This is a genomic window from Enterobacter sp. BRE11, from assembly GCF_031844285.1.
GTDB lineage: Bacteria > Pseudomonadota > Gammaproteobacteria > Enterobacterales > Enterobacteriaceae > Pantoea.
Window position 1 is genome coordinate 1 of record NZ_JAUZUX010000014.1, and the last position, 57671, is coordinate 57671.

General features: G+C 60.3%; 50 protein-coding genes (1 of these 50 running past the window's edge). 32 read left to right on the forward strand and 18 right to left on the reverse strand.

The window, feature by feature from the left end; genetic code table 11:
• Positions 1-24 precede the first annotated feature (24 nt).
• Positions 25-828, reverse strand: a complete 804-nt coding sequence (gene suhB, locus Q9R34_RS15340; protein WP_434125603.1) for an inositol-1-monophosphatase — start codon at positions 826-828, stop codon at positions 25-27.
• Between the two features lie 122 nt (positions 829-950).
• Between suhB and trmJ the strand changes: the two genes are divergently transcribed.
• The 5 genes from trmJ to sseB all read left to right on the forward strand — a co-directional run bounded on the left by trmJ (position 951) and on the right by sseB (position 5805).
• A complete protein-coding gene (gene trmJ / locus Q9R34_RS15345; protein ID WP_434125605.1) occupies positions 951-1688 on the forward strand; it encodes a tRNA (cytosine(32)/uridine(32)-2'-O)-methyltransferase TrmJ in 738 nt (245 codons plus the stop codon).
• A gap of 108 nt (positions 1689-1796) precedes the next feature.
• Positions 1797-2294, forward strand: a complete 498-nt coding sequence (iscR, locus tag Q9R34_RS15350; RefSeq protein WP_033791843.1) for a Fe-S cluster assembly transcriptional regulator IscR — start codon at positions 1797-1799, stop codon at positions 2292-2294.
• 88 nt (positions 2295-2382) lie between these two features.
• Positions 2383-3549: an IscS subfamily cysteine desulfurase gene (locus Q9R34_RS15355; protein WP_485894791.1), complete on the forward strand. Its 1167-nt coding sequence runs from the start codon at positions 2383-2385 to the stop codon at positions 3547-3549.
• Between the two features lie 156 nt (positions 3550-3705).
• On the forward strand, positions 3706-4992 hold the full coding sequence (gene pepB / locus Q9R34_RS15360; RefSeq protein ID WP_485894793.1) for an aminopeptidase PepB: 1287 nt from the start codon (positions 3706-3708) through the stop codon (positions 4990-4992).
• A 48-nt stretch (positions 4993-5040) separates the two neighbouring features.
• Complete coding sequence (sseB, locus tag Q9R34_RS15365; protein ID WP_485894795.1) at positions 5041-5805, forward strand: enhanced serine sensitivity protein SseB; 765 nt, start codon at positions 5041-5043, stop codon at positions 5803-5805.
• 28 nt (positions 5806-5833) lie between these two features.
• Here the strand turns inward: sseB and sseA are convergent, their stop codons facing one another.
• Positions 5834-6673 carry a 3-mercaptopyruvate sulfurtransferase gene (gene sseA, locus Q9R34_RS15370; RefSeq protein ID WP_485894797.1) on the reverse strand — a complete coding sequence of 280 codons (840 nt, stop codon included), beginning with the start codon at positions 6671-6673 and terminating at the stop codon, positions 5834-5836.
• Between the two features lie 141 nt (positions 6674-6814).
• Between sseA and Q9R34_RS15375 the strand changes: the two genes are divergently transcribed.
• From Q9R34_RS15375 to Q9R34_RS15435, 13 genes are all read left to right on the forward strand, one after another.
• Positions 6815-11701: an alpha-2-macroglobulin family protein gene (locus tag Q9R34_RS15375; RefSeq protein WP_485894799.1), complete on the forward strand. Its 4887-nt coding sequence runs from the start codon at positions 6815-6817 to the stop codon at positions 11699-11701.
• A gap of 3 nt (positions 11702-11704) precedes the next feature.
• Positions 11705-14029, forward strand: coding sequence for a peptidoglycan glycosyltransferase PbpC (gene pbpC / locus Q9R34_RS15380; RefSeq protein WP_485894801.1), 2325 nt, complete (start codon positions 11705-11707; stop codon positions 14027-14029).
• A gap of 170 nt (positions 14030-14199) precedes the next feature.
• Entirely contained in the window at positions 14200-14631 is a 432-nt protein-coding gene (gene ndk / locus Q9R34_RS15385) for a nucleoside-diphosphate kinase (protein ID WP_003848684.1), read from the forward strand.
• A gap of 186 nt (positions 14632-14817) precedes the next feature.
• Positions 14818-15987 carry a dual-specificity RNA methyltransferase RlmN gene (gene rlmN, locus Q9R34_RS15390; RefSeq protein WP_485894806.1) on the forward strand — a complete coding sequence of 390 codons (1170 nt, stop codon included), beginning with the start codon at positions 14818-14820 and terminating at the stop codon, positions 15985-15987.
• An 82-nt stretch (positions 15988-16069) separates the two neighbouring features.
• Positions 16070-16801, forward strand: coding sequence for a type IV pilus biogenesis/stability protein PilW (pilW, locus tag Q9R34_RS15395; protein WP_485894808.1), 732 nt, complete (start codon positions 16070-16072; stop codon positions 16799-16801).
• Positions 16791-17792 (forward strand): cytoskeleton protein RodZ, encoded by a 1002-nt coding sequence (rodZ, locus tag Q9R34_RS15400; protein WP_485894810.1) that lies wholly within the window; start codon positions 16791-16793, stop codon positions 17790-17792. The genes pilW and rodZ overlap by 11 nt, the downstream gene beginning before the upstream one ends.
• A gap of 37 nt (positions 17793-17829) precedes the next feature.
• Positions 17830-18951: a flavodoxin-dependent (E)-4-hydroxy-3-methylbut-2-enyl-diphosphate synthase gene (gene ispG / locus Q9R34_RS15405; protein ID WP_434125617.1), complete on the forward strand. Its 1122-nt coding sequence runs from the start codon at positions 17830-17832 to the stop codon at positions 18949-18951.
• Between the two features lie 101 nt (positions 18952-19052).
• Positions 19053-20327, forward strand: a complete 1275-nt coding sequence (hisS, locus tag Q9R34_RS15410) for a histidine--tRNA ligase (protein WP_485894812.1) — start codon at positions 19053-19055, stop codon at positions 20325-20327.
• 39 nt (positions 20328-20366) lie between these two features.
• Complete coding sequence (locus Q9R34_RS15415; RefSeq protein WP_434125619.1) at positions 20367-20984, forward strand: YfgM family protein; 618 nt, start codon at positions 20367-20369, stop codon at positions 20982-20984.
• 19 nt (positions 20985-21003) lie between these two features.
• Entirely contained in the window at positions 21004-22185 is a 1182-nt protein-coding gene (gene bamB, locus Q9R34_RS15420; protein WP_434125620.1) for an outer membrane protein assembly factor BamB, read from the forward strand.
• A gap of 163 nt (positions 22186-22348) precedes the next feature.
• A complete protein-coding gene (der, locus tag Q9R34_RS15425) occupies positions 22349-23839 on the forward strand; it encodes a ribosome biogenesis GTPase Der (RefSeq protein ID WP_485894815.1) in 1491 nt (496 codons plus the stop codon).
• A gap of 383 nt (positions 23840-24222) precedes the next feature.
• Positions 24223-26655 (forward strand): glucose/quinate/shikimate family membrane-bound PQQ-dependent dehydrogenase, encoded by a 2433-nt coding sequence (locus Q9R34_RS15430; protein ID WP_485894817.1) that lies wholly within the window; start codon positions 24223-24225, stop codon positions 26653-26655.
• A gap of 320 nt (positions 26656-26975) precedes the next feature.
• Complete coding sequence (locus tag Q9R34_RS15435) at positions 26976-27134, forward strand: type I toxin-antitoxin system Hok family toxin (protein ID WP_081141507.1); 159 nt, start codon at positions 26976-26978, stop codon at positions 27132-27134.
• 97 nt (positions 27135-27231) lie between these two features.
• Here Q9R34_RS15435 and Q9R34_RS15440 read toward each other — a convergent pair whose 3' ends face one another.
• From Q9R34_RS15440 to xseA, 3 genes are read right to left on the reverse strand one after another with little or no spacing between them, the layout of a single operon-like run.
• Positions 27232-27576 carry a protealysin inhibitor emfourin gene (locus tag Q9R34_RS15440; RefSeq protein WP_434125626.1) on the reverse strand — a complete coding sequence of 115 codons (345 nt, stop codon included), beginning with the start codon at positions 27574-27576 and terminating at the stop codon, positions 27232-27234.
• Positions 27573-28586 (reverse strand): M4 family metallopeptidase, encoded by a 1014-nt coding sequence (locus Q9R34_RS15445; RefSeq protein WP_485894819.1) that lies wholly within the window; start codon positions 28584-28586, stop codon positions 27573-27575. Before Q9R34_RS15445 ends, Q9R34_RS15440 begins: the two co-directional genes overlap by 4 nt.
• Before the next feature lie 47 nt (positions 28587-28633).
• On the reverse strand, positions 28634-30007 hold the full coding sequence (gene xseA, locus Q9R34_RS15450; RefSeq protein ID WP_434125629.1) for an exodeoxyribonuclease VII large subunit: 1374 nt from the start codon (positions 30005-30007) through the stop codon (positions 28634-28636).
• Positions 30008-30176: 169 nt separating this feature from the next.
• On the opposite strand from xseA, the gene guaB reads away from it, so the two are divergent.
• The 3 genes from guaB to Q9R34_RS15465 all read left to right on the forward strand — a co-directional run bounded on the left by guaB (position 30177) and on the right by Q9R34_RS15465 (position 34178).
• Positions 30177-31643: an IMP dehydrogenase gene (guaB, locus tag Q9R34_RS15455; protein ID WP_434125631.1), complete on the forward strand. Its 1467-nt coding sequence runs from the start codon at positions 30177-30179 to the stop codon at positions 31641-31643.
• 72 nt (positions 31644-31715) lie between these two features.
• Positions 31716-33296, forward strand: a complete 1581-nt coding sequence (guaA, locus tag Q9R34_RS15460; protein WP_033753883.1) for a glutamine-hydrolyzing GMP synthase — start codon at positions 31716-31718, stop codon at positions 33294-33296.
• Between the two features lie 99 nt (positions 33297-33395).
• Positions 33396-34178, forward strand: coding sequence for a DUF3750 domain-containing protein (locus Q9R34_RS15465; protein ID WP_485894823.1), 783 nt, complete (start codon positions 33396-33398; stop codon positions 34176-34178).
• A gap of 15 nt (positions 34179-34193) precedes the next feature.
• On the opposite strand, the gene Q9R34_RS15470 is transcribed toward Q9R34_RS15465, so the two are convergent.
• Positions 34194-34373 carry a hypothetical protein gene (locus Q9R34_RS15470; RefSeq protein ID WP_033753879.1) on the reverse strand — a complete coding sequence of 60 codons (180 nt, stop codon included), beginning with the start codon at positions 34371-34373 and terminating at the stop codon, positions 34194-34196.
• A gap of 197 nt (positions 34374-34570) precedes the next feature.
• On the opposite strand from Q9R34_RS15470, the gene Q9R34_RS15475 reads away from it, so the two are divergent.
• Together Q9R34_RS15475 and Q9R34_RS15480 are read left to right on the forward strand one after the other, a co-directional pair.
• Positions 34571-34822, forward strand: coding sequence for a hypothetical protein (locus Q9R34_RS15475; protein WP_434125634.1), 252 nt, complete (start codon positions 34571-34573; stop codon positions 34820-34822).
• Between the two features lie 9 nt (positions 34823-34831).
• On the forward strand, positions 34832-35356 hold the full coding sequence (locus Q9R34_RS15480; protein WP_485894825.1) for a helix-turn-helix transcriptional regulator: 525 nt from the start codon (positions 34832-34834) through the stop codon (positions 35354-35356).
• Here Q9R34_RS15480 and mgtE read toward each other — a convergent pair.
• The 5 genes from mgtE to ppk1 all read right to left on the reverse strand — a co-directional run bounded on the left by mgtE (position 35350) and on the right by ppk1 (position 41440).
• Entirely contained in the window at positions 35350-36783 is a 1434-nt protein-coding gene (mgtE, locus tag Q9R34_RS15485) for a magnesium transporter (protein ID WP_485894826.1), read from the reverse strand. The two genes, Q9R34_RS15480 and mgtE, sit on opposite strands and share 7 nt — an antisense overlap.
• A 120-nt stretch (positions 36784-36903) precedes the next feature.
• Complete coding sequence (locus Q9R34_RS15490) at positions 36904-37095, reverse strand: YfgG family protein (protein ID WP_033753871.1); 192 nt, start codon at positions 37093-37095, stop codon at positions 36904-36906.
• Positions 37096-37217: 122 nt separating this feature from the next.
• Positions 37218-37811, reverse strand: a complete 594-nt coding sequence (gene tehB, locus Q9R34_RS15495; RefSeq protein WP_485894828.1) for a tellurite resistance methyltransferase TehB — start codon at positions 37809-37811, stop codon at positions 37218-37220.
• 38 nt (positions 37812-37849) lie between these two features.
• A complete protein-coding gene (ppx, locus tag Q9R34_RS15500) occupies positions 37850-39376 on the reverse strand; it encodes an exopolyphosphatase (protein WP_434125641.1) in 1527 nt (508 codons plus the stop codon).
• Between the two features lie 3 nt (positions 39377-39379).
• Positions 39380-41440 (reverse strand): polyphosphate kinase 1, encoded by a 2061-nt coding sequence (ppk1, locus tag Q9R34_RS15505; RefSeq protein WP_434125642.1) that lies wholly within the window; start codon positions 41438-41440, stop codon positions 39380-39382.
• A 151-nt stretch (positions 41441-41591) separates the two neighbouring features.
• Between ppk1 and Q9R34_RS15510 the strand changes: the two genes are divergently transcribed.
• The 3 genes from Q9R34_RS15510 to pstB are packed head-to-tail and all read left to right on the forward strand — an operon-like array spanning position 41592 to position 46093.
• Positions 41592-43676, forward strand: coding sequence for an ABC transporter permease subunit (locus Q9R34_RS15510; RefSeq protein WP_485894830.1), 2085 nt, complete (start codon positions 41592-41594; stop codon positions 43674-43676).
• Positions 43673-45313 (forward strand): phosphate ABC transporter permease PstA, encoded by a 1641-nt coding sequence (pstA, locus tag Q9R34_RS15515; RefSeq protein WP_485894832.1) that lies wholly within the window; start codon positions 43673-43675, stop codon positions 45311-45313. Before Q9R34_RS15510 ends, pstA begins: the two co-directional genes overlap by 4 nt.
• A gap of 12 nt (positions 45314-45325) precedes the next feature.
• On the forward strand, positions 45326-46093 hold the full coding sequence (gene pstB, locus Q9R34_RS15520; protein ID WP_434125728.1) for a phosphate ABC transporter ATP-binding protein PstB: 768 nt from the start codon (positions 45326-45328) through the stop codon (positions 46091-46093).
• A 180-nt stretch (positions 46094-46273) separates the two neighbouring features.
• Here the strand turns inward: pstB and purN are convergent, their stop codons facing one another.
• Positions 46274-46912 (reverse strand): phosphoribosylglycinamide formyltransferase, encoded by a 639-nt coding sequence (gene purN / locus Q9R34_RS15525; protein ID WP_485894834.1) that lies wholly within the window; start codon positions 46910-46912, stop codon positions 46274-46276.
• Positions 46909-47949 (reverse strand): phosphoribosylformylglycinamidine cyclo-ligase, encoded by a 1041-nt coding sequence (purM, locus tag Q9R34_RS15530; protein ID WP_485894836.1) that lies wholly within the window; start codon positions 47947-47949, stop codon positions 46909-46911. Before purM ends, purN begins: the two co-directional genes overlap by 4 nt.
• Positions 47950-48187: 238 nt before the next feature.
• Between purM and upp the strand changes: the two genes are divergently transcribed.
• From upp to hda, 3 genes are all read left to right on the forward strand, one after another.
• Positions 48188-48814: a uracil phosphoribosyltransferase gene (upp, locus tag Q9R34_RS15535; protein WP_081138348.1), complete on the forward strand. Its 627-nt coding sequence runs from the start codon at positions 48188-48190 to the stop codon at positions 48812-48814.
• A 66-nt stretch (positions 48815-48880) separates the two neighbouring features.
• Complete coding sequence (gene uraA / locus Q9R34_RS15540; RefSeq protein WP_485894944.1) at positions 48881-50164, forward strand: uracil permease; 1284 nt, start codon at positions 48881-48883, stop codon at positions 50162-50164.
• Between the two features lie 91 nt (positions 50165-50255).
• Entirely contained in the window at positions 50256-50957 is a 702-nt protein-coding gene (gene hda / locus Q9R34_RS15545; RefSeq protein ID WP_239670403.1) for a DnaA inactivator Hda, read from the forward strand.
• On the opposite strand, the gene arsC is transcribed toward hda, so the two are convergent.
• Positions 50954-51295: an arsenate reductase (glutaredoxin) gene (gene arsC, locus Q9R34_RS15550; RefSeq protein WP_485894838.1), complete on the reverse strand. Its 342-nt coding sequence runs from the start codon at positions 51293-51295 to the stop codon at positions 50954-50956. The two genes, hda and arsC, sit on opposite strands and share 4 nt — an antisense overlap.
• Positions 51296-51301: 6 nt before the next feature.
• Positions 51302-52765: a beta-barrel assembly-enhancing protease gene (gene bepA / locus Q9R34_RS15555; RefSeq protein ID WP_485894840.1), complete on the reverse strand. Its 1464-nt coding sequence runs from the start codon at positions 52763-52765 to the stop codon at positions 51302-51304.
• Between the two features lie 735 nt (positions 52766-53500).
• Between bepA and Q9R34_RS15560 the strand changes: the two genes are divergently transcribed.
• Both Q9R34_RS15560 and Q9R34_RS15565 read left to right on the forward strand, forming a co-directional pair.
• Entirely contained in the window at positions 53501-54106 is a 606-nt protein-coding gene (locus Q9R34_RS15560) for a DsrE family protein (protein ID WP_434125659.1), read from the forward strand.
• A 34-nt stretch (positions 54107-54140) separates the two neighbouring features.
• Positions 54141-54749, forward strand: a complete 609-nt coding sequence (locus Q9R34_RS15565) for a DsrE family protein (RefSeq protein WP_033753830.1) — start codon at positions 54141-54143, stop codon at positions 54747-54749.
• A 37-nt stretch (positions 54750-54786) separates the two neighbouring features.
• On the opposite strand, the gene Q9R34_RS15570 is transcribed toward Q9R34_RS15565, so the two are convergent.
• Positions 54787-55098 carry a hypothetical protein gene (locus Q9R34_RS15570; protein ID WP_485894842.1) on the reverse strand — a complete coding sequence of 104 codons (312 nt, stop codon included), beginning with the start codon at positions 55096-55098 and terminating at the stop codon, positions 54787-54789.
• A gap of 27 nt (positions 55099-55125) precedes the next feature.
• On the opposite strand from Q9R34_RS15570, the gene Q9R34_RS15575 reads away from it, so the two are divergent.
• On the forward strand, positions 55126-56706 hold the full coding sequence (locus Q9R34_RS15575; protein WP_485894844.1) for a sensor domain-containing diguanylate cyclase: 1581 nt from the start codon (positions 55126-55128) through the stop codon (positions 56704-56706).
• Positions 56707-56749: 43 nt separating this feature from the next.
• Here Q9R34_RS15575 and bcp read toward each other — a convergent pair whose 3' ends face one another.
• Complete coding sequence (gene bcp / locus Q9R34_RS15580; RefSeq protein ID WP_485894846.1) at positions 56750-57217, reverse strand: thioredoxin-dependent thiol peroxidase; 468 nt, start codon at positions 57215-57217, stop codon at positions 56750-56752.
• A gap of 142 nt (positions 57218-57359) precedes the next feature.
• Positions 57360-57671 carry the 3' portion of a glycine cleavage system transcriptional repressor gene (locus Q9R34_RS15585; RefSeq protein ID WP_033753810.1) on the reverse strand. It continues 267 nt past the right edge of the window, so only the last 312 of its 579 coding nucleotides appear in the window; the start codon falls outside the window, past its right edge — the gene reads right to left on this strand; the stop codon is at positions 57360-57362.

A 57671-nucleotide genomic window follows, 5' to 3' on the forward strand; every position in this document is an offset into this window, starting at 1 on the left:
GGCTTAGAGCCGCCTTTTTTCATCTTAGCGCTTCAGCGCTTCGCTCAGTTCGTCACGCATGCTGGAGAGCAGCGCTTTCACTACGCGCGGGTTGCCCGCCACGATGTTGCCCGAGTGCATATAACCGTGACCGCCGGTAAAATCCGTCACCAGACCGCCCGCTTCGCGCACCAGCAGTTCGCCGGCAGCAAAATCCCACGGCTTCAGGCCGATTTCAAAATAGCCATCAACGCGGCCAGCAGCCACGTAGGCCAGGTCCAGCGCAGCGGAGCCGGTGCGGCGGAAGTCGGCGCACTGGGTAAACAGCTTCGTGACCACATTCATAAAGGCCGGTGCGTGCTGCTTGGTTTTGAACGGGAAGCCAGTGGCGAGAATTGTACCATCAAGGTCGCGCGCGGTGCTGCCGCGCAGACGGTAACCGTTAAGCTGCGCACCCTGACCACGGACGGCGGTGAAGAGCTCGTTGCGCATTGGATCGTAAACCACCGCTACTTCGGTACGGCCTTTAATGCGTACGGCGATTGAAACAGAGAAGTGCGGCAGGCGTTTGATAAAATTGGTGGTGCCATCCAGCGGATCGATAACCCATTGAATGTCCTGATCGTCGCCCGCCAGTTCGCCACTCTCTTCAGTAATGATGGAGTGTTGCGGGTAGGATTTGCGAATCACTTCGATAATCAGTCGTTCTGCATCACGGTCAACATTGGTAACAAAGTCGTTGCTGCCTTTCTGGCTCGCTTCGACCGCGTCCGGGGTTTCATAATTCTTGGCAATCAGGTTGCCGGCCTTGCGCGCAGCGCGCACGGCGATGTTGAGCATCGGATGCATCGGTATCTCTCACTGGATGTTAAAGAACGAGGAAAAACGGCGCGGAGTATAGCAGCGCATTCTTTAAATGTCTCGACTTATGTTAGCATGCTGCCCATCATTTCCTCACTGACGCCAACCTAATGCTGCAAAACATCCGAATCGTACTGGTAGAAACCTCCCACACCGGCAATATGGGCTCCGTGGCCCGCGCGATGAAAACCATGGGCTTAAGCAATCTCTATCTGGTTAATCCGCTGGTGAAGCCTGACTCGCAGGCGATCTCGCTGGCGGCGGGCGCCAGCGACGTCATCGGCGACGCGCAGATCGTCGACACGCTCGACGAGGCCATCGCCGGCTGTAGCCTGGTGGTCGGCACCAGCGCCCGCTCGCGCTCATTGCCCTGGCCGATGCTCGACGCGCGCGAATGCGGCGTAAAAAGCGTGGAAGAGGGGCAGCAGGCGCCGGTGGCGCTGGTCTTTGGGCGCGAACGCGTCGGACTGACCAACGAAGAGCTGCAGAAATGCCACTACCATGTCGCCATTCAGGCAAACCCGGAATACAGCTCGCTCAACCTGGCGATGGCGGTGCAGATCATCGCCTACGAGGTGCGTATGGCGTGGCTGGCGGCGCAGGAAAATGCGCAGCCCGCGCCGGTCTACGCTGAATCGCCTTACCCGCTGGTGGACGATCTGGAGCGCTTCTATCAGCATATGGAGCAGATGATGCTGACCAGCGGCTTTATCCGCGAAGGTAACCCGGGACAGGTCATGAGCAAGCTGCGCCGCCTCTACACGCGCGCCCGTCCAGAGCGCGACGAGCTGAATATTTTGCGCGGTATGCTGGCCTCGTTTGAGAAGCGCAAAGGCGAAAAAGAGTAGTTGAGTAAATTACTCGGTTAAATAGTTGACCAAAATACTCGGGAATGTCAGACTTCGGCTATCTTCTGCTAATCCTCCGATAACCGGACGCTATTGAGGTCGTACGCTATGAGACTGACATCCAAAGGACGTTATGCCGTTACCGCGATGCTGGACGTTGCCCTGCATTCTCATCAGGGGCCGGTTCCGCTGGCTGATATTTCCGAGCGTCAGGGCATTTCGCTCTCCTATCTGGAGCAGTTATTCTCGCGTCTGCGCAAACATGGTCTGGTCGCCAGCGTACGCGGACCGGGCGGCGGTTATCTGCTGGGCAAAGCCTCCAGCGCGATTGCGGTAGGGGAAGTCATTACCGCCGTGGATGAGTCTGTCGATGCAACCAAGTGCCAGGGCAAAGAGGGCTGCCAGGGCGGCGAACGCTGCCTGACCCATGTGCTGTGGCGTGACCTTAGCGTGCGCATCAGCGATTTCCTGAACAACATCACGCTGGCCGAGCTGGTGAACAATCAGGAGATCCTCGACGTGGCGGACCGTCAGAATTCCCAGGACAATCGTCGTTTCCAGAACAACCGCGTTCAGGAAATCAACGTCAATCTGCGCGCCTCCTGATCCCTTTCTGTGCGGCCCTTACTGCTAACGCGGTGAGGGCCGAATCTGCTATAAAGACGTATGATTTTTGATACGGAGCTTTAGCGCAATGAAATTACCGATTTACCTGGATTACGCCGCGACCACGCCGGCCGATCCGCGTGTGGCCAGCAAAATGATGCAGTTCCTGACGCTGGACGGCACCTTCGGTAATCCGGCTTCGCGCTCGCACCGTTTCGGCTGGCAGGCGGAAGAGGCGGTCGACGTGGCGCGTAATCAGGTGGCGGAGCTGGTCAACGCCGATCCGCGTGAAATCATCTTCACCTCCGGCGCGACCGAATCGGACAACCTCGCCCTGAAAGGCGCCGCGCATGCCCAGCGCGCGCGCGGTCAACACATCATCACCAGCCAGACCGAACACAAAGCGGTGCTCGACAGCTGCAAACAGCTGGAGAGCGAAGGCTTTACGGTGACTTATCTGACGCCGCCCGCCAACGGCATTATTACGCCGGACGCCGTGCGTGCCGCGCTGCGCGACGACACCGTGCTGGTGTCGCTGATGCATGTGAATAATGAAATCGGCGTGATTCAGGATATCGCCGCCATCGGCGAGCTGTGCCGCGCGCGCGACATTCTTTTCCATGTCGACGCTACCCAGAGCGTCGGCAAACTGCCGATTGACCTGAGCGAGCTCAAGGTCGATCTGATGTCGTTCTCCGCCCATAAACTCTACGGCCCGAAAGGGATCGGCGCGCTTTACGTGCGACGCAAACCTAAAGTCACTATCGACGCGCAGATGCACGGCGGCGGGCATGAGCGCGGCATGCGTTCCGGTACGCTGCCGGTGCACCAAATCGTCGGTATGGGCGAAGCTTTTCAGCTCGCGCGCGAGGCGCGGGAAAGTGAGATGGCGCGCCTGGCGGCGCTGCGCGCGCGACTGTGGCAGGGGCTCAGTGCGCTGGACGGCGTGCAGCTTAACGGCGATCTGGCGCAGAGCGCGCCCACTATTCTCAATATCAGCTTTGCTGGCGTCGACGGCGAATCGCTGATTATGGCGCTGAAAGACCTGGCGCTCTCGTCGGGTTCTGCCTGCACCTCCGCCAGCATGGAACCCTCCTACGTGCTGCGCGCCATCGGCCTTGATGAGGCGCTGGCGCACAGTTCGCTGCGCTTTTCGCTCGGCCGCTTTACCACCGAAGAAGAGATCGACTACGCCATTGCGCTGGTGCAAAAGGTGGTCTCTCGCCTGCGCGCGCCGGTGTCCGCCTCACGTTAACGGCTGCGCCCTGTTTCCGGGGAAATCCGGAAACGGCGCGCCTCCAGCTGGATCCGCTGGCGTCACCCGGCAATATCTGTTATCAGGTCTGACGTTTAACGGCTAAAGCCTGCGCTTCTGGCTGGATGATACTTATAACGCATATGGAGTTTCGCGATGACAAAACAACCGATGAACATTACGCTGAGCCACCAGCCCGCTGATGCGCGCTGGGGCGAAAAAGCGATTCTGACCAGCAACGACGGCGGCATGACCATTCACCTGCATGGCGCAGATCCGCTCAATACCATCCAGCGCGCGGCGCGCAAGATCGACGGCCAGGGCGTTCGCCACGTCGCGCTGAGCGGTAAAGGCTGGGATCTGGAGCCGTGCTGGGCGTTCTGGCAGGGCTATCGCAGCCCGAAAGGGGAGCGCAACGTCGTCTGGCCGACGCTTAACGAACAGGAGCAGGCGGAGTTCTCCCGCCGTCTGCGCATCATCGACTGGGTGCGCGACACCATTAACCTGCCGGCCGAAGATCTTGGCCCGGAGGATTTGGCGCACAGCGCTATCGATCTTATTCGCGAAGTCGGCGGCGAGGCGGTCAGCTATCGCGTTACGCGCGGCGACGATCTGCGCGAGCAGGGCTATCTCGGCCTGCATACCGTCGGACGCGGCTCCAGCCGTCCGCCGGTGCTGCTGGCGCTGGACTACAACCCGACCGGCGACGACAGCGCGCCGGTCTACGCCTGCCTGGTCGGCAAAGGCATTACCTTTGACACCGGTGGCTACAGCCTGAAGCAGAGCGCCTTTATGGACTCGATGAAGTCCGATATGGGCGGCGCGGCGACCCTGACCGGCGCGCTGGCGCTGGCGATCTCTCGCGGCCTGAAGCAGCGCGTCAAGCTGTTCCTCTGCTGCGCCGACAATATGGTGAGCGGCAATGCGTTCCGCCTCGGCGACATCATCCGCTACCGCAACGGCAAATCGGTCGAAGTGATGAACACCGATGCGGAAGGGCGCCTGGTGCTGGCCGATGGTCTGATCGATGCCAGCGAACAGCAGCCGACGCTGCTGATTGACGCCGCGACGCTGACCGGCGCGGCGAAAACCGCGCTGGGCAACGACTATCACGCGCTCTTCACCTTCGACGACGTGCTGGCGCAGTCGCTGATGGGCAGCGCTACCAGCGAGAACGAGCCGTTCTGGCGTCTGCCGCTGGCGGAGTTCCACCGTAACCACCTGCCGTCAAATTTTGCCGACCTCAATAATATCGCCAGCGCGGCGCATTCAGCGGGCGCAAGCAGCGCGGCGGCGTTTCTGTCGCACTTCGTCACCCGCTATCAGGAAGGGTGGCTGCACATCGACTGCTCAGCGACCTACCGCAAAGGCGCGGTGGATCAGTGGTCGGCAGGGGCAACCGGCATTGGCGTGCGTACCCTGGCGAATCTGCTGCTCAAGTAAAGGATCCGGCGACGGCACTGACCGTCGCCTTTGTAAGAAAGGCAAAACATGAACCGTCTTGAAGAGGTGCTGAAGCTGGCGGCAACCGAGCCGGCGCACCGTCCGGAGTTTTTTCAGCTGCTGCTGGCCGCCGACGTCTGGGTACCAGGCGAAAGCACCGAGGCGCAGTTCGCGGGTAATACGCCGGTCGATCTGCAACACTGGGAAAAAGAGGATGGCCGCAGCGTCATTCCATTTTTTACCTCGCAGGAGGCAATGAGCGAAGCGATCGCGGGCGAACAGGCTTATCTGCGCCTGCCGGTACGCACGCTGTTTGAGATGACGCGCGGCGAAACGCTATTTCTCAATCCCAAACTGCCCACCGGCAAAGAGTTTTCTCCGGCGGAGATTGCGCATCTGCTGGGCGAAGAGGGCGACGCGCTAAGCCAGCAAACCGTGCTGGAAGGCGGCCACGCGCTGCTGCTGTCGGAGGTGGCGACGCCGCCCGCGCAGATGATCGACTCGCTGACGCAGCTGTTCAGCAAATATAAACAGGTGCGCCGCGCCTTTATCGCCAGCATTCGCGAAAGCGCGGACCAGCAGCCGAATCTGCTGATCGGCATTGAGGCGGAAAGCGATATTGAGGCGATTATTCAGGCGGCGGGCAGCGTTGCGACCGATACGCTGCCGGACGATGCGCCGATCGATATCTGCGAAGTCGTGGCGGATGAGAAGGGCATCAGCCACTTTTTCACTGCCCACATTACGCCTTTTTATGAGCGTCGCTGGGGCAGTTTTCTGCGCGACTTCAAAGGCAGCCCGCGCATTATCTAATCGGGAGCGGCGCAACGCCGCACCCTGATCATTTCTCGATCGGCAGGTCGTCCCGGCTGCCCCATTCCCCCCAGGAGCCGTCATAGAGGGTGACGTCGCGCGCGCCCAGCACGGTCAGCGCCAGGATCACTACCACGGCGGTCACGCCTGAACCGCAGCTCGCCACCACCGGCTCATCCAGCTTCACGCCCGCTCGGGCAAAAACCGCGCGCAGCTCCGCTTCCGGCTTCAGGGCACCATTCGCCACCAGATCGTTCCAGGGGACGTTCAGGCTGCGGGGAATATGGCCGCGATGCAGGCCCGGGCGCGGCTCATCGACTTCGGCGTTGAAGCGGTTTGCCGCGCGCGCGTCGACGATCTGCGCGCCGCCCTCATGACTGATCAGCAGCACATCGGTCAGGCGCCGGACCTGCGCCTCATCGAATGTTGCCTCAAACTCGCCTTCAGGCAGCGCCACCTGGCCGGTCGCCAGCGGCAGACCCGCCGCTTTCCAGCCCTGCAGGCCGCCCGCCAGGATCGATATCTGCGCAACGCCGAACGCGCGCAGCATCCACCAGGCGCGCGGCGCAGAGAAGAGGTTGCCCTCGTCGTAAACCACCAGATGTTTGTCGCTGTGGATGCCCAGCTCACGCATCGCCACGGCGAAACGTTCGGCGCGCGGCATCATATGGGGATAGGGGCTGGTATGGTCGGAAAGCGCTTCAATATCGAAGAAAGGCGCGCCCGGCAGGTGGCCCGCCAGATACTCCGCCGTGATATTGCGCACGGCCTCCTGGCCCGGCGGCAGCATGCGGGCGTCCAGCACCTGCACGTTCTCGTCGGCGTAGTGTTCATTTAACCAGTCAGCGGAGACAAATATGGCTGTCATTGCAACCTCGTCTTATCGTCGGGAAAAGTCCAGTGTCGGGGAATGTGAAGGCTATCTCAAGGGCGGCATTGCTAAAATCGCGGGTTTGCGGTGAAATTGCGCGGCGAAATTACCCCATCTGGAACGGGCGAGGGATTTACCATGGAAAGCGTTATCAAACGTCTGCTCGCTGGCGTCGCGCTGGGCGCGGCGCTGCTGAGCAGCGGCACCTTTATGCTGGCTGCCGCGGAGCCTGCCGCGACGCAGCCGACGGCGAAAGCCCTCTCGGTTATCGACTTCTCTGAGCTTCAGCTGGACGGCGCGGCCGCGCTGGTGCTCACCTTCAATACGCCGCTCGACGACAAACAGGATTTTGCCAGACGCGTCACGCTTATCGACGACAAAAGCGGCAAGGTTGACGGCGGCTGGGAGCTGGCGCAGAACGGCAAGTCGCTGCGCTTTCGCCATCCGGAACCCTCGCGCAAGCTGACGGTCAGCGTAGAGGCCGGACTGCGCGCCGCCAACGGCGCCACCTTAGCCACGCCCTTTAGCCAGTCACTGACCACGCGCGATATTCAGCCGATGGTCGGTTTTGCCAGCCGCGGTTCGCTGCTGCCGCTGCGTCTGACCCAGGGTCTGCCAGTGCTGGCACTCAACGTTGCGCGCGTCGACGTCGATTTCTTCCGCGTGAAAGCCGCCTCCATAAATGATTTCCTCGCCCAGTGGAACTACGGCAACAATCTCTCTTACTGGTCGTCGCGCGAACTGCTTAACCACGCCGACCTGGTCTACACCGGGCGCTTCGACCTGAACCCGGCGCACAATACGCGAGAGAAACTGCAGCTGCCGCTGAATGATGTGGCGCCGCTGAAACAGCCGGGCGTCTATCTGGCGGTGATGAAACAGGCGGGCTCCTACAATTACACGCTGCCCGCCACGCTATTTACCCTGAGCGATATCGGGCTGTCGCTGCATCGTTTCCCTGACGAAATGGCGCTCTTTACCCAAAGTCTGGCGAGCGGCGCGCCGCTGGCTGGCGTCAGCGTGCAGCTGCTGGATGAAAAGGGAAAACAGCTCGCCAGCGGAGTCAGCGACAGCAGCGGCTATCTGCGTCTGCCGGCGCAGGCGAAAGGCAAGGTGTTAATCGCCACGCAAAAAGAGGAAACGTCGCTTATCGATCTCAATCTGCCCGCGCTGGATCTGGCGGAGTTTCCCGTCGGCGGTCCTCAGGGCTACGACAAGCAGCTGTTTGTTTTCGGCCCGCGCGATCTCTATCGCCCCGGCGAAACGGTTATCGTCAACGCGCTGCTGCGTGATGCCGACGGCAAGCCGCTGCCCGCGCAGCCGCTGAAGGCGGAAGTGGTGCAGCCCAGCGGCGAAGTGGCGCAAACCTTTCTCTGGCAGCCGGAGAGCGGCTTCTATCAGCAGCGCTTTGCGCTGCCTTCCTCCGCGATGACCGGCGACTGGACGCTGCGCCTGAACAGCGGCGACAGCCAGCCGCGCAGCTGGACCTTTCACGTCGAAGATTTCCTGCCGGAGCGCATGGCGCTGACGTTGCAAAACAGCGACAGCCCGCTGTCGCCTGACGATGACGTTGTGTTCAATATCGAGGGCCGCTACCTCTACGGCGCGCCCGCGGCGGGCAACGAACTGCAGGCGCAGCTGATGCTGCGGCCAGCGCGCGAAGCGGTCGCCGCGCTGCCGGGCTATCAGTTCGGTGACGTAATGGAGCAGGAGAGCAAACGCAACCTGGACGATATCGACGACACGCTGGACGAAGAGGGCAAGCTGCAGCTGACGGTAGAGAGCGAATGGGCACAGATCCACTCGCCGCTTAACCTTATCCTGCAGGCGAGCCTGCTGGAGACGGGCGGGCGGCCGGTCACGCGGCGCGTCATGCAGGCGATCTGGCCTGCGCCCGCGCTGCCCGGCATTCGACCGCTGTTCAACAGCGAATCGGTCTATGACGACCGCTACGATCGTTACACCCAGCAGCCGACGGTGCCGGAGAACAGCATCGCCGACTTCGATATCGTCTATGCCAACAGCAAAGGCGAGAAGCTGGCGGCAAAAGATCTGGAGGTGCGCCTGATCCACGAGCGGCGCGACTACTACTGGAGCTTCTCCGACAGCGAAGGCTGGCAGATGCGCCACGACGAGAAGGATTTGCAGGAGGACGCGCAGCGTATTTCGCTGGCCGCTGGCAGCAGCCGAAAGGTGAGTTTCCCGGTCGAGTGGGGCGCCTATCGGCTTGAAGTGCAGGCTGGCGAGAAGATTATCTCCAGCGTGCAGTTCCGCGCGGGCTACTGGTGGGAGGACAACACCAACGGCACCGGCGCGCTGCGGCCCGACCAGGTGAAGCTCAAACTGGATAAAACCGCGCTGCGGCCCGGCGAGACCGCCCATGTGCAGGTAGAGTCGCCCGCGGCGGGCAAAGGCTATCTGATGGTGGAGTCGAGCAGCGGCACCCTGTGGCGGCAGCCGATCGATGTGCCGGCGGGCGGCGTGACGATCGATGTGCCGCTTGACGCCAGCTGGAAGCGCCATGACCTCTACCTCAGCGCCATCGTGGTGCGCGACGGCGATAAGGCCAGCGGCGCCACGCCGAAGCGCGCCGTTGGCCTGCTGCCGCTGCCGATGGCGACTGACGCACGTCGCCTCGAGCTGACGCTGGACGCGCCGCTGAAGATTCGTCCTGAGCAGACGCTGAAGGTTAAGGTCAAAGCCAGCCGGGTCGGCGGTGAACTGCCGCAGACTGTCCAGGTGCTGCTGTCGGCGGTGGACAGCGGCGTACTGGCTATCAACGACCACAAAACGCCCGATCCCTGGGAAGGCTTCTTTGGCCGCAAGCGCTACAACGCCGATCAGTATGACGTTTACGGCCAGCTAATCGAAGGCGGTGGACGGCTGGCGACGCTGCGTTTCGGCGGCGACGGCGATGATGAAGCGTCGTCGCGCGGCGGCAAAAAGCCGCTCACCGAGGTCAATATCGTGGCGCAACAGCTTCAGCCGGTCACGCTGGATAAAAACGGCGAGGGCACGCTGGCGCTGCCGATCCCGCAGTTCAACGGCGAGCTGCGTCTGATGGCGCAGGCGTGGAGCGACGACAGCTTCGGTGCGGCGGATCGAAAAGTGGTGGTGGCCGCTCCGCTGATCAGCGAGCTGGCGACCCCGCGCTTTATGGCGAGCGGCGACCGGGCGATGCTGGCGCTCGATCTGACTAACCTCACGGAGCAGCCTCAGGCGCTGAAGGTCGATCTGCAGACCCAGGGCCGGATCGCGCTGAGCGGCGCCGCCTCGCAACAGGTTCAGCTGGCGAAAGGGGCGCGCACCACGCTGCATATCCCGGTGAAGGCGCAGGGCGGTTTCGGCGAGGGGGCCGTGCAGGTGCGGGTCTCCGGCCTGACCGTCGCGGGTGAAGCGCTGGCCGACAGTCAGCGCAGCTGGAAAATCGGCGTGCGTCCGGCTTATCCGGCGCAAACGCTGAGCTTCGACGGCGTGATGCAGGCGGGGCAGAGCTGGCAGATTCAGGCCGCCGCCCTGAGCGCGCTGCAGCCTGAAACGCTAAGCGGACAGCTCTCGCTCAGCAATCAGCCGCCGCTCAATATCGGCCGCTATATCAGCGCGCTTTACGCCTATCCGTACGGCTGCCTCGAGCAGACCGCCAGCGGCATCTGGCCGTCGATTTTCACCAGCCAGGCGCAGCTTACCGCGATGGGCATCAAAACCAGCAGCGATGAGGCGCGGCGTGCCGCCGTCGATACGGGCATCGCACGGCTGGCGGGCATGCAGCGCGGCAACGGCAGCTTTGGCCTCTGGAGCAAAGAGAGCGAAGAGGAGTTCTGGCTGACCGCCTATGTTACCGACTTCCTGCTGCGCGCCAGTGAGGCGGGCTACAGCGTGCCGACGGAGACCATCGCGCGCGCCGACGAGCGGCTGCTGCGCTATCTGCAGGACCCGGCGCAGATTGAAACCCGCTGGAGCAGCAACGAGGAGGCGATGCGCTTTAGCGTGCAGGCCTATGCGGGCATGGTGCTGGCGCGTCAGCAGCAGGCGCCGCTCGGCGCGCTGCGCGCGCTCTATGAAAAGCGCGACAAGGCCAAATCGGGGCTGGCGCTGGTGCAGCTCGGCGTGGCGCTGAAGCTGATGGGCGATCCGCAGCGCGCGCAGCTGGCGCTGGCGCAGGGCGTCGGCCTGACGCGCCAGGCAGACGGCTGGCTGGGCGATTACGGCAGTGCGCTGCGCGATCGCGCGCTGACGGTGGCGCTGCTGGCGGAAAACCAGCTGCTGCCGGAGATGCAGTCGGCGCTGCTGTCGGAACTGGCGAAAGCGGCGTACGGTCAGACCTGGTTCTCTACCCAGGAGAATAACGCTCTGTTCCTGGCGGCGCGTACGCTGCAGCAGCATAAAGGCGAAGCCTGGCAGGCAACGCTGGCGGGTGACGCCCAGCCGCTGGCGGGCAGCGGCCCGCTGACGCAGGGCATAAATGAAAGCCGGCTGCAGCATGGCGTCACGCTGACCAACAGCGGACAGGTGCCGATCTACGGCGCGCTCAGCGTGACGGGCTATCCGCTTGCCGCGCCGAAGCCGATGCGCTACGTACTCAACGTGACGCGCGAATACTTCACGCTCGATGGCAAACCGGCGGATCTGAATAACCTCAGCAGCGGCCAGCTGCTGGTGGTGCGGCTCAAGGTCTCCTCCAGCAAACGCGTCAGCGACGCGCTGGTGGTGGATCTGCTGCCGGCCGGTCTGGAGCTGGAAAACCAGAACCTGAGCGACAGCAGCGCCAGCCTCGGCGACGGCGCGGATGCGCTGAAGGAGAGCATGATGGATATGCAGCAGGCGGATATCCGCCATATCGAGTTCCGCGACGATCGCTTTGTCGCGGCGCTGGCGCTGAGCGGCTACAAAACCGAGACGCTGCTCTATCTGGCGCGCGCGGTGACGCCAGGCAGCTATCACCTGCCGCCGCCGCAGGTCGAGTCGATGTACGTGCCGGAGTGGCGCGCCGTGGGCGCGACGCCGGAGAAAATCAGTGTGCGCTAAAGCATGAAGCGGCAAGGCGGACAAAAGCGGTGGCTCTGGCCGCCGCTTGCTTTTTTCGCGCTGGCGCTGGCGCTTTTCGGCCTCGACCGGCTGTTTCCGCTGCCGTTGCGCGAGGTGCAGCCGGCGCGCGTGGTGGTGGCGGAAGAGGGCACGCCGCTCTGGCGCTTCGCTGATAAGCAGGGCGTCTGGCGCTATCCGGTCACGATAGAGGAGGTCGCGCCCGCCTACCTTGAGGCGCTGCTCAACTATGAAGATCGCTGGTTCTGGCGCCATCCCGGCATCAACCCGATCGCCATCCTGCGCGCGGCCGGGCAGAATCTGCGCGCTGGCGCCATCGTTTCCGGCGGCAGCACCCTGACCATGCAGGTGGCGCGCCTGATCGATCCGCAGCCGCGCACCTTTTCCGGCAAGGTGGTGCAGGCGTGGCGGGCGTTGCAGCTGGAGTGGCACCTGTCGAAGCGCGAGATTCTGACGCTCTATCTCAATCGCGCCCCGTTTGGCGGCACGGTAGAGGGCGTAGGCGCGGCAAGCTGGATCTGGCTCGGCAAACCGCCCTCGCAGCTGACGAAAGGCGAGGCCGCGCTACTGGCGGTGCTGCCGCAGGCGCCTGGCCGCCTGCGGCCGGATCGCTGGCCGCGGCGCGCCGAGGCGGCGCGCAATAAAGTGCTGCGGCGGCTGGCAGAACAGCGCGTCTGGCCGCAGCAGGAGGTCGACGAGATCCTGCAGGAGCCGGTCTGGCTGCCGCCGCGTCAGATGCCGCAGACCGCGCCGCTGCTGGCGCGCCGTCTGCTGTCGCTCTCGGCCGACGTTAAAATTGTGTCGACGCTGGATCCCTCGCTGCAGCGCGAGCTGGAAAACCTCGCCGCCGCCCTTAAGCCGCAGCTGCCCCCGCGCACCTCGCTGGCGATCCTGGTGGCGGATCACACCGATATGAAAGTACGTGGCTACGTCGGCTCGGTGGATTTTCGCGACGACAGGCGCTTCGGTCATGTGGATATGGTCGCCAGCGTGCGATCGCCCGGCTCGGTGCTGAAACCCTTTATCTACGGCATGGCGCTGGACGACGGCCTGATCCATGGCGAGTCGCTGCTGCAGGACGTGCCGCGCCGCTTTGGCGACTACCGGCCCGGCAATTTTGACAGCGGCTTTCACGGGCCGGTCAGCGCCAGCGACGCGCTGAAGCGCTCGCTCAATCTGCCGGCCGTCCAGCTGCTGGACGCCCTCGGCCCAAAAAGCGTGACGGCGCGGCTGCGCAACGTGGGCCTGAATTTGCACTTTCCGGCCGGCGCGGAGCCTAACCTGTCGCTGGCGTTAGGCGGAACCGGCGCGCGGCTGGATGAGCTGGTAGCGGCCTACAGCGCCTTCGCGCGACAGGGCAACGCCGCGCAGCTGCGCTACCTTGCGGATCAGCCGCTGCGGCAGCGTCGCCTGCTGTCGCCGGGCGCGGCCTGGATCGTGCGGCGCATGCTGGCGGGCGACGCGCAGCCTGTCGCCAGCGGCGCGACGAGCGACATCGTGCCGCTGGCGTGGAAAACCGGCACCAGCTATGGCTACCGCGACGCCTGGAGCATCGGCGTCACGCCGCGCTATCTCATCGGCGTCTGGGTCGGCAGACCGGACGCCACGCCGGTCGCGGGGCAGGTCGGCTTCGCCTCGGCGGTGCCGGTGATGCATCAGGTGGCGAACCTGCTGGCGGGCCATATGCCGATCGGCGGCACGCCGCGCGATCCGCGTCCCCCCTCGGTCAGCGCGCAGAGCATCTGCTGGCCCGGCGGCCAGCCGCTGCCTGCGGGAGATGAGAACTGTCGCCAGCGCCGACAGAGCTGGGTGCTGAATCAGACCCTGCCGCCGACGCTGCTGGCGCCGGGACAGGAAGGCGTGAACGGCCTGCGGCTGCGCTACTGGCAAAACGCGCAGGGAAGGCGGGTGGCGGCGGATTGTCCCGGCGCCCAGAGCCGCGAACGGCTGCTGTGGCCGCTGCCGCTGGAGCACTGGCTGCCCAGCAGCGAGCAGCGCGCGCAGCGTTTGCCGCCGGTTGATGACGCCTGTCCGCCGCTGCGCCAGGGCAATGCGGCGCCGATGGTGATAACCGGCGTCATCAACGGTCAGCATCTGCAGCCGCTGCCCGGCAAGGCCGTGCTGATGGTGCCGGTGGCGGTGCAGGGCGGACAGGGCGAGCGTCGCTGGTGGTTTTTAAACGGCGAGCCGGTAGAGCAGGGCGAGGAGAAGAGCCGCGTACAGCTGGCGTTGCGCGATGCCGGCCCCTGCCAGCTGGTGGTCATGGATGAGGCGGGAGATCTGGCCGCTGTCTCTTTTATCCGCGACTGAAAGCGGCGCAATGCACATTATTTGCCTGCCTGCATCGACAAATATCAATAATTTTCAATAAATCATACGATAGCTAATAGGCAACGCCCGTTGATCTCCCTATAATCGGCGCGTTTTCTTACCGGGAGCGGGTTCCCGGTTTCTTCAGGATGCTAAAGACAGAGGTCAACATGGCAATCGAACGTACCTTCTCCATCATTAAACCAAACGCCGTTGCTAAAAACGTGATTGGCGCCATCTATAACCGTTTTGAGAGTGCTGGCTTCAAAATCGTTGGCGCTAAAATGCTGCAGCTGAGCAAAGAGCAGGCGGAAGGTTTCTACGCTGAGCACCAGGGCAAGCCGTTCTTCGACGGTCTGGTCGAGTTCATGACTTCTGGTCCGGTTGTGGTATCTGTGCTGGAAGGCGAAAACGCCGTTCAGCGTCACCGCGATCTGATGGGCGCGACCAACCCGGCGAACGCGCTGGCTGGCACGCTGCGCGCTGACTACGCCGACAGCTTCACCGAAAACGCCACCCACGGTTCTGACTCCGCTGAGTCTGCCGCGCGTGAAATCGCCTATTTCTTCGGCGAAAACGAGATCTGCCCGCGCACGCGTTAATCGCGTCGAGGCCAGGCAGCGCGCGCGCTTTACAAATTTCTCGCTAACGCGTCGCCCTCTACCCTGGCATCACACCGCAGATGTTGTACAATATCGCGCCCTTGTTGAGCTTGTCTCAGCAAGGGCGTCTTTTTTTTCTATCCTTAACCAGAGCCATAACGTGTAATAACGAGGCCAGAGAACATTATGTCCGAACTGATTGTGACGCCGTCGTCCGCTTTCCCCGTTGCTGTTGCCCCCAAAAGCGAAAAAATTAACCTGCTCGATCTCAACCGCCAGCAGATGCGCGAGCTCTTTCTCTCGATGGGCGAAAAGCCGTTTCGCGCCGATCAGGTGATGAAGTGGATGTATCACTACTGCTGCGACGATTTCGAGCAGATGACCGACATCAACAAGGTGCTGCGCGGCAAACTGAGCCAGATCGCGGAAATCCGCGCGCCGGAAGTGGCGGAAGAGATGCGCTCCAGCGACGGCACCATCAAATGGGCGATACGCGTCGGCGATCAGCTGGTGGAAACCGTCTATATTCCGGAAGACGATCGCGCCACGCTCTGCGTCTCTTCGCAGGTGGGCTGCGCGCTGGAGTGCAAGTTCTGCTCAACGGCGCAGCAGGGCTTTAACCGCAACCTGCGCGTCTCCGAGATTATCGGCCAGGTATGGCGCGCGGCGAAAATTATCGGCGCCGCCAAAGTCACCGGCCAGCGTCCTATCACCAACGTGGTGATGATGGGCATGGGCGAGCCGCTGCTTAACCTCAACAACGTGGTGCCAGCGATGGAGATTATGCTGGACGACTTCGGTTTCGGCCTGTCGAAGCGTCGCGTTACCCTGTCAACCTCAGGCGTAGTGCCAGCCCTGGATAAGCTTGGCGATATGATCGACGTGGCGCTGGCGATTTCGCTGCATGCGCCGAACGACAGGCTGCGTGACGATATCGTGCCGATTAACAAAAAGTACAATATTGAGATGTTCCTCGGTGCGGTGAAGCGCTATCTGGCGAAGTCGAACGCCAATCAGGGACGGGTTACCATCGAATATGTGATGCTGGACCACGTGAACGACAGCACTGACGATGCGCACGAGCTGGCGGCGCTGTTGAAAGATACGCCGAGCAAGATCAACCTGATTCCCTGGAACCCCTTCCCGGGCGCGCCCTATGGCCGTAGCTCCAACAGCCGCGTTGACCGTTTTGCCAAAGTATTGATGGAATATGGCTTTACCACTATCGTGCGTAAAACGCGCGGAGACGATATCGATGCAGCCTGCGGTCAGCTGGCGGGCGACGTGATCGACCGCACCAAGCGTACCCTGCGTAAAAAAATGGCGGGCGAAGCCATATCTGTGAAGGCGCTCTGAAACCGGGGACAGATCGGTTTGACCGGGTCGCAACGCGTGGCAGGCTGCTGCCACGCAATCTCTCTGCGACCAGGAGAACGAAATGGGTAAAGGATTACCGGCCAGCCTGCTGGCCCTGATTGTTGTAACCGGGTGTGTCAGCCAGCCGCCGCATTCCGGCGCGGCCGAAACGCGTCTGGCGCTGGGAATGCACTATCTGGCGGCGGAGGATTATGCCAGCGCGCGCCGCAATTTCCAGCGAGCGCAGGCCGCCGCGCCCCGCGACTATCGAATGGCCCTGGCGCTGGCGCGCCTGGCGGAGAAACAGGGCCGTCGCGATGAGGCGGCGCGCAGCTACCAGCAGGCGCAGCGGCTGGCACCGGCAAATGGCTTTGTTGCTAACAATTACGGTGCGTTTCTCTGCGCTTTAGGGCAGTATGACGAAGCGCATCAACAGTTTAAGCAGGCGATGAGCGCATCGGAAAATGAAGCGCGCATCGATGCGTGGGAACTGTCGGGGTATTGCTATCTTCAGGCAGACGAGACGCTGGCCGCGCGAGCGGCGCTGAGTCAGGCGCTGAAGGCGGATCGCGCGAAAGGCGACGCTCTGCTGGACGAGGCGGAAAAACAACGGCTCCTCTCCCCGGCGCGTGCTCTACTGTTAATAGAGCTTTATCAGCAATATCTGCCTGCTACGGCGCGCAGCTTAGAGTTACAGATACGTTTCGCCGCGCAACAGGGAAACGCTGCTGACGTTACACGTTATGGCGACCGGTTGGCGCGAAGTTTTCCACAATCGATACAGTACCAGCGTTATTTAGCTAATGAATACTGAAGCCACTCAAGACAACTCTGCAGTACATTCCACAGGCGAACGCCTGCGTCTGGCCCGTGAGAAAATGGGGCTGACTCAGCAAAACGTGGCTGAACGCCTGTGCCTGAAACTTACGACCGTACGCGATATCGAAGAGGACAAAGCGCCTGCCGATCTGGCGTCGACCTTTTTGCGTGGATACATTCGCTCCTATGCGCGTCTGGTGCACATTCCTGAAGAGGAACTGCTGCCGATGATGGCGAAGCAGACGCCGGTGCGTGCGGCCAAAATCGAACCGATGCAGCACTTCTCGCTGGGCAAACGCCGCAAGAAGCGCGACGGCTGGCTGAGGATCTTCACCTGGCTGGTGCTCTTCGTGGTGGTGGGCCTGACCGGCGCCTGGTGGTGGCAAAACCATAAGGCGTCGCAGGAGGATTTGGTTTCTATGGCCGATCAAAACGGCAGCAGCAGCGACGCGAGCCAGTCTATTCCGCTCGACGGCGGCGCCAGCGACGAGACGGCGGCACCTGCTGCGCCAGACGAAACTAATAGCGCGGACGCCAGCGCGGCAGCCCCTGCCGCCAGCCAGCCGTCCAGCACCGCGCCCGCGCAGAGCGCCGCGAACAGCGCGGCGCCGGCCGCCACTGCGGCGAACAGCGCCGTGGTATCGCCGAGCCAGGCGCCGGTCGATAACGCGGCCAGCCCGTCGGCCACTGCCGGTCAGCTGCCGACCAGCGCCGCCGCCGTGGGTGAAGCGGCTGCCGATCCTAATACCGTGGTCATGAATTTCAACGCCGACTGCTGGCTGGAAGTGAGCGACGCCACCGGTAAAAAACTCTTCAGCGGAATGCAACGCAGCGGTGGTAAACTCAGCCTTTCCGGCACTGCGCCCTATCGCCTGAAAATCGGCGCACCGAGAGCGGTGCAGGTGCAATATCAGAACCAGCCGGTTGATTTAAGTCGTTTTATCCGTAATAACCAGGTTGCTCGCCTGACGTTGGGTGCGCAATAACGCTGCATCGCGCCCGGGGCAATTGTGGAGAAAGAATATGCATAACGAAGCACCCATTATCCGTCGTAAATCGACCCGGATTTATGTCGGCAAGGTGCCTGTCGGCGACGGCGCGCCTATCGCCGTCCAGTCGATGACCAATACCCGCACAACCGACGTAGAGGCGACGGTCAATCAGATCAAAGCGCTTGAGCGCGTCGGCGTCGATATCGTCCGCGTCTCCGTGCCGACCATGGATGCCGCCGAAGCCTTTAAGCTCATCAAGCAGCGCGTTAACGTGCCGCTGGTAGCCGATATCCATTTTGACTACCGCATCGCGCTGAAAGTCGCCGAATATGGCGTCGACTGTCTGCGTATCAACCCAGGCAACATCGGCAATAATGAGCGTATCCGCCAGGTGGTGGACTGCGCGCGCGACCACAATATTCCGATCCGTATCGGCGTGAATGCTGGCTCGCTGGAAAAAGATCTGCAGGAGAAGTACGGTGAGCCGACGCCGCAGGCGCTGCTGGAGTCGGCGATGCGCCACGTCGATCATCTCGATCGTCTTAACTTCGATCAGTTCAAAGTGAGCGTCAAAGCGTCAGACGTCTTCCTGGCCGTCGAATCTTATCGCCTGCTGGCGAAGCAGATCGACCAGCCGCTGCACCTCGGCATTACCGAAGCGGGCGGCGCGCGCGCCGGCGCGGTGAAATCGGCGATCGGCCTGGGGCTGCTGCTCTCAGAAGGGATCGGCGATACGCTGCGTATTTCGCTGGCGGCCGATCCGATCGAAGAGGTGAAGGTCGGCTTCGACATTCTGAAGTCGCTGCGCATTCGCGCGCGCGGCATCAACTTTATCGCCTGCCCGACCTGTTCGCGTCAGGAGTTCGACGTTATCGGCACGGTTAACGCGCTTGAACAGCGGCTGGAAGATATCATTACGCCGATGGACGTCTCGATTATCGGCTGCGTGGTGAACGGTCCTGGCGAAGCAACGGTATCGACGCTGGGCGTCACCGGCGGCAACAAGAAAAGCGGCTTCTATGAAGATGGCGTACGCCAGCGCGATCGTCTCGACAACGACGATATGATCGACCAGCTGGAAGCGCGCATCCGCGCCAAAGCGACCATGCTGGACGAAAATCGTCGCATCAACGTTCAGCAGCTGGAAAACTAAGCGTCGGCGCAGCCATCGCGACTTTGTTCAATGAACCTGTGCGGTTTCATCCTCATAAGGTATGATGCCGGACAGGTTTTTTTGCATTAAGAGATTTTAACGTGGCGAAGAATATTCAAGCTATCCGCGGCATGAACGACTACCTGCCGGCGGATACGGCTCTCTGGCAACGCATCGAAGGGTCGCTCAAGCAGGTGCTGGCCAGCTACGGCTACAGCGAAATTCGCATGCCGATCGTCGAGCAGACTCCGCTGTTTAAACGCGCCATCGGCGAAGTCACCGATGTGGTCGAAAAAGAGATGTACACCTTTGACGACCGCAACGGTGAAAGCCTGACGCTGCGTCCCGAAGGCACCGCAGGCTGCGTGCGCGCCGGCATCGAACATGGCCTGCTCTACAATCAGGAGCAGCGTCTGTGGTACATGGGACCCATGTTCCGCTACGAGCGTCCGCAGAAAGGACGCTACCGTCAGTTCCACCAGCTGGGCGCTGAGGTGTTTGGCCTGCAGGGGCCGGACGTGGACGCCGAGCTGATTATGCTGACGGCCCGCTGGTGGAAGGTATTGGGCATCGCCGACCACGTGCGTCTGGAGCTCAACTCCATCGGGTCACTGGAGGCACGCGCCAACTACCGCGAAGCGCTGGTGGCGTTCCTCGAGCTGCACAAAGAGACGCTGGATGAAGACAGCAAGCGCCGCATGTACACCAATCCGCTGCGCGTGCTCGACAGCAAAAATCCCGACGTGCAGACGCTGCTTAACGACGCGCCGCAGCTGATGGATCATCTCGACGACGAATCGCGCCAGCATTTCCAGGGGCTGTGCGCCCTGCTGGATGATGCCGGTATCGCCTATCGCATCAACCAGCGCCTGGTGCGCGGCCTCGACTACTACAACCGCACCGTTTTCGAATGGGTGACCGAGAGCCTCGGCGCGCAGGGCACGGTGTGCGGCGGCGGCCGCTACGACGGTCTGGTCGAGCAGCTGGGCGGCCGTGCTACGCCAGCGGTCGGTTTCGCCATGGGCCTGGAGCGCCTGGTGCTGCTGGTGCAGGCGGTAAATCCTGAATTTGAACCGACGCGCGTTGTTGATGTCTATGTTATCGCTTCGGGCCAGGGCGTTCAGTCCGCTGCGATGCAGCTGGCGGAAAAACTGCGCGATGAGGCGCCGGAACTGAAGCTGATGACCAACTTTGGCGGCGGCAACTTTAAGAAGCAGTTTGCTCGCGCCGACAAGTGGGGCGCTCGCGTCGCGCTGGTAGTCGGCGAGGACGAAGTGAAGGCCGGTCAGGTTGTGGTTAAAGATCTGCGCAGCGGCGATCAGCAAACGCTGGCGCAGACAGAGGCTGCTGCTGCATTGCGCACGCTGCTGAAGTAAGCGTGGCACGGCACCAACCAGAGAAAGGAGAGGGATCGCGTGGAAGTTTATAGCAACGAAAACGAGCAGGTTGACGCGCTACGTCGCTTTTTTGCCAGTAACGGCAAGGCGCTGGCGGTCGGCGTGATTATCGGTATTGCCGCGCTTGGCGGCTGGCGCTACTGGGCCAGCCATGAAGAGGGCTCGTCAAAAGCGCTTTCGGCCCAGTATCAGCAAGTGACCAGCGCCATGAAAGCCGATCGGCCAGCCACGCTGGATACGGTAGCGAAATTCGTCAGCGAAAACAGCAATACCTACGGCGCGCTGGCGGCGCTGGATGCGGCTAAGCAGTATGTCGACGCCAACCAGCTCGATAAAGCGTCTTCCCTGCTGGAAAACGGTCTGAAGAATACCAAAGATGCCAATCTGCAGGCGGTTATCAACCTGCGGCTGGCGCGCATTCAACTGCAACAAAATCAGGCGGATGCCGCCCTTAAAACCCTCGATGCTGTCAAGGGCGATGGCTGGACAGCCATTGTGGCGGATATTCGCGGCGAAGCGCTGCTGAGCAAAGGCGACAAGCAGGGCGCGCGCGATGCGTGGAGCAAAGGCGTCGAGTCAGACGCTTCTCCGGCGCTGAAGCAAATGATGCAGATGAAGATGAATAACTTAAGCTAAGCCAGTCAAGAGAGAGCGCATGGAATTACGTAAATACCTGCTGCCAGGACTGATTTCAGTCACTCTGCTCAGCGGTTGTTCGCTGTTCAGCGGCGAAGAAGATGTAGTGAAAATGGCCCCGCTGCCAAAGGTGGAAAACCAGTTTACTCCCCAGGAAGTGTGGAGCACGTCGGTCGGTGACGGCATTGGCGATTTCTACTCTAACCTGCATCCGGCCTGGCAGGACAATACCGTATTTGCGGCGGATCGTTTCGGCGTAGTCAAAGCGCTGGACGCCTCCAACGGCAAAGAAAAATGGAAAGTCGATCTCTCTGAGAAAACCGGCTTCTTCTCGAAAAATATTTCGGCCCTGCTCTCTGGCGGCGTGACCGCAGCGGGCGAGCACATTTATATCGGCAGCGAGCGCGGCCAGCTGTTCGCTCTGAACAGCAGCGACGGCAGCATCGCCTGGCAGACCAAAGTCGCTGGCGAAGCGCTGTCGCGTCCGGTGGTGAGCGACGGCCTGGTGCTTGTGCATACCAGCAACGGCATGTTGCAGGGGCTGGATCAAAACAGCGGCGTAGTGAAGTGGAGCGTTAACCTCGACATGCCTGCGCTGTCGCTGCGCGGCGAATCTGCACCCGCGACCGCGTTCGGCGGCGCAATCGTCGGCGGCGATAACGGCCGCGTTAGCGCGGTTATTATGAATCAGGGCCAGCTTATCTGGCAGCAGCGTATCTCCCAGCCGAGCGGCGCGACCGAAATCGATCGCCTGAACGACGTCGATACGACGCCGGTTATCGTCAATGGCGTGGTTTACGCGCTGGCGTATAACGGCAATCTGACCGCGCTCGACCTGCGCTCCGGCCAAATCCTGTGGAAGCGTGAAATCGGCGGCGTGAAAGATCTGATTGTCGATGCTGGCCGCATCTATCTGGTGGATCAGGATGACCGCGTAATCGCGCTGAACGCTGACGGCGGCGTTGCCATCTGGCGTCAAAGCGATCTGCTGCACCGCAACCTGACTGCGCCGGTGCTCTATAACGGCTATCTGGTGGTAGGCGACAGCGAAGGCTATCTGCACTGGATTAATACTTCGGACGGTCGTTTCGTGGCGCAGCAGAAAGTCGACAGCGATGGCTTCCAGAGCGAGCCGGTTGTTGCCAGCGACAAGCTGATCATTCAGGCTAAGGGCGGCGAGGTTTACGCGATTACGCGTTAACGCGCCACCGGATTTGCTTTCCGTTTAACGGCTCCTGACGCGTCAGGAGCCGTTTCGTTTTTAGTCAGGCATGATATTCTTAGCGCCTTCAGCCTGAACCCGGCGGTTAAAACCGTTATAATCACGCCATTCGGGCGATTAATTTTTTTATTGAGGCACTGTTATGATACCTGTGGTCGCGCTGGTTGGGCGTCCCAATGTGGGGAAATCCACGCTGTTTAACCGCTTAACGCGCACTCGTGATGCGCTGGTGGCGGATTTTCCTGGACTGACACGCGATCGCAAATATGGTCGCGCCGAAGTGGAAGGGCGCGAATTTATTGTTATTGATACTGGCGGTATCGACGGCACTGAAGAGGGCGTCGAAACGCGTATGGCTGAACAGTCGCTGCTGGCGATTGAAGAGGCGGACGTGGTGCTGTTTATGGTCGATGCGCGCGCGGGCGTGATGCCGGCAGACAAGCAGATCGCTAACCATATTCGCTCGCGCCAGAAACCGACGTTCCTGGTGGCGAACAAAACCGACGGCCTCGATCCCGATTCAGCGGTTGTCGACTTCTACTCGCTGGGTCTGGGTGAGATCCATGCTATCGCGGCATCGCACGGTCGCGGCGTAACCAGCCTGCTGGAAACCGCTTTGCTGCCGTGGATGGACGAAGTCGATCCGCGCGAAGTGACGGAAGAGGACGAGAACGAAGCCTACTGGGCGGCGCTGGCGGCGCAAGAGAGCGGCGAAGCGCCGGAAGAAGAGGAAGAAGAGGCGTTCGATCCGACCGGTCTGCCGATTAAGCTGGCTATCGTCGGTCGTCCTAACGTCGGCAAATCGACGCTGACCAACCGTATTCTCGGCGAAGATCGCGTGGTGGTTTACGATATGCCGGGCACCACGCGCGACAGCATCTATATTCCAATGCAGCGCGACGACCGGGAATATATCCTGATTGATACCGCGGGCGTGCGTAAGCGCGGCAAAATCACCGATACGGTAGAGAAATTCTCGGTCATTAAAACCCTGCAGGCGATTGAAGATGCCAACGTCGTATTGCTGGTGATCGACGCGCGCGAAGGCATCTCCGATCAGGATCTGTCGCTGCTTGGCTTTATTCTCAACAGCGGTCGTTCGCTGGTGATCGTGGTGAACAAGTGGGACGGGCTGACGCAGGAAATTAAAGACGAGGTCAAAGAGACGCTGGACTATCGTCTCGGCTTTATCGACTTTGCTCGCGTGCACTTTATCTCCGCGCTGCACGGCAGCGGCGTTGGCAACCTGTTCGAATCGGTTACCGAAGCCTACGACTGCTCAACCAAACGCGTTAACACCTCTATGCTGACGCGCATCATGAACATGGCCGCCGAAGACCATCAGCCGCCGCTGGTGCGTGGTCGTCGCGTGAAGCTAAAGTATGCGCATGCCGGCGGTTACAACCCGCCGATCGTGGTGATCCACGGCAACCAGGTGAAAGATTTGCCCGACTCCTACAAGCGCTATCTGATGAACTACTTCCGTCGTTCGCTTAACGTGATGGGCACGCCGATTCGCATTCAGTTCAAAGAGGGGGATAACCCCTTTGCGGGCAAACGCAACCTTCTGACGCCGACGCAGCAGCGCAAGCGTAAGCGCCTGCTTTCGCATCTGAAGAAGAACAAGCGTTAAACCGAAGGGACCGAAAGGTCCCTTTGTTGTTTTCGGCGGCGGCAAACAGACGGCGCGCCATTTACGCATTGGGTTACTTCTACGCTTAACGTCAGGCCTGTGCCTGGGCACGTGTTAACCCTAAGTTTGTAGCAAAAATGCTATTGCTGCGTATACAGCCCGTTATAAATGTTCACCTCACAATGTACCAGATGGTACAATCCCGCCCCGTATTGTGACGGGCGCGACCACACCTCATTGTCACCTTGCTCACAATGCCTGCATCCCGGACACAGGTCCGTACCATTACGCATCAAAATAAAGCGATATCCGACGCATCAGATGTCGTCACGCTTCAGAAGGCTGAGGCGCGGTGGCTTTATTTTTTCAGGAGAGTAAGTGTTATGGCTGAAACATCCTCCCGATCCGGCAAAGGGTTGGGTATCTGGTCGATTTTGCTGGGGCTGGTGCTGCTGGCCATCGGCCTGTTCTTTGCAATTGGCGGCGGCAAGCTGGTCGCGCTGGGCGGTAGCTGGTATTTCCTGATTGCAGGCATCGTGATGCTGCTGTCGGCAATCCAGTTCGTCCGTCGCAAGTCCTCCGCCGTCGTGCTGTTTATATTGGTCTTCGTCGGCACGCTGATTTGGGCGCTGGCGGACGCGGGCTGGTCTTTCTGGCCGCTGGTATCGCGCCTGATGGTGCCGTCGGGTCTGATGCTGCTGGCATTTCTGACCTGGCCTGCGCTGCGCAAGCGCGAAGGTAAATCCTCGCTGGCGAAGGTCTCTTACGTGCTGTCAGCGGTGATCGCTGTCGGTATGGTCGGCACGCTGGTGCAGATGTTCCAGCCGCATCCCACCGTGGCCTTTACCGGCAAAGCGCTGCCGCTGATCCCGGTCGATAAGAGCAAGCCGCAGCAGGACTGGAATAACTATGGCCGCACGCCGGGCGGCGACCGCTTTGCCGCTATCGACCAGATCACGCGCGATAACGTAAAAGATCTCAAAGTAGCCTGGACCTTCCACACTGGCGATACGCCGATCAGCCCGACCGGCAACGGAGCGGAAGATCAGCAAACGCCGCTGCAGATTGGCAACACGATCTACCTCTGTACGCCGCACAACAACGTGATTGCGGTGGAAGCGGACAGCGGCAAGCAGATCTGGAAACGCGAAATCAACGCGAAAGTGGAAGTCTGGCCGCGCTGCCGCGGTCTGGCCTACTTTGACGCCACCAAACCGCTGACTCAGCCGAGCAAGCCTGGCTCGACGCCGGTACCAGCAGTTAGCCTGGCGGCAGGGGATACCTGCCAGCGTCGTATTCTGATGAACACCATCGACGCGCGTCTGATTGCGATTAACGCCGACAACGGCGAGTTCTGCGAAAACTTCGGCGACCATGGCGTGGTCAATTTGAAAGAGGGGCTGGGCGAAGCGCAGGATCCGAAATATCAGCTGACGTCAGCGCCGACGCTGGCAGGCACTACAGTGGTGGTGGGCGGACGCGTCGCGGATAACGTCCAGACAGATATGCCGGGCGGCGTGCTGCGCGGTTTCGATGTGATCACCGGCAAACAGCGCTGGGCGTTTGACCCAGGCAATGTCGATCCGAACGCCGTGCTGATGCCGGGCCAGGATTACAAACGCAGCACCCCGAACTCCTGGGCGCCGATGTCATACGATCCGGCGATGAACACGGTATTCATCCCGATGGGCAGCTCCTCAGTGGATCTGTGGGGCGCAAACCGCACCGAACTGGACCATAAATATGGCGCCTCCGTGCTGGCGCTGGATGCGACCACGGGCAAAGAGAAGTGGGTCTACCAGACCGTGCATAACGATCTGTGGGACTTCGACCTGCCGATGCAGCCGAGCCTGGTCGATTTCCCGATGAAGGATGGCACCACCAAACCGGCGGTAGTTATCGGCGGGAAAACCGGCATGATCTTCGTGCTGGATCGCGAAACCGGCAAGCCGCTGACAAAAGTCGAAGAGCTGCCGATGCCGCAGGGCCATATCCCGAACGAGCAGTATACGAAAACGCAGCCGCATTCGACCGAGATGCCGCAGATTGGCAACCAGACGCTGACCGAGTCCGACATGTGGGGCGCAACGCCGTTCGATCAGCTGGCGTGCCGCATCGCCTTTAAATCGATGCGTTACAACGGCCTCTTCACCGTGCCGGATACCGACAAGTCGCTCAGTTTCCCGGGCTCGCTCGGCGGCATGAACTGGGGCAGCATGTCGTTCGATCCGAACAACCAGTACATGTTCGTCAACGATATGCGTCTCGGCCTGTGGGTGCAGATGATCCCGGCAGATACCAGCAACATCTCCCGCGGCAGCAACGGCGGCGAAGCGATCAATACCGGCATGGGCGCGGTGCCGCTGAAAGGCACGCCGTACGCGGTTAACAAAAACCGCTTTATGTCGCCGCTGGGCATTCCTTGCCAGGCGCCGCCGTTCGGCACGCTGTCGGCCATCGATATGAAGACGCGTAAAATCGTCTGGCAGGTGCCGGTCGGCACGGTGCAGGATACCGGTCCATTCGGGATTAAAATGCACGCGCAGATGCCGATCGGCATGCCGACGCTGGGCGGTACGCTGGCAACGCAGGGCGGACTGGTGTTTATCGCCGGTACGCAGGACTACTATCTGCGCGCCTTCGACAGCTCTACGGGTAAAGAGGTATGGAAAGCCCGTCTGCCTGTCGGTAGCCAGGGCGGTCCTATCAGCTATGTTTCGCCGAAAAACGGTAAACAGTACATCTTGATCTCCGCAGGCGGCGCGCGTCAGTCGCCGGATCGCGGCGATTACGTTATTGCCTACGCGCTGCCGTAACGGCGAAGCGTTATTTACAAAACCCTGCGCTCCGGCGTGGGGTTTTTTATTTGGCGCACAATAAAGTGTAAGCGTGGCGGCAATTGCAAAAAGCGTTTGGGAAGCAGGTCGCTAAGTCGCGGCACGGCGGTTGGGCAGGGGGGAGGAACGAGTATAATCGCGGCGGCGCTTGAGGTTTCTGCCTTAAGCGATCGGCAAGCTGGTTGTGAGGCAGAAAAGAGAAAGCCCCGTAGTTAATTTTCATTAACCCACGAGGCTGCCCACTGTCCCAACAACAGCAGGGTAGCCTCTTACCGCGCTCTGCGCAAGGAGGAGTAACCATGAAATTGCCACAGCTAACGCTGGTTTGTTGCGTATTACTGGTGTGTCTCACACTTTTAATCTTTACCTGGCTGACGCGGAAATCGCTGTGTGAAATCCGCTACCGGGACAACCAGCGCGAGGTGGCTGCTTCGATGGCTTACGAATCTGGTAAGTAGCAACCGGAAGGCGGGGAATGATCCCCGCCTTTACCGGCTGTTGACTGGACAGGCCTGAAGCGCCTTCATAAGGCCGCCCTCTCTGCGGCGGCCTTTTTTATTGCGTCGGCTCGTCGCCGTCGCGCCAGAGCGCTTCCAGCTCCGGCGGCGCGACCTGCTCCGGAATCAACAAGACGATAGTGCCGACTTCGCGGTGCGTGGCGTAGCTGATCTGAATGCGGAAGTAGCGCTGATCGCTACGCCCGATCTCTGGCGCTTTATCTTCAGGTTCGCCCAGCGGCAGCGCCTGTTCCAGAACCTGACAGACGCGCTGCTTTTGCGGCTGCGGCAGCTGAGCCAGCGCGAAACGCCGCGCGCCGCGCAGGCCGGGAATAAAGGCCAGTCCGCCTTCGCGCTCGACTTCAATCACCGCGTCGTCGGTCAGCTCGGGAAGAGAACTCATAGCACGCCAACCTCCTTCCACGCCTGTTCGATCGACTGCGCCACTGAACGATTAAAGCGGCTTTCGCCGTGCTGAATGGTCAGCTGCGCGAAGGTGCTGAAATCGGCGTCCTGCGGCAGCGATTTGTCGCACACCGTGTCGTACCAGGCCTGACCCGCTTGCTCCCAGGCATAGCCGCCCAGCGCTTTCGCCGCCAGGTAAAAGGCGCGGTTGGGTATGCCGGAATTCAGATGCACGCCGCCGTTGTCTTCACGCGTCTTGATATAGTGATCCATATGCGCAGGCTGCGGATCCTTGCCCAGCATCGGATCGTCATAGGCGGTGCCCGGCTCCGCCATCGAGCGCAGCCCGCGTCCGTTAATACCGCTCGCCAGCAGGCCTTCGCCGATAATCCAGTCAGCTTTGTCCGCGCTCTGCTTCAGATGGAACTGCTTAACCAGCGAGCCGAAGACGTCTGAGAGCGACTCGTTTAGCGCGCCCGCCTGTTCGAAATAGATCAATCCGGCTTCCGTCTCGGTCACGCCGTGCGCCAGCTCGTGCGCTACCACGTCGATGGCGATAGTAAAGCGGTTAAAGATTTCGCCGTCGCCGTCGCCGAACACCATCTGCTGTCCGTTCCAGAAGGCGTTTTGGTACGCCTTGCCGTAGTGGACGGTGCCGAGTAGCTTCAGCCCCTGATTGTCGAGGGAGTTGCGCTGATAGGTTTGCCAGAAGAAATCATAGGTTACGCCAAGATAATCCCAGGCTTCCCGGGCGGCGACATCGCCGGTGTCAGGCTGACCTTCGCTGCGCAGCAGCTCGCCCGGCAGGTTCTGCGTGTTTTTCGCGTCAAAGATTTCGCGCTCGACATGGCCGCCCGTCGCCGTCTGCGGCGCGACCGGCTTTTGCCAGTTCTCCGCCATCAGATGCTGAACGTGCATCAGCGTGCGGCGCGCATAGTCCTGTTGATGGCTGGAACCGTGGGTCACAATGTTACGCAAGATATAGGGGGGGATAACGCTGTAAGACATACCCGACTCCTTGGCACAAGTAATGTGCCAAAAAGTATAGTCTTTGTTCAGGAAGCGGTTTTACGGCGGCGTTTTTTTTCCGGCAGCAGGCTGGTCACCTGGCTTTCCACCCAGCCATCGTCGAGACGCGTGCGCAGGGTATCGCCGCTCTGCAGCTGGGCGGTTTTTTTCACCACCTGGCCGCTGCTATCGGTCGTCACGCTGAAGCCGCGCGCCAGCGTCGCCAGCGGGCTGACGCCTTCCAGCTGCGCGGCAAGGGTTGCGAAGCGCTGTCTGTCGCGGTTAAGCATCTTCTCCATGCTCTGCTGCAGGCGATAGCGCATCTGCTCCAGCTGGCGCTGTGCCTGAAACAGCCGCGGCTGCGGCTGATGCGCGGCAAGACGCTGAGAAAGCCGATCCTGCTGCCGCAGGCTCTGACGTAGCCGGTTTTCCATCGCCTCGTTGAGCCGCTGCTGCAGGCGGAACAGGGCGGTCTGCTGACGCGCCAGGCGAAGCTGCGGATGCTGCTGCTGCAGGCGATGATCGAGACGGGAGAAGCGACGCTGTTGCTGCGCCAGATAGTAATCCATCGCCATTTCCAGCCGTTGTTGCTGTGAGAGCAACTGTCGCAGCAGTTCCGTCTGATTTCTGCTCACGATTTCAGCTGCGGCGGACGGCGTCGGCGCACGCAGGTCGGCGACGAAATCAGCGATGGTGACGTCAGTTTCATGGCCGACGGCGCTCACCACCGGAATACGGCTGGCGAAAATAGCGCGCGCGACGCGCTCTTCGTTGAAGCTCCAGAGATCTTCCAGCGAGCCGCCGCCGCGGCCGACGATCAGCACGTCGCACTCTGCGCGCTGGTTCGCCAGCTCAATCGCGCGCACGATAGCGGCCGGCGCGTCGGCGCCCTGGACCGGTGTAGGATAGATAATCACCGGCAGCGAAGGATCGCGGCGGTGCAGCACGCGCAGCACATCATGCAGTGCCGCGCCGGTCGCAGAGGTGATCACGCCGACCTGTTTCGCCGGCTCGGGCAGCGGCTGTTTATGCTGCTGGTCGAACAGCCCTTCGCTCGTCAGCTTCGCCTTAAGCAGCTCGAACTGCTGCTGCAGCGCCCCTTCGCCCGCCGGATGCATGCTTTCGATAATCAGCTGATAGTCGCCGCGCGGCTCATAAAGCGTGATGGTGGCGCGCACCAGGATTTGCTGGCCGTGCTGCGGACGGAAGGTGACACGGCGGTTGCTATTGCGGAACATCGCGCAGCGCACCTGCGCGCCGTCATCCTTCAGCGTGAAGTACCAGTGGCCCGAGGCGGGCTGAGAAAAGTTGGAGATCTCCGCGCTCAGCCACACCGAGCCCATCTCCTGTTCCAGAAGCTGACGCACCGTCGTATTCAGGCGGCTGACGGTAAAAACATTGGCGATCGGGGGTAGCGACATGTGATGGAGATCAAATAGTAAATCAGAGGGTTAATTAACCGATACTACATGGCTGCTGGCGAGGATCAAGACTTTTTCTAAAATAATGCTGGAGGCAAACGATTACGGCCTGTATAATGCCGCGGCAATATTTTATCTGTTCTCATTCACCCCAGGTTGAGATATTGCCATGCTAAGAATCGCTAAAGAAGCTCTTACTTTCGACGACGTTCTGCTCGTTCCTGCTCACTCCACTGTTCTGCCTAACACGGCCGATCTCAGCACTCAGCTGACGAAAAACATTCGTCTCAACATCCCAATGCTCTCCGCCGCTATGGACACCGTAACCGAAGCGGGACTGGCTATTGCGCTGGCGCAGGAAGGCGGTCTGGGCTTTATACACAAAAACATGTCAATTGAGCGCCAGGCGGATGAAGTTCGCAAGGTGAAGAAGCATGAAAGCGGCGTGGTAACCGAACCGCAAACCGTCCTGCCGACCACGACGCTGGCGGAAGTCAAAGCCCTGACCGAGCGCAACGGCTTTGCGGGCTATCCAGTCGTGAATGAAAGCAACGAGCTGGTCGGCATCATCACCGGACGTGACGTGCGCTTCGTTACCGACCTGGCGCAGCCGGTTACCGCCGTTATGACGCCGAAAGAACGTCTGGTCACGGTGAAAGAGGGTGAGGCGCGTGACGTCGTGCTGCAGAGAATGCACGAAAAACGCGTCGAGAAAGCGCTGGTGGTGGACGACAGCTTCCATCTGCTTGGCATGATCACCGTTAAAGACTTCCAGAAAGCAGAACGTAAGCCGAACGCCTGTAAAGATGCGCAGGGCCGTCTGCGCGTTGGCGCGGCAGTGGGCGCAGGCGCGGGCAATGAAGAGCGCGTTGACGCGCTGGTCGCCGCGGGCGTTGACGTGCTGCTGATCGACTCATCGCACGGTCACTCAGAAGGCGTGCTGCAGCGCATCCGCGAGACCCGCGCAAAATATCCTGATTTGGAGATCATCGGCGGCAACGTCGCGACCGGCGCAGGCGCACGGGCACTGGCGGAAGCGGGCGTAAGCGCGGTGAAAGTCGGCATCGGTCCGGGCTCTATCTGTACGACCCGTATCGTCACCGGCGTAGGTGTGCCGCAGATCACTGCCGTTTCCGACGCGGTCGAAGCGCTGGAAGGCACCGGCATCCCGGTTATCGCCGACGGCGGTATCCGTTTCTCCGGCGACATCGCCAAAGCGATCGCCGCGGGCGCAGCTGCCGTCATGGTTGGCTCCATGCTGGCCGGTACGGAAGAGTCGCCGGGTGAAATCGAGCTCTATCAGGGCCGCGCTTTCAAATCCTACCGCGGCATGGGGTCGCTGGGCGCGATGTCCAAAGGCTCATCCGACCGCTATTTCCAGAGCGATAACGCCGCTGACAAACTGGTGCCGGAAGGCATCGAAGGCCGCGTTGCCTATAAAGGCCGCCTGAAAGAGATCGTTCACCAGCAGATGGGCGGCCTGCGCTCCTGTATGGGCCTGACTGGCTGCCAGACTATCGACGATCTGCGCACCAAAGCGGAGTTCGTCCGCATCAGCGGCGCCGGCATCAACGAAAGCCACGTGCACGATGTGACTATCACCAAAGAGTCACCGAACTACCGTATGGGATCCTGATCCCCTGAGATTTATCGCCCGGCATCAGCCGGGCGCTTTCATTATCAAGTTACCCGCTCTGGAAACGCCTCAATGACGACGGAAAATATTCATAAGCATCGCATTCTGATTCTCGATTTTGGTTCTCAATACACGCAGCTGGTCGCGCGCCGCGTCCGCGAGCTGGGCGTGTACTGCGAACTCTGGGCATGGGATGTCACCGAAGAGCAGATCCGCCAGTTCAACCCGAACGGCATCATCCTTTCCGGCGGCCCGGAAAGCACCACCGAACTCAACAGCCCGCGCGCGCCGGAGTATGTCTTTAACGCAGGCGTACCGGTGCTCGGCGTCTGCTACGGCATGCAGACCATGGCGATGCAGCTGGGCGGCAAAGTCGAAGGTTCTAACGAGCGCGAGTTCGGTTATGCGCAGGTGGAAGTGCTGACCCCGAGCGCGCTGATCCGTGACATCGAAGACGCCATCAGCGCCGCAGGCAAACCGCTGCTCGACGTCTGGATGAGCCACGGCGATAAAGTGACCGCGATTCCGTCCGACTTCGTCACCGTCGCCAGCACCGAAACCTGTCCGTTCGCCATCATGGCGAACGAAGAGAAGCGTTTCTACGGCGTGCAGTTCCATCCGGAAGTCACGCATACGCGCCAGGGTCTGCGCATGCTGGAGCGTTTCGTGCTCGACATCTGCGAATGCGAAGCGCTGTGGACGCCGGCCAAAATTATCGAAGATGCGGTCGAACGTCTGCGTGAGCAAATCGGCAACGATAAAGTCATTCTCGGCCTGTCGGGTGGCGTGGACTCCTCCGTGACCGCAATGCTGCTGCACCGCGCCATCGGCGATCGTCTGATCTGCGTCTTCGTCGACAACGGTCTGCTGCGTCTGAACGAGGCTGAGCAGGTGCTGGATATGTTCGGCGATCACTTCGGCCTCAATATCGTTCACGTTCCGGCGGAGGCGCGCTTCCTCGACGCGCTGGCGGGCGAAAACGATCCGGAAGCCAAGCGTAAAATCATCGGCCGCGTATTCGTTGAAGTGTTCGACGAAGAGGCGAGCAAGCTGACCGACGTGAAATGGCTGGCGCAGGGCACCATCTATCCAGACGTGATCGAGTCCGCCGCCTCTGCGACCGGCAAAGCGCACGTGATCAAATCCCACCACAACGTGGGCGGCCTGCCGAAAGAGATGAAGCTGGGCCTGGTCGAGCCGCTGAAAGAGCTGTTCAAAGATGAAGTGCGTAAGATCGGCCTGGAGCTGGGGCTGCCGTACGATATGCTCTATCGCCATCCGTTCCCGGGCCCAGGCCTCGGTGTGCGCGTGCTGGGCGAAGTGAAGAAAGAGTATTGCGATCTGCTGCGTCGCGCCGATGCGATCTTTATTGAAGAGCTGCGCAAAGCGGATCTCTATAACAAAGTGAGCCAGGCGTTCACCGTCTTCCTGCCGGTGCGCTCCGTGGGCGTGATGGGCGACGGTCGTAAATATGACTGGGTTGTTTCGCTGCGCGCCGTCGAGACCATCGACTTTATGACCGCGCACTGGGCGCATCTGCCGTATGATTTCCTCGGCCGCGTCTCTAACCGCATCATCAACGAAGTCAACGGTATCTCCCGCGTGGTATACGATATCAGCGGCAAGCCGCCGGCGACCATTGAGTGGGAATAACCTTTCCGCTTACACTGAAGCGCGTTGATTAATTCCTCGCCAGCCTGTCGTCAGAGAGGCTGGCGATTTTCTTTCCGCTGTTCACTCCAGGACATATCTATGCTGCCACTCAAGGCTGTGAGCCTTTGCATTCTGCTGGTGATCCTGCTGTCGCTGGGCGCCAGCCTGGCGCAGGCGACCCGCCACGGCGACCTCTCCGGCGGGCAGGGCGGCTGGTGGTCGGCGCGACGCGACTCCGCCGGCATGGCGCCCGATCCGCAGCGTTTTGCTTCGCAGGCAATCGTGCAGGTCTACGCCGCGCCCACCTACGGCTGGAAAGGGGCGGTGGCGGTGCATCCGTGGATTATCTTCAAGCGTGCAGGCGAGATGCGCTACAGCCGCTATGAAGTGATTAGCTGGGGCAGCGGCGATAAAGTGCGGCGCAACAGCAATCTGCCAGACGGCTACTGGTATGGGGCGAAACCGCGTCTGCTGGTGGAGCATCGCGGCGAGGCGGCGCAGGCGATGATCCCGCGCATCGAGGCGGCGATCCGCTCCTATCCCTGGCCGAATACCTATCACGCCTGGCCGGGACCGAACAGCAACACCTTTCTCGCCCATATCGGACGTGAAGTGCCGGCACTGAAACTCGATATGCCCGCTAACGCGCTCGGCAAAGATTATCGGCCGCTGTGGCGTCCGGTTGGCCTGCCGCCTTCCGGGCGCGGCATTCAGGTTTCCGTTCTGGGCGTCGCCGGCGTGACGCTCGGCGCGGAGGAGGGCTTTGAGCTGAATGTGCTGGGTCTGAATATGGGCGTGGATTTTACGCCGCTGCGCCTGCGTCTGCCGTTTATTGGCGGCATCGGCGGCGACAATGTGCAGCAGGATAACCCGCCGGGCTAACGCCCGGCGCAGGCGTCAGCAAACGCCGAAATCGCCCTCTTCATGGTAGAGGTTGACGCTGTCCGCCTTTACCTCGATCTCTTTTTTCGTGGCGTCATCGACGCGCGCGCACCACAACGTTTCGCCTTCCACGCGCAGCACCAGCATCTTCGGGCCGCCGGTTTTAGACTGCACAAAATCATCGGGTTTAAACATGCTTTTCTCCTTGGGTTTTAAGGAAGTGTAGGGCGCGGCACACGCCTCTGCATAACATTTTTTGCGGCGCCTCTTCCATAATTTTCCATGCAATTCCCCTCTGTAAAAGAGTTTGAGGCATCCTGCTGCTCAGGCAGAATTGGTTGTCGTAGTTGTCGATTGACAACCTGGTGAATTTGGCGTAAGGTGCAGACAAAATGGAAAGAAGACGGCATCCAGACAAAGAGATTGAGGCGGCGCTGCGTCATGCCGAAGCCTACGGATGGCAGATAGTGACGATGGCACACCATGGCTGGGGCAAAATGTATTGCCCTATGCATTCGGCGGCATGCCGCTGCGGAGAGTTTTGCATCAGCATCATCTGGAGCACGCCGCGCAGTGCCTTTAACCATGCGCGTGCGCTGCGGCGGGTGGTCGACAAGTGCATTGCGGTGCGCAAACTGCATTAAGGAGCCAACATGGAATATGTCTTTACGCTGCGTTTTCAGCTGCCAAAACCGCTTTTGCCGGAAGAGCAGCTGCTCCAGCGGCTCATCGACGCGGGCTGCGACGATGCGCTGCCAGGGCTAGGGGTGCCGGGAAAAATGGCGCTGGAGTTTACGCGTGACGCCTCCAGCGCAAAGCGGGCGGTGCTGAGCGCTATCGAGGACGTGCAGAGCGCGGTGCCGGACGCGCAGCTTATCGAGGCGGCGCCCGACTTTGTCGGCCTGACCGACGTGGCCGACATTATCGGCGTTTCCCGCCAGAATATGCGCAAGCTGATGCTGAACCACAGCCCACATTTTCCACCGCCGGTACACGACGGCAAAACCGCGCTCTGGCACCTGGCGGACGTGCTGGAATGGCTGGAGCAGCGCGGCAGCTACGCTATTCCAGCCGGGACGCGCGATCTGGCGCAGGTAACGCTGCGGCTCAACCTGCAGCAGGCGATGCAGCGCTATGCACACTGCCTCGCCGCTGCCGCTGACGTCGGCAATCAGTGATGCAGCAGAAACAGCGTCGCCAGACCAAGGAAAATAAAGAAGCCGCCGGTATCGGTAATGGCGGTAATCAGTACGCTGGAGCCCACTGCCGGGTCGCGCTTCAGTTTGGTCATAATCAGCGGGATCAAAACGCCCATTAGCGCCGCCAGCAGCAAATTCAGCACCATCGCCAGCATCATGACGCCGCCCAGTTCCAGATTGTCATACATCAGCCAGGTGATCAGCCCCATGGTGCCGCCCCAGAACAGGCCGTTAAGCAGCGCCACGCCCAGCTCGCGCGCAATCAGAAACGAGAAGTTGCCCGGCTCGACCTGATGCAGCGCCAGCGCGCGCACAATCATGGTAATGGTCTGGTTGCCGGTGTTGCCGCCGATGCCAGCGACAATCGGCATCAGCGTCGCCAGTGCCACCAGCTGCGAGATGGTATCTTCAAACAAACCGATAACGCGCGACGCGATAAAGGCGGTACAGAGATTGATCGCCAGCCAGGCCCAGCGGCGGCGCACCGCTTTGCGCACCGGCGCGAACACATCCTCTTCCTGACTGATGCCGCCCATGCGGCGAATATTGCTCTCATTCTCTTCGTTGACCAGGTCGACCACGTCCTCAATGGTGACGCGTCCGATCAGCTTGCCTTTAGCGTCGATGACCGCGGCGGAGATAAGGTTATAGCGCTCAAAAGCGCCTGCTGCGTCTTCGGCCTTGTCGTTGAGCTGGAAGGTGGTGGGCGAGGTGTTCATCACCTCCTCGACGCGTTTTTTCGGCTTGTTGAGCAGAATATCGGTCAGTGAGAGCTCGCCCAGCAGCAGATTGTTATCGTCGGTAATGAAAATCTTGTCTGTGCCGTTCGGCATGCTTTTTCGGTGGCGCAAATAGCGCTGCACCGTTGCCAGCGTGACGTCGGCGCGTACCGTCAGGATATTGAAATCCATAATGCGCCCGACGCGATCGCGATCGAAATCGACCACGCTGAGCACGCGCGCGCGCTGGCCTGGCTCCAGCGAGGCGAGCTGACGCCCCGTCAGATCGCGCGGCAGGTAGCGCGCCAGCCACACCTGGTCATCAATATCGAGCGGCTCGATGGCGCGCAGAATGTCGCGGTCGCTCATCTCTTCCGTCAGGCTGGCCCAGACGGTTTCCGACGCTTCTACCAGCACATGGCCGCGTTTCGCGACAGGGACCAGCCGCCACAGCGCCTGGCGCGCCTCTTCCGGCAGCGCTTCAAGAATATCGGCTAAATCCGCTGCGTGCAGCTGAGCGATATCCTGCTCCAGGATAGCCTGATGTGTCGCATTTTCACGTTGCTGTTCAGGGCTGCGATCGCCGGATTTCTCCAGCAGCGCGTCCACCAGATCTGGCTCACTGAGCAGCAGCGTCAGAATGCGATGACGAATTTCACTTAAACGTTGAGTATGCGAGGCAGACATAACGAGTCCTTTGTGTCTGAAAGTTACAGCACGAAGTGTAGCGTTTAGCCTCGCAAAAGGACGCAAAAAAAGACGCGGTTTAGACTGCGTTTAGCGGGAAGAGGCAGAGGAGATAAAAGGTTAGCGGCTGTCGCGAATCGCGGTGCTCAACGGGGCGGCGTCCGGCGCAGCTTTTTTCTGCTGATGATGTTCAAAAGCGGCTGGCAGGATAAAAATCAGGCGGCTAAAGAGAATAATAAAGCTAATCAGTAAAACGATCCGGGTAAAGGAACTGGTTTTGGCACGTCTTCGGGAAGGGATGGCGCTGTTCACGCGAGCTGTTTCCTGTAATGACCCTGTTGGGCGATGGCAACATTTAGTCATATTGCTGCGTCAAAATCAATCAATGATTAAAAAAAGAGCAGGCTAAAAGGGCTGCGTGCGCAGCCCCGGCTTTACAGGCTGGCTTTTTGCGCCAGCAGCGTGGCGAAGCGGCAGCTGATACGGTTGCCCTGCTCGTCGCGCTTGTGAAGCTGGCCGACATGCTCGTTATATTTCAGGATGTGCCAGTTGCGGTAGTAATGGCTCAGCTCGCCCGATTTAAAGGTAAAGGGAAACGCCAGCGGGCAGGGATAATCGTCAGTGCTCATCGCCGCGACAATCAGGTTATGCCCGTCTCTTACCGTGCTCGCCTGCATATCGGCAATCAGTTGCGGAATGGTTTCCGGCTGCAGGAACATCATCACCACGGTGGAGAGCACGAAAGTGTAGCCGCCGTTAAAACGCGTCTGGTTGAGATCGCGCTGCTCGGTATGGATAGTGGAAATCCCTTCCTGCGCGGCGATCTGCTCAAGACGCGCCAGGCTGGCGGGATTGTGATCCCAGGCGGTGACGTCAAAGCCGTTCTGACTCAGAAACAGGCTGTTGCGGCCGTTGCCGCAGCCGAGATCCAGCGCTTTGCCTGGATTCAGATGCGGCAGCGCCGCCAGCACTTCAGAGTGGGTCGGCGTCAGGCCATAGGTTTCGGCAAAATAGTTTTCTTTGATCATGGTTCGCTTTTATCAGATGGGCGCAGGCGCCCATCTCCTCAGGCTTCTTCTTCCAGCATCAGCTTCCAGCCGGTGACCTCAGTCCAGTAGGTCTGCTCACGCTCCAGATCGAGCTGCACCAGGTTATTCTGGCTGAAATAGCCCGCCGGGAACGTCAGCGTCCAGTGGCCGTCATCGGTAGTCAGCTTAAGCGAGTCGGGACGCGTCGTCGCCTGACGCTGATTGTTGAGTAAGGTGCCTAGGCGCAGCAGGAACAGCAGCGGCAGAAACTGTTTTTTCTTAAACAGCGTCACGCGCGGCAGATCCTCGACCTTGACGGCTTTGCGATGAAAGCGTACCAGCGCCGCCAGTAGCGTTTGCTGATCCTGGTTAAAGCCAGGCAAATTGGTGTTTTGCAGGATATAGGCGGAGTGGCGCTGCATGCCGCTGTGGTTGATGGTGAGGCCCACTTCATGCAGCATCGCCGCCCACCTCAGCAGCGCCGCCAGCTGCGGGTTCGCCAGCTTAGGATTTTGATCGCGCCACTGCAGATAGAGCTGATCGGTGGTATCCAGCACGCGACGTGCCTGGTCGTTATCAATCGCGTAGTGGTTCGCCAGGCTCTGCGCCGTTCGGCTGCGAATATCCTGATGGCGAAAGCGGCCCTCCATCTCGTAAAGCACGCCTTCGCGCAGCGCGCCGTCCGAGAGGCGCAGCTCGCGGATCGCCAGCGCATCGAACACGCCGCAGATAATCGCCAGACCCGGCACGAATACCGATTTACGCTCTTCAGAAAGACCCGGCAGGCTCAGCGCGCTGAAGGATTTATGCTTCATCACCTCGTCGTAAAGCCTGTCCAGCCGCTCGGGCGTGATCATCTTCTCTTTCTCGCCCATCGCCAGCAGCACTTCGCACGCCGCTTTAATAGTGCCCGATGCGCCCAGCGCGTACTGCCAGCCGTGCAGGCGATACTGCCACGCCAGCGTCTCCAGCTTCTGCGTCGCCGCCAGACGCGCGCGGCGGAAGTTTTCGCGGCTTATCTCGCCGTTTGGGAAGTAGAGCTGGGCGAAACTGACGCAGCCCATGCGGCGGCTCTCAACCAGCTGCGGTTCGAAGTTCTCGCCGATCACCAGTTCAGTCGATCCGCCGCCGATGTCGATCACCAGCTTGCGGCCTTTTTCCGGCTGGGTATGTTCGACGCCCATAAAAATCAGGCGCGCCTCTTCATGGCCGGATATCACCTCGATAGGGTAGGGGATCACCTCGGCCGCGCGCTGCAGGAACTCTTCCGCATTCACCGCCTGACGCAGCGTGTGCGTGCCGACAATGGTGACGTTGCTGGGGCTAAAGCCCTGCAACCGCTCGGCAAACAGCGCCAGGCAGCTCAGCCCGCGCTCCATCGCCTCTTCGCTCAGGCGATTTTTGCTGTCGAGACCGTCAGCCAGATGCACGCGCTGCTTCAGACGGCCAAGCACCTGCATAGCGCCGTCGACCACGCGCGCGATGACCATATGAAAGCTGTTTGAGCCGAGATCGATTGCCGCAAACTCTTGCGGCCTCGGCGTACTTTTATGGGAAATGGGCATAGATTATTCAGGCTGTTCCAGTTTCTTGATGTAATCATAAATCGCCAGTTGAGAGCGGACCTTACGACGATTGCCGCGCGGAACATAGCGGTTCCCCAACTCTTTATCAACGATACGCGCTTTCACCGTATCACTAAACAGAATAGCGATAATGTCCAGAATGCGTTGCTTCACGCGTGGATCGAGGATCGATACCGCCACTTCGATGCGATGATCGATGTTGCGCGTCATCCAGTCAGCGGAGGAAAGGAAGACTTTTTTGTCACCGCCATTCTCGAAAATATAGACGCGATCGTGCTCAAGATAGCGGTCAACAATACTGATCACGCGGATATTTTCACTGATGCCGGGCAAGTCAGGGATCAGCGAGCACATGCCGCGCACCAGCAGATTTACCTTCACGCCAGCGCCCGACGCCGCGTAGAGGCGATCGACCAGACCGTTATCCACCAGGTTGTTAATTTTCAGCGTAATCCCACTCGGGCGACCCTGCTGCGCATTGGCGATTTCCGCATCAACCAGCTGATAGAGCATCTGGCGCGAGTTTTGCGGCGAAACCATCAGGTGCTCGAAGCTTACCGGGCGATAGGGGTTCTCAATAAAGTTAAACACCCGGCGCACTTCATTGGTGATGCGCGCATCGGCAGTCAGCAGCGAGTAGTCGGTATAGAGGCGCGCGGTTTTCTCATTGAAGTTGCCGGTGCCGATATGGGCGTAGCGCACCACTTCGTCGCCTTCCCGGCGCGAGATCAGGAACAGCTTGGCGTGGATTTTCAGGCCCGGTGCGGAGAAAATAACGTGCACGCCCGCTTCGGTTAAGCGCTTAGCCCACGAAATATTGGCCTCTTCGTCGAAGCGCGCCTGCAGCTCCACCACCACGGTAACTTTTTTGCCGTTATAGGCGGCGTGTATCATCGCATCCATGATGCGCGAGCGCTTCGCCACGCGATAGATGTTGATTTTAATCGCCAGCACGCTTGGGTCGAAGGAAGCCTGACGCAGTAGCTCCAGCACATGCTCAAAGGTGTGGTAGGGGTAGTAGAGCAGAATATCGCGGTCGCGAATGGCGTCGAAACCGTTGCGGAAGCCGTCAAAGCCGATGTGACGGATCTGCGGCAGCGGCCGGTTCACCAGGTTGCTTTTGCCGACGTCCGGGAAGCCGATAAAATCTTTGAAGTTATGGTAGCGGCCGCCTGGCACGATAGAGTCGTAGTTGGAGATGGTCAGCTTATTCCGCAGCAGCTCCACCATGGCGTCCGGCATATCGCGCTGATAGACGAAGCGCACCGGCTCGGCGGTCAGTCGCTGCTTCAGGCTGGAGGACATCAGCTCCAGCAGGCTCGACTCCATCTCCGTCACCAGATCGTATTCCGCGTCGCGCGTCATCTTCATCGAGTAGGCGTTCAGCGCATCGTAATCGAAGAAGCCTTTAAAGATATCGTCGAGACAGTAGCGCAGAATATTGTCCAGCAGAATCATTGGCTTGCGGCGGCGCGGCGATTCAGCCGGCAGGTTAACGAAGCGCGGCACCTTATCGGATGGGATCTCCAGCAGCGCATAGCGAATATCGTCGCCGCGAATGATCTCTACCGCCAGATAGGTGTAGTCATCCTTCAGGAATTCGGTGAGATCGGTGTCGTGATTAATCAGAATCGGCGTGATGTGCTGGCGTAACTCATGTTTGAAATAGTGGCGCAGCCACACCTGCTGATTGGCGGAAAGCTGACGTTCGTTAATCAAGAAGATTTGATTGCGCGCCAGCTCCAGCAGCAGTTCGTTATAGAGACCATCGAATTCCTGTTCCGACTTCATCACGCGCTGCTGAATTTTCTTCAGCAGATGGCGCGGCAGGCCCGGCGAACCCTGCTCCTCACCGATCAGGATGCGGCGTTTCAGATCGGCAAAGCGTACCTTGTAAAATTCATCAAGGTTATTGGAATAGATCCCCAGAAAACGCATACGTTCGATCAGCGGGTTGGTTTTATCGGCCGCTTCCTGTAAAACGCGCTCGTTGAAGGATAACCAGCTTAATTCTTTTTCTATATACAGCTTTTCCTGACCCATTCTGACTCCATATCGCGTTCGCAGGACTTAAAGAACCAGTGTCCATCATCATTATGGCGAGAGTATGGCAACCTTGTCCAACGTCAATAGTTGTCTTATCAACCAGCTACGGGCAACATAGCGGCTTAATACCGATCGCATTCAGAGCCGCATGAGCCTAAAGCATATTCCCGTCAACTTCAGCGACCGCCGTCGCCGCGCTATCGATCGCTTTACGCGGCGCATGGTCACCGCCTGCGGCATCGCTATTCTGCTGCTGATGCTGCTGCTCTTTTTCTGGTTAATCTGGGTGGTCCTGCCGCTGTTCGCCGCGCCGGGCCTTCATACCCAGGCCACACAGCAGCTGTGGGACAGTCAGCCGGCGCTGATAATCGGTAATCAGGGCGATCGGGGCTGGCGTATCGGACGCGACGGCACGGCGCGCTTTATTCCGCTGAACGGTCAGCCTGCCGAAACGCCGTTGATGCTGCGTCCGACGCCGCAGCAGGCGGTGAGCAGCGCCGATGGTCGCACGCTGTTGCTGAGCACGCAAAGCGGACTGCTGCTGCTGCAGCCTGCAGAGGGCGACTGGCGCTTTCCGCTTGGCGATACGCCTTTGAGCCTGCCTGGCGGCGCGGTGGAAACGATGGCGCTGGCGACACTGAATGAAAACAAGTGGCGTATCAGTGTGCTGACCAGGAAGGGCGTGAGCGTCATGACGCTGACACCTCAGCAGGCGCCGCGCGCGGTCGATCTGCCGCAGGCGCACGCCGACCATTTGCTGCTCTCGCCGCAGGGCGATCTGCTTTATGCCAGCGAAGGCAATGTGCTGCGCGTCTGGCAGCTCGACGACGAGCGCGCGACCCTGCGCGAAACCTTAACCCTGGCGCAGCCGCCGCGCAGCCTGCATCTGCTGGCTGGCGGGCGGAGCCTGCTCATTCAGGATGAACGCGGCGTAACGCAGTGGTTTGCTATTACCGGCGCGGAAGGCGCGCGGCTGCATGAAATTCGCACCTTCGTCGGCAGCAGCCCGACCGCGGCTATCATCACGGAACCGCAGCGCCGCGTTTTCGCCACCCTGGAACCTGACGGCGCGCTGAAGCTGTTCGCCAGCAAGCAGCCCGGCCCGATCCTGCAGCGACAGCTGGCACCTGGCGTTACGCGCGCGGCCTTCTCGCCGCGCGGCGACGCGCTGCTGCTGGAGCGTGCCGGAAGCTGGCAGGTGTTGCGTATCGATAACCCCTGGCCGGACGTCAGCTGGCGCAGCTTCTGGCAAAAAATCTGGTACGAGAACTATCCCGCGCCGGACTGGGTCTGGCAGTCCACCAATGCCGCAGACAGCTATCAGGCTAAGTTCAGCCTGATGCCGATGGTCATCGGCACGCTGAGAGCGGCAGCGCTGTCGCTGCTGTTCGCCACGCCGCTGGCGCTGGCGGCCGCGATGTACACTGCCTGGTTTATGGCGCCGGGACTGCGCCGCTGGGTCAAGCCGGCGATTGAGATGATGGGCGCGCTGCCCAGCGTGGTGATCGGGCTTATTGCCGGACTCTGGCTGGCGCCGCATATCAGCCAGGCGCTGCTCGGGGTCTTGCTGCTGCCGCTGACGCTGGCGGCCACGCTGCTTATCTGCGGCGCGCTTAGCCGACATCTGCCGCCGCGCTGGCGTCAGCCGGGACGCGAGGTGATGCTGCTGCTCCCGCTGCTGCTGGTTGTGACGCTGGGCACGCTGATCGTCCCAACTTTTCTGATGCGCGACGCCGCAGAGTGGCTGCCGCATTACGAGCAGCGCAACCTGCTGGTGGCCGGGCTGGCGATGGGCTTCGCGCTGGTGCCGCTGATTTTCACCCTGTCGGAGGATGCGCTGTTCAGCGTACCTGCGGCGCTGGGGCAGGGATCGCTGGCGCTGGGCGCAACGCCGTGGCAAACCCTTACGCGCGTGGTGCTGCCGGGGGCGTCGCCGGGAATTTTTGCCGCGCTGATGATCGGCTTTGGCCGTGCGGTCGGCGAAACCATGATTGTGCTGATGGCCACCGGCAACACGCCGCAGAGTCAGGGCGGTCTCTTTTCCGGGCTGCGCGCGCTTTCCGCCAATATTGCCATCGAGATGCCGGAAGCCGCGGCAGGCAGCGCACACTACCGAATACTCTTCCTCAGCGCGCTGATGCTGCTGATCTTTACCCTGATCATCAACACGCTGGCCGAGCTGATCCGCCAGCGCCTGCGCCAGCGATACGGGCAGCATGAGGGCCAGGCATGAAGACGATGCGACAAAACGACCGCTGGCGCTGGCTGACCGCAGGCGCGGTCGCTGTCTGCCTGCTGGCCTTCACCCTGCTGATAGCGCTGCTGGCGTGGCAGGGCATGCGCGCCTTCTGGCCGCAGCGCGTCGACCTCTACCAGATGACGCAGCCGGAAGATCAGACCACGGCGCTGCTGGGCGAAACCCTGGAGCATCAGCCGCACTTTCCCGCGCCTGCGGCGAAAGATGAGGCGCTACCGTCGGTCAGCCAGGTTCACCGCTACCTGATCAAAACCGGCAACCGCGACTGGGACGCACCCGATTTCCGCGTAATCTATGCGCGCGAGGCGCTCGCGGTCAGCCAGCCGAAAGAGGTGATGGTGCTGCAGCGGCGTAGCGGCGGCAACGCCTACGGCTGGTTTGTCGGCCTGCGCGAAGATAATGAGGCGCTGACGGCGCGCAATCCCGACGCGCTCCTGCATCAGCGGTTGGGGCAGGTGCGTGAAATGCTGCATAAAATTAATCGCATTCGCCATGTCGAACTGACGCGGCTCAACGATCAACTGGCGGCGCTGGATGCGCGCGCCGATCGGCTGCGGCAGCAGCAGCAGTTTGATACGCGCGCGCTGTCGGAGTTTGAGGCGAACCAGGCGGCGTTGCAGCGGCGCTTCGCCCGCCTCAGCAGCCGGCTGGCCGACCTGCAGCGCGAGAGCCAGCGTGACGTGGTGATCCTGCGCGACGCACAACATCGCGAGCACGCCATTCCGCTGGCCCAGGTGGTCGAAGCCTGGCGTCCTAACGCCATGAACGCGCAGCAAAAACTGGCCCATACGCTGCGTCAGATCTGGCATTTCGTCAGCGATTCGCCCGCAGACGGCGAGAGCGACAGCGGCGCCTTTCCGGCGATTTTCGGCACCGTGCTGATGGTGCTGCTGATGTCGCTGGTGGTGATGCCGTTGGGCGTTATCGCCGCCATCTGGCTGCATAAATATGCCGGGCGCAACGCCCTGACGCGGCTGGTGCGCATTGCAGTGGTCAATCTGGCGGGCGTACCGTCGATCGTCTATGGCGTGTTCGGGCTGGGCTTTTTCGTTTGGCTGGCAGGCGGCACGCTCGATCAGCTCTTCTTTTCCCGCTCGTTGCCTAATCCCACCTTCGGCACGCCGGGGCTGCTGTGGGCGTCGCTGACGCTGGCGCTGCTGACGCTGCCGGTGGTGATCGTCGCCACCGAAGAGGGGCTGTCGCGCATCCCCGACTCGCTGCGCCAGGGCTCGCTGGCGCTGGGCGCCACCCAGGCGGAGACGCTATGGCATGTGGTGCTGCCAATGGCGCTGCCGGCGATGCTGACCGGCCTGATTCTGGCGGTGGCGCGCGCGGCGGGTGAGACCGCACCGCTTATGCTGGTGGGGGTGGTAAAGATGGTGCCGGAACTGCCGGTCGACGCGGTCTTTCCCTGGCTGCATCTTGACCGCAAATTTATGCACCTCGGCTTTCAGATTTACGATCTCGCTTTTCAGAGCCCCAACGTCGAGGCGGATCGCCCGCTGGTCTACGCCACGGCGCTGCTGCTGGTGACAATTATTCTGTCGCTCAATCTGCTGGCGATGGCGCTGCGCCATCGGCTGCGCGAACGCTACCGGCTGATGACCCAATAAAAGATGATGACTATGATGCCCGATACCGAAACGGCGCTGACGCTAAACCACCTTTCGTTATGGTATGGCGAACGTCAGGCGCTGCATGATATTTCGCTGCGCATTCCCGAGAAGCGCATTACCGCGCTGATCGGGCCTTCCGGCTGCGGCAAATCGACGCTGCTGCGCTGCTTTAATCGCATGAACGACGTGGTAGACAGCTGCCGTATCGAAGGCGACATTCTGCTGGGCAGCCACGACATTATGCAGCCGGCGCAGGATCTTTCGGCGCTGCGCCGCCGCATCGGTATGGTGTTTCAGCGACCCAATCCCTTTCCTAAATCAATTTATGAAAATGTGGTGTACGGCCTGCGACTGCAGGGCGTGCGCGACAGGCGGGTACTGAACGAGGCGTGCGAACGTGCGCTGCGTGCCGCGGCGCTGTGGGGCGAGGTGAAAGATCAGCTGGGGCAGAACGCGCTGACGCTCTCCAGCGGCCAGCAGCAGCGGCTGGTCATCGCTCGCGCCATCGCTATCGAACCGGAAGTGCTGCTGCTGGATGAGCCAACGTCGGCGCTCGATCCTATCTCAACGCTGGTGATTGAAGAGCTGATGGCCACGCTGAAGCAGCACTTCACGCTGGTGCTGGTCACCCATAATATGCAGCAGGCGTCGCGCGTCTCCGACTACACCGCCTTTATGCATCAGGGCGCGGTGGTGGAGTTCGATGAGACGGACCGCATCTTTACCTCGCCGGGCAACCGGCGCACCGAGGATTACATTACCGGGCGCTACGGCTGAGGTAGCGGTATTGGTTGTCACAGGCAGCTAACACAGTCAAAACGTAGCTGGCATGGGCAGACGAGCAAAGCGTCCTGCGCCAGGGGTGGCGCAGGACGAGCGCATATAGATACCTTAAGCGGCTTTGCGATCGGTCCATGCCATCTACGTAAGCACGGATGAATCAAACAGCGTTATGCCTTAGTCGCAGGCGTAGCCCTGCGGCGGCAGCGGCTGATTATCCAGCCAGGCCTTGCCCTCGCGCATCGCTAACCGACCCTCGACAAACCAGCTAATCACCAGCGGATAGATTGCATGCTCCTGATGCTGCACGCGCGCGGTAACCTCGTCTTCATCGTCGTCAGGGAAGACCGGCACGCGAGCCTGCAGTATCACCGGGCCGCCATCCAGCTCGTCGGTGACGAAATGCACCGATGTGCCGTGTTCGGCGTCGCCGTTCGCCAGCGCCTGACGATGGGTGTGCAGGCCAGGGTACTTCGGCAGCAGGGAAGGGTGAATATTGAGCAGGCGATCCTGATAATGCGCGACAAAGGCGCTGCTCAGGATGCGCATATAGCCCGCCAGCACCACCAGATCCGATGCGTAGGCGTCGATCTCCCGCATCAGCTGACGATCGAAGGCTTCGCGATCGGGAAAATCGTCCGCCGCCAGCGCATGGGTAGGCACGCCCGCGTCGCGCGCGCGCGTCAGGCCGTAAGCGGTCGCTTTATTACTGAAAACGGCAGCGACGCTGCCGTTAATCCGCCCGCTTGCGCAGGCGTCGAGGATGGACTGAAGATTACTTCCGTTACCGGAGATCAGTACAACCAGCTTTTTCATGCGTTGATAACCACGCGCTCTTCCGCATCTGACGCCTTAATGACGCCGATCTTCCAGGCTTTCTCGCCCGCGGCGCGCATCAGCTCTACCGCCTTGTCGGCTTCAGCGGCGCTCAGGGCGATCACCATGCCGACGCCGCAGTTAAAGGTGCGGTACATCTCATGACGGCTGACGTTGCCCGCCTGCTGCAGCCAGTCAAAGACCGCGGGCCACTCCCAGCTCTTCTCGTCGATCACCGCCTGGGTGTGATCCGGCAGCACGCGCGGGATATTTTCCCAGAAGCCGCCGCCGGTCAGATGGGCAATCGCATGCACATCGACCTGCTCGATCAGGCTAAGAATATTTTTCACATAGATGCGGGTCGGTTCCAGCAGGTGATCCGCCAGCGGGCGACCATCCAGCTGTTTGGTCAGCGGATCGGTCTGGCTTACCTCCAGGATTTTACGCACCAGCGAATAGCCGTTGGAGTGCGGGCCGCTGGAGCCCAGCGCAATCAGCATGTCGCCGTCCTGCACTTTTGAGCCGTCGATAATGTCAGATTTCTCAACTACGCCGACGCAGAATCCCGCCACGTCGTAATCTTCGCCGTGGTACATGCCCGGCATTTCAGCGGTTTCGCCGCCTACCAGCGCGCAGCCAGACTGCAGACAGCCCTCGGCGATGCCGGTGATAACGGCAGAAGCGGTCTCGACGTCCAGCTTGCCGGTGGCGTAATAGTCGAGGAAAAACAGCGGCTCTGCGCCCTGAACCACCAGATCGTTCACGCACATGGCGACCAGATCGATGCCGATAGCGTCATGGCGCTTCAGATCCATCGCCAGACGCAGCTTAGTGCCGACGCCGTCGGTTCCGGAGACCAGCACCGGCTCGCGATATTTCTGCGGCAGCGCGCAAAGGGCGCCGAAACCGCCCAGCCCACCCATGACTTCCGGGCGGCGGGTCTTTTTCACTACGCCTTTAATACGATCAACCAGAGCATTACCAGCATCGATATCAACGCCGGCGTCTTTGTAGCTGAGAGAGGTCTTGTCGGTCACTGCGGAATCCCCACGCGATTGCGGTTGGTGGTTAACAAAAAGCGCGCCAATTCTAACAGCGCAGGCAAACGTTTGCGAGCCCCATCGCCTGGTCAAATTGCGCACCGGACGATTTTCATCAATCCTTGAATAACGGATCAAAACTTCGCCTCTTTGCGCAACGACATATGGCGCGCTTGCGAAAAGGCGGTATAATCCCGCGATTTTTTTTAGCTCAACTCATTCCGGGAGAACACCAATGAAGATCGTGGAAGTCAAACACCCGCTGGTCAAACATAAACTGGGCTTGATGCGTGAGCACGATATCAGTACCAAGCGCTTCCGCGAGCTGGCCTCGGAAGTTGGCAGCCTGCTGACCTACGAAGCCACCGCCGACCTGGAAACCGAGCGCGTTACCATTGAAGGCTGGAACGGCCCGGTGGAAATCGATCAAATCAAAGGTAAAAAAATCACCGTGGTGCCGATTCTGCGCGCCGGCTTGGGGATGATGGAAGGGGTGCTGGAGCATGTGCCAAGCGCGCGCATCAGCGTAGTCGGTGTCTACCGCGACGAAGAGACGCTGGAGCCGGTGCCGTACTTCCAGAAGCTGGTCTCCAATATCGAAGAGCGCCTGGCGCTGGTAGTCGATCCGATGCTGGCCACGGGCGGCTCCATGATCGCCACTATCGATCTGCTGAAAAAAGCGGGCTGCAGCAGCATCAAGGTGCTGGTGCTGGTCGCCGCGCCGGAAGGCATCGCCGCGCTGGAGAAGGCGCATCCGGACGTTGAGCTCTACACCGCGTCGGTCGACCACGGACTGAATGAAAAGGGGTATATCATTCCGGGGCTGGGCGATGCCGGCGACAAGATTTTCGGAACCAAGTAACTGAATCAGCCGACCAGAGAGTCGGCTTTTTTTTGGCAAAATAAAACCGCTTTAAGGGGATAAATGATGACTCGTCGCGCCATTGGCGTCAGCGAACGCCCGCCGCTACTGCAAACGATACCGCTCAGCCTGCAACATCTGTTCGCCATGTTCGGCGCAACGGTGCTGGTGCCGATCCTGTTTCATATCAACCCGGCGACGGTGCTGCTGTTCAACGGCGTCGGCACGCTGCTCTATCTTTTTATCTGCAAAGGCAAAATTCCCGCCTACCTCGGCTCCAGCTTCGCCTTTATCTCGCCGGTGCTGCTGCTCTTGCCGCTCGGCTATGAGCTGGCGCTGGGCGGCTTTATCCTGTGCGGCGTGCTGTTCTGTATCGTGGCGCTGATTGTGAAAAAGGCTGGCACCGGCTGGATCGACGTGATGTTTCCGCCAGCGGCGATGGGCGCGATCGTGGCGGTTATCGGTCTGGAGCTGGCGGGCGTGGCGGCCAATATGGCGGGGCTGCTGCCAGCGGAAGGTGCCAGCCCTGACAGCACCACCATCACTATCTCGCTGGTGACGCTGGGCGTGACGGTGTTTGGCTCAGTGCTGTTCCGCGGCTTCCTCGCCATTATCCCTATTCTGGTAGGCGTGGTGGCAGGCTACGCGCTCTCGTTCGCTATGGGCATCGTCGACTGGACGCCGGTCTACAACGCGCCCTGGTTTGCGCTGCCGACTTTCTATACGCCGCGCTTCGAGTGGGCGGCGATGCTCACTATTCTGCCCGCCGCGCTGGTGGTGATCGCCGAGCATGTTGGTCATCTGGTGGTGACCGCCAACATTGTGAAAAAAGATCTGATCCGCGATCCCGGCCTGCATCGCTCAATGTTCGCTAACGGCCTTTCCACCGTGATTTCCGGCTTTTTCGGCTCGACGCCCAACACCACCTATGGCGAAAACATCGGCGTAATGGCAATTACCCGCGTCTACAGCACCTGGGTGATCGGGGGCGCGGCGATCATCGCCATCCTGCTGTCGTGCGTCGGCAAGCTGGCGGCGGCGATTCAGGCGATCCCGGTGCCGGTCATGGGCGGCGTGTCGCTGCTGCTCTATGGCGTTATCGGCGCGTCAGGTATCCGCGTGCTGATCGAATCCAAAGTGGATTACAGCAAGGCGCAAAACCTGATCCTCACCTCGGTTATCCTCATCATCGGCGTCAGTGGAGCGAAAGTGCACATCGGCGCCGCGGAGCTGAAGGGCATGGCGCTGGCGACGCTGGTCGGCGTGCTGCTGGCGCTGATCTTCCGTGTTATTTCGCTGTTGCGCCCGGAAGAAGTGGTGCTGGACGCCGAAGAGAAGAGCGGTCACTAAGCTCCGTAAGGGCAGGGATGCCCGTTATCCTCACCTGGCGAAAACTGTGGTAGACTTGCCCCGTTTTTTGCCTGTTCCTTTTGAGGTGCTTCTGAACACGCCGGCACAACTGTCACTGCCACTTTACTTACCGGACGACGAGACGTTCGCCAGCTTCTGGCCGGGGGAGAATCCGTCGCTTATTGCCGCGCTGAAAGGCGCCCTCAGTCAGCAACACGGCAGCTATCTCTATTTCTGGTCGCGCGAAGGCGGTGGCCGCAGCCATCTGTTGCATGCGGCGTGCGCGGAGATGTCGGCGCGCGGCGAAGCGGTTGGCTATGTGCCGCTGGATAAACGCACCTGGTTTGTGCCGGACGTGCTGGACGGCATGGAGCATCTGGCGCTGGTCTGCATCGATAATATTGAGTGCATCGCCGGCGAAGAGGCGTGGGAAATGGCGATCTTCGATCTCTATAACCGCATCCTGGAAACCGGCAAAACCCGGCTCTTTATCACCGGCGATCGGCCGCCGCGCCAGCTCAACCTCAACCTGCCCGATCTGGCGTCGCGTCTCGACTGGGGGCAGATCTATCGTCTGCAGCCGTTGAGCGACGAAGATAAGCTGCAGGCGCTGCAGCTGCGCGCCGGTATGCGGGGCTTTGAGCTGCCGGAAGATGTCGGCCGTTTCCTGCTGAAACGCCTCGATCGCGAGATGCGTACGCTGTTCGATACGCTGGATCGCCTCGATCACGCCTCAATCAGCGCACAGCGCAAGCTCACCATTCCTTTCGTAAAAGAGACGCTCGGGCTTTAAAGGATCTCCAGCACCGCTTCCGGTGGCCGGCCAATGCGCGCCCGATCGCCGTTGATCACCACCGGCCGTTCCAGCAGCGCCGGATGCGCCGTCAGCGCCTCAAGCAGCTGCGCCTCGTCGGCCTCTTCCAGCCGCAGCGTTTTATAAAGCGTCTCTTTGGTGCGCATCAGCTGCCGAACGCTGCGCATGCCGAGTTTTTTCAGCAGAATTTGCAGCGTCTCGCGGTCCGGCGGGGTTTCCAGATAGCGGACGATCGCAGGCTTAACGCCGTTCGCCTCCAGCAGCGCCAGGGTTTCCCGGCTCTTGCTGCAGCGCGGATTGTGATAAATGGTGACCATGCTGGGTTATCCTTTTTGATACTGCTTGAAGCGGGTTTGCAGCTGACGAAGCTGGTCGATACGCGCGTCGTAGCGCGCCTGCTTCAGGCTGCCGACCGGCACCTGCGCGCTGGCGCTGCTCAGCGTAGTAATCGCCTGATCCAGATGGCCGTTAAGCGCCAGCGTTTCGGCACGCGCCGCCATCTCTTCATCGTTCAGTCCCTGCTGCGCCGACGCCTGTGCCAGCAGATCCCAGCCGTTAACATCGTCCGGATGTGACCAGGTGTAGCGATTCAGAATGCGGCTGGCGTTGGCGGGCTGTTTTGCCTCGACGTAGGCGTTCGCCAGATTGAGCTGCACCACCGGGCTGTTTTTGGCCGCGCCCGCGGCATTCAGCCGGGCGATCGCCTGCTGCGGCTGGTTCAGGCCGATATCGATATCGGTCATGATATCGAGATACCAGACGTTATCGGGCTGCTTCGCCAGCAGCGGTTCGATGATCTTTTTCGCGTCGGCGAAACTCTTCGCCTGTAAAAACTGTACCGCTTTACCGTACTGCGCCGCCTGCTGCTCGCGGCTGTTGCCGTGGCTATAGCTGTCCAGCAGCTCGTCGGTCAGCTGGTTGCGGCCGGTGGCGTACATGCCAAGCGCGCGCACTTTCGCCATGTAGTAATCCTGTGATGACTGCACCACTACCGGACGCATCTGGTTGGCGCGGTTGCGCGCGTCCGCCAGGCGGCTGTCGGGCAGGGGGTGCGTCAGCAGGATCTCTGGCGGTTTCGACGAGAAGCGGCTCTGATCGGCCAGTTTTTGTAAAAAATTGGGCATCGCCTCGGGATCGAATCCGGCGCGCTGCAGCACCTGAATGCCGATGCGATCCGCCTCCTGCTCATTGCCCTGGGTGAAGCTGATAATGCCTTGCTGGGTGCCCGCCAGCGTGCCGGTCAGCGCCGCCATGCCCGCCTGAGGACTCGCCATCGCCAGCAGAATCGATCCCAGCGCCCCGACCCAGGTCAGCGGTGCGTTGCGCTTCTGATCTTCCATGGCGCGCGCCAGATGGCGCTGGGTAACGTGCGAGATCTCATGCGCCATCACCGACGCCAGCTGGCTCTCATTTTCGGTAAAGCGGAACAGCGAGGCGTGCAGCACCACGTTGCCGCCGAAGAAGGCGAAGGCGTTGAGCTCGTCGTTCTGGATCAGGAAAAAGTGGAAGGGCGTCTTCACCGAATCGGCATGGGCGACCAGGCGCTGGCCGAGCTGGTTGATGTACTCATTAAGCAGCGGATCGTTGATCAGCGGCGCGCTGGCACGCAGCTGACGCACGTAAAAATCGCCCATCTGCATCTCCTGACCGATAGAGAGCGTTGAGCCTGCGGTGGTGCCCATATCGGGAAGGGCGTCGCTGACGTCAGCCCAAACGGACGCGTGCGGCATCAGCATCAGCGTGGGAAGCAGCGCGGCGAGTAGCGTTTTCTTTAACCGGTTCAACATGCCTGGATCCTGTAGAGAAACTCTGAGGCCTGGAAAGTACATTGTGCTTTTTCAGGGTAAAAGACGCGTCGCGCCTATCTTAACCAGAGCGTTAAAAGAAAGAAACGGTCTGCTCTGCTATTCCCACACCCCGCCGCGGCGCTTTTGCCGCAAAAAATTGAACGTTAAACGCATGGGTGCTTTCGTTCAAAAATAAAACGCGCATTTACTCCCTTAGCGGGAAACGACGCTCTGGCAGCGCTGCAGCAGGCGTGGATTTTTTAAACGCCCCGGGCGGGATAGCTGGCAACGATGGAATATGGGGAGAGGAAGCACGCTTTTTGATTAAAGATATGTAAATTTACTCAAAAAAATTGAAGGTGGCATGTTTTTTTCCAGGTTTACTCTGAAAAAAACGCGCCGAAAGGGCTTAGCGAGCGAAAGCGAAAATCAATCATTTTTATTGTGATGCCTGCTGCGCTTCACCGGGAAGTATAAATAGCTGGTACGTTATTCGGTGCATTGAATTTAATTTAACGCCGTTCTCTTCTTTAATATCGATCCACTTCAATACTGACCACTACGCCTCTCGCCATCAAAACTGTTCATCAATTAACTTTGTTAATAGTTCCCTTTGCAATTAACGCGCCTCAGGCGGTCAGCGCTCCGCTCTTTTGCAGCGCCAGCGCTGTGGTATAGATAGCTCACCCAATTCGGGATGTGAACCAGCGCTACGCTGTTGTCCGGAGATAATTTATGCGTTCAGCTGTATCTTACGCGCTCATCGCCATTATTGGCGGTGCTGTTGGCGCGGGCGTTACCCAGAGCGGCGCGCTCTATCAAAAAGTCGTTAACCATTTTGCCGCCAAACCCAGCGATCCTGACGGTTTCTGGAGCACGCCCGCCGTCGACGGCTACGGCAAGATCCATTATGAACCAGACGCCGCCTTTAAACCGGTCGCGGGTCTGAGCAATAAGATTGTGTTCCAGATTACCCGTAGCGACGGCGCGATGACCGACGTCAACCTCGGCCTGGAGCGCGTGGCGCGCGTGGTCAATCTCTATGTCGCCTCTGGCGTGCCGGTCGAAGAGCTAAAATTCGTGGTCTCGGTAACGGGCGACGCAACGCCTGCGATGCTGGATAACGCCCACTTCAAACAGTTCTATGGCGTAGACAATCCCAACCTCAAGCTTATCAACCAGCTTGATAAGCTGGGCGTGAAGGTCTCTGTCTGCGATCAGTCGGTGGCTTTCCACCATTATCCCAACGACTGGATCGATAAATCGGTTGTCCATGCGCTCTCCAGCCCAACTACGGTCTCAACCCTGGAAAATCAGGGTTACGCATGGCTACAGATGTAATCACACTTCAAAAATAACAAGCAGGAGAATAACGATGCGCCCAGCGGCCTATATTGTGGTGGCGGCGATAGCCGGTTTTATTGGCGGCAATGTGTTACAGCTGCCGGAATTATATGACAAGGTGAGCGGCAAATTTGCCGGTAACACCACACAGCCAGCGGATTTCTGGAGTACGCCTGCAATTGAAGGCTTCGGCAAAATTCACTATGTCGATACGCCCGCTTTTAAACCCGGTACCGTGCCGGGCCTGAGCAATAAAATCGTTTTCCAGATTAACCGTAATGAAGGCGATATTCGTCAGCCGAATCTCGGGCTGGAGCGCGTCGCCCGCGTGACCAACCTTTATTATGCTGCAGGCGTGCCGCTGGATCAGCTGAAATTCGTGGTGTCGATCAACAGCGACGCAGTGCCAGCCGCGCTGAATAACGATCAGTTCCATAAAGCCTACGGCGTGGATAACCCCAATCTGAAGCTGATTGACGAGTTGAAAAAGGCGGGCGTGCAGGTTTCGATCTGCGACCAGTCGGTGGCCTTCCACAATCTGCAGCGCGACTGGATCGATCAGCGCGTGACCCATACCATCTCCAGCGGCACCACGGTGGCGACGCTGCAAAACGAAGGCTACGCCTTCCTGATGCTGTAAATCCCCTCCCGACAGCGGCCGCGCGCCGCTGTTATCTTTATTTCGCTGTGGCTGACGTTATCTGCCGCATGGACGTTTGATTCAGGGGCGCACCTTCAATATGCGCGGCGGGTTTTGCATCAGACCGCTTTTGACCTGCAGCCGAACGGGCCGCCCCCTTTGTACGCCACTCCTCTGAATCCTTCACGATCGATACCAACCGATCCCTCAGCACCAGCGTAAAGAAAAGGTTTCTGAGAATGTCGCGGCGGGAAAGGTGCTCATGAGGGCGACTGCGTGTACACTTGGCGATTGCCTCACCAGGGCAGATCATCTCCAACAATAACGACATTCTCAGGCCTTTCAGCATGTACTTATCTTTTGCGGCGGGCGCGCTATGTTAATGCGCCTGCGTCCCCGAACCGATCTGCGTACGCTTATTGCGTTGCTCGCTATCGTCAGCATTGTGGTTACGCTGACCAACACGCTCTATGCCACCTGGCGCGTGCAGCGTATGGCGCTGATCGACAGCACGCTGGAGGCGAACCGCGCTTACGCCACCAAGCTCGCCTCCACCACCGAAATCTTTTTCCAGCTGGCGCAGTCGCAGCTGCACTACAGCGCCAGGCTGCTTGGCGAAAACTTTGAGGATCCTGCGCTGCTGCGTCAGGAGGTCGATCACCTGCGCGAACAGACCAGCAGCTTTAACTCGGTGGCGGTGGTCGACGCCAGCGGCGTGGTAAAAGCTATCTCGCCGGAGTCGCTGATGTTGCAGGGGATGCACCTGACCAGCGATGCGTCACGCAAGGCGCTAAGCGCGCGGCAGCCCGCCATCAGCAAGCCGACCATTTCAGCGGCAAACAACCTGATTATTTTCGTCTCCTGGCCGATCTGGAGCCGCGACGGGCACTATCTCGGCTACGTAGGCGGCACCATCTACCTGAAAAAGAAAAGCATCTTAAATACGCTGCTCGGCGAGCAGTACTATCGCGACGGCACCAGCGTCTATGTGCTCGACAGCAGCAGCCAGGTGCTCTATCACCAGAACGGGCAGCTGATTGGGAAAACCCTGCCCGCGCTGCTGAGCGGCCACGACGAAAACAGCAACGGCTCGCTGCAGCTGCAGTCGGCGGGCGAACCGCCGCGCCTTGCCGGATACGCCGTCGTGCCGACCACCGGCTGGACGGTGGTGGCGCTGAAGCCCACCGCGGTAACGCTGGAGCCGCTCACTGGTCTGCTGATGCAGGTGCTGAAGCACTCGGTGCCTTTCGCGCTGCTGACGCTGCTGGTGGCGGTGGTGCTGGCGCGGCTCATCGCGCTGCCGCTCTGGCAGCTGGCGCGTAAGGCGCGCCAGATGGATGCGCCCGGCGTCTCGCTGGAGCTCGGCATGATTCACGCCTGGTACTTCGAGGCGGCGCAGGTGAAGCGCGCGCTGCTGACCGGCATCGGGCTGGTGCAGGACAAGATCGGCCGCCTGAAGTCAGAGGTGCAGATCGATCCGCTGACGCAGCTCCTCAACCGGCGCGGCCTCAGCGCGGTGCTCAACTTCTATCAGACGATGCGTCAGCCCTTCGCCGTGCTGGCGCTCGATATCGATCACTTTAAGCGGGTTAACGATAGCTGGGGACATGACGTCGGCGATCGCGTGATCAAGCAGGTAGCGGAGACGTTAAGCGGCAGCGCGCGTCAGAGCGATGTGGTGTGCCGCAGCGGCGGAGAGGAGTTTCTGATGCTGCTGCCAGTGACCGATATTGATGAGGCGAGCCGCCTTGCCGAGCGCATACGTGCCAGTATCGCCGCCGCGTCGATAGCCGACGTTGGCGCCATTACCCTTTCCGTCGGCGTTGCGGCCTGGCAGGATGAGGCGATGCCGCTGGAGCAGAGTTTGAAACAGGCTGACGCCGCGCTCTATCAGGCCAAGCATGACGGGCGCAACTGCGTGCGGGTGGCGAAGGCGTCGGAGAGCCTGACGCCGTAAAGATAAGAGGTGGGATGCGGCGCAGGGCCGCATCCGCGCCGCGTTACGCCGACTTCAGATAATCCATCACGATGTCGTGATGGTTAGAGGTTTTGAAGTCGTCGAACACTTTTTCGATTGTGCCGTCGACGCCCACCAGGAAGCTGATACGGTGGATGCCGTCATAGGTTTTGCCCATAAAGGTCTTCTCGCCCCAGACGCCGAAGGCGGAGCAGACCTCATGATCTTCGTCAGAGAGCAGCGTAAAGTTCAGCAGCTCTTTTTCGGCGAAGCGCGACAGCTTTTCAGGTTTATCAGTGCTGATGCCGAGCACTTCCACGCCCGCTTTCTTCAGCTCATCCATATTGTCGCGCAGGCCGCAGGCCTGCACGGTGCATCCCGGCGTCATCGCTTTCGGGTAGAAATAGACCAGAACGCGCTGTCCCTGGAAGTCGGTTAAATTTACCTGTTCGCCATCCTGGTCGGGCAAGCTAAATTTCGGTGCGGTATCACCGGCTTTCAGTGGATTCATCACTACTCTCCATTTTTTCTTTATGCTGTGGGCGACCTGACATCTGACAAACGGCGTCAGGCGAAAAGCCGCCATCAGGGGATATTGCGCCACATAGCCAGACAACAGTGATGTGGAGAAATAGCCCCGGCTTGTTTACAGCTTAGCGTGAACCCTGCAGCGTTGCCGCATCGTCGTCGGCCAGGCTGTAGAAACGCAGCGTGCCATCGGCGTTGAGTTCGCGGCACAGGGCGTAAAACGCCTGCTCAAACTGAGAGTCGCCAACGCCTGCCGGGCTGTGCGCGGTAATTTGAATATAGAGCGTCGGCGTCTGATCCGCCTGACCCGGCTTGATGCGCGATCCCAGCTCAGCAATGTTCATCGCATGTTTGTCGAACAGATCGGTAAAGCGTTCGATCAGGTGGGGCGAATCGGGCACCTCGACCTGCACCCACACCGTCGCCGGCATCGGCGG

Excerpts from the sequence above, each read along its gene's own strand:
- mgtE (WP_485894826.1), bottom strand. The coding sequence starts at position 36,783 with ATGTCTGCCTCGCATACTCAACGTTTAAGTGAAATTCGTCATCGCATT.
- iscR (WP_033791843.1), top strand. The coding sequence starts at position 1,797 with ATGAGACTGACATCCAAAGGACGTTATGCCGTTACCGCGATGCTGGAC.
- Q9R34_RS15355 (WP_485894791.1), top strand. The coding sequence starts at position 2,383 with ATGAAATTACCGATTTACCTGGATTACGCCGCGACCACGCCGGCCGAT.
- Q9R34_RS15570 (WP_485894842.1), bottom strand. The coding sequence starts at position 55,098 with ATGCTGAAAGGCCTGAGAATGTCGTTATTGTTGGAGATGATCTGCCCT.
- tehB (WP_485894828.1), bottom strand. The coding sequence starts at position 37,811 with ATGATCAAAGAAAACTATTTTGCCGAAACCTATGGCCTGACGCCGACC.
- purN (WP_485894834.1), bottom strand. The coding sequence starts at position 46,912 with ATGAAAAAGCTGGTTGTACTGATCTCCGGTAACGGAAGTAATCTTCAG.
- ispG (WP_434125617.1), top strand. The coding sequence starts at position 17,830 with ATGCATAACGAAGCACCCATTATCCGTCGTAAATCGACCCGGATTTAT.
- Q9R34_RS15510 (WP_485894830.1), top strand. The coding sequence starts at position 41,592 with ATGAGCCTAAAGCATATTCCCGTCAACTTCAGCGACCGCCGTCGCCGC.
- bcp (WP_485894846.1), bottom strand. The coding sequence starts at position 57,217 with ATGAATCCACTGAAAGCCGGTGATACCGCACCGAAATTTAGCTTGCCC.
- pbpC (WP_485894801.1), top strand. The coding sequence starts at position 11,705 with ATGAAGCGGCAAGGCGGACAAAAGCGGTGGCTCTGGCCGCCGCTTGCT.
- guaA (WP_033753883.1), top strand. The coding sequence starts at position 31,716 with ATGACGACGGAAAATATTCATAAGCATCGCATTCTGATTCTCGATTTT.
- ppk1 (WP_434125642.1), bottom strand. The coding sequence starts at position 41,440 with ATGGGTCAGGAAAAGCTGTATATAGAAAAAGAATTAAGCTGGTTATCC.
- Q9R34_RS15470 (WP_033753879.1), bottom strand. The coding sequence starts at position 34,373 with ATGTTTAAACCCGATGATTTTGTGCAGTCTAAAACCGGCGGCCCGAAG.
- rodZ (WP_485894810.1), top strand. The coding sequence starts at position 16,791 with ATGAATACTGAAGCCACTCAAGACAACTCTGCAGTACATTCCACAGGC.
- Q9R34_RS15560 (WP_434125659.1), top strand. The coding sequence starts at position 53,501 with ATGCGTTCAGCTGTATCTTACGCGCTCATCGCCATTATTGGCGGTGCT.
- upp (WP_081138348.1), top strand. The coding sequence starts at position 48,188 with ATGAAGATCGTGGAAGTCAAACACCCGCTGGTCAAACATAAACTGGGC.
- pstB (WP_434125728.1), top strand. The coding sequence starts at position 45,326 with ATGATGCCCGATACCGAAACGGCGCTGACGCTAAACCACCTTTCGTTA.
- bamB (WP_434125620.1), top strand. The coding sequence starts at position 21,004 with ATGGAATTACGTAAATACCTGCTGCCAGGACTGATTTCAGTCACTCTG.
- arsC (WP_485894838.1), bottom strand. The coding sequence starts at position 51,295 with ATGGTCACCATTTATCACAATCCGCGCTGCAGCAAGAGCCGGGAAACC.
- Q9R34_RS15440 (WP_434125626.1), bottom strand. The coding sequence starts at position 27,576 with ATGAGTTCTCTTCCCGAGCTGACCGACGACGCGGTGATTGAAGTCGAG.
- Q9R34_RS15475 (WP_434125634.1), top strand. The coding sequence starts at position 34,571 with ATGGAAAGAAGACGGCATCCAGACAAAGAGATTGAGGCGGCGCTGCGT.
- trmJ (WP_434125605.1), top strand. The coding sequence starts at position 951 with ATGCTGCAAAACATCCGAATCGTACTGGTAGAAACCTCCCACACCGGC.
- sseA (WP_485894797.1), bottom strand. The coding sequence starts at position 6,673 with ATGACAGCCATATTTGTCTCCGCTGACTGGTTAAATGAACACTACGCC.
- suhB (WP_434125603.1), bottom strand. The coding sequence starts at position 828 with ATGCATCCGATGCTCAACATCGCCGTGCGCGCTGCGCGCAAGGCCGGC.
- Q9R34_RS15375 (WP_485894799.1), top strand. The coding sequence starts at position 6,815 with ATGGAAAGCGTTATCAAACGTCTGCTCGCTGGCGTCGCGCTGGGCGCG.
- ndk (WP_003848684.1), top strand. The coding sequence starts at position 14,200 with ATGGCAATCGAACGTACCTTCTCCATCATTAAACCAAACGCCGTTGCT.
- ppx (WP_434125641.1), bottom strand. The coding sequence starts at position 39,376 with ATGCCCATTTCCCATAAAAGTACGCCGAGGCCGCAAGAGTTTGCGGCA.
- Q9R34_RS15445 (WP_485894819.1), bottom strand. The coding sequence starts at position 28,586 with ATGTCTTACAGCGTTATCCCCCCCTATATCTTGCGTAACATTGTGACC.
- guaB (WP_434125631.1), top strand. The coding sequence starts at position 30,177 with ATGCTAAGAATCGCTAAAGAAGCTCTTACTTTCGACGACGTTCTGCTC.
- pepB (WP_485894793.1), top strand. The coding sequence starts at position 3,706 with ATGACAAAACAACCGATGAACATTACGCTGAGCCACCAGCCCGCTGAT.
- Q9R34_RS15465 (WP_485894823.1), top strand. The coding sequence starts at position 33,396 with ATGCTGCCACTCAAGGCTGTGAGCCTTTGCATTCTGCTGGTGATCCTG.
- rlmN (WP_485894806.1), top strand. The coding sequence starts at position 14,818 with ATGTCCGAACTGATTGTGACGCCGTCGTCCGCTTTCCCCGTTGCTGTT.
- Q9R34_RS15575 (WP_485894844.1), top strand. The coding sequence starts at position 55,126 with ATGTTAATGCGCCTGCGTCCCCGAACCGATCTGCGTACGCTTATTGCG.
- pstA (WP_485894832.1), top strand. The coding sequence starts at position 43,673 with ATGAAGACGATGCGACAAAACGACCGCTGGCGCTGGCTGACCGCAGGC.
- xseA (WP_434125629.1), bottom strand. The coding sequence starts at position 30,007 with ATGTCGCTACCCCCGATCGCCAATGTTTTTACCGTCAGCCGCCTGAAT.
- uraA (WP_485894944.1), top strand. The coding sequence starts at position 48,881 with ATGACTCGTCGCGCCATTGGCGTCAGCGAACGCCCGCCGCTACTGCAA.
- pilW (WP_485894808.1), top strand. The coding sequence starts at position 16,070 with ATGGGTAAAGGATTACCGGCCAGCCTGCTGGCCCTGATTGTTGTAACC.
- Q9R34_RS15480 (WP_485894825.1), top strand. The coding sequence starts at position 34,832 with ATGGAATATGTCTTTACGCTGCGTTTTCAGCTGCCAAAACCGCTTTTG.
- sseB (WP_485894795.1), top strand. The coding sequence starts at position 5,041 with ATGAACCGTCTTGAAGAGGTGCTGAAGCTGGCGGCAACCGAGCCGGCG.
- bepA (WP_485894840.1), bottom strand. The coding sequence starts at position 52,765 with ATGTTGAACCGGTTAAAGAAAACGCTACTCGCCGCGCTGCTTCCCACG.
- Q9R34_RS15430 (WP_485894817.1), top strand. The coding sequence starts at position 24,223 with ATGGCTGAAACATCCTCCCGATCCGGCAAAGGGTTGGGTATCTGGTCG.
- der (WP_485894815.1), top strand. The coding sequence starts at position 22,349 with ATGATACCTGTGGTCGCGCTGGTTGGGCGTCCCAATGTGGGGAAATCC.
- Q9R34_RS15435 (WP_081141507.1), top strand. The coding sequence starts at position 26,976 with ATGAAATTGCCACAGCTAACGCTGGTTTGTTGCGTATTACTGGTGTGT.
- Q9R34_RS15565 (WP_033753830.1), top strand. The coding sequence starts at position 54,141 with ATGCGCCCAGCGGCCTATATTGTGGTGGCGGCGATAGCCGGTTTTATT.